A 57,671-nucleotide genomic window follows, 5' to 3' on the forward strand; every position below is an offset into this window, starting at 1 on the left:
TCCGTGAGGAGGTCGCCGCCGGGCACGACACGAAGACCGCGATCATCCGCACCTACGCCACGGCCGGCCGCACGGTCGCGTTCTCGGCACTACTGCTGATCTGCGCGTTCGCAGGCACGTTCGTCTTTCCGCAGGCGGTGCTGCGGTCTCTGGGCATCGGCGCGATCACCGCGGTGGCGCTGGCGGCCACGCTCTCGCTCACCGTGCTGCCCGCCCTGCTGGTGCTGTTCGGCGCGCGCATCGGCTCGGCGCGGGCTACCGATCGCGCCGAGCGGTTCTGGGGACGCCTGGTCGACCGCGTGCTGCGCAGGCCGGGTCTGGTGACCGTGGTCGTCGGCGCCGTCCTGCTGGTGCTGGCGGCTCCGCTGGCCGGACTGCGGCTCGGCGACATCGATCATCGCGCGCTGCCCGAGGGCAACGAGATGCGCACAGTCGTCGAGGAACTCACCGCCCAGTTTCCCGCGGCGGGTAGCGGGGTCACCGCCGTGCTGCACGGGGTGCACGGGCCACCGCAGTCCGCCGCCGTCGACGCGGCCGTGTCGGCACTCGGCGACGTCGAGGGGGTACGGCAGGTGGTGCAAGTGGGTCGCGCGGAGGACTTCGTGGTCTTCCACGCGTTCCTGAGCAACACCGACCGCACCGAAGCGGCGGGCGACACCGTTCGTGGCATCCGCGAACTGACTCCACCGGAGGGCACCGCCCTGTGGATCGGCGGCGATACGGCGGCGACCGTCGACAGCGTGCGCTCGATCGTCGCGCGGCTGCCGTTGATGATCCTCGTCATGGTCGCGGCGACGATAGTGCTGCTGTTCGCGGCGTTCCACTCGATCGTGTTGCCGCTCAAGGCCGTCGCCATGGCATTCCTGAGTTTGGCGGCCACGTTCGGTGTACTCGCCTGGATCTTCTGCGGCGGGCATCTGTCCGGCCTGCTCGGCGTGAGCACCGGACCGATCACCGCGGGCATGCTGGTGCTGATCATCGCGGTCGTCTTCGGCCTGTCCACCGACTACGAAGTTTTCCTGCTGTCCCGCATGGTCGAGGCGCACGACGCGGGCGCCGACACCGCCGCGGCGGTGCGGGCCGGGACGGTCAAGACCGCCCGCGTGATCACCGCCGCGGCAACCCTGCTGGTGATCGTCACCGGAGCGTTCACCCTGTCCCCGCTCACCCCCATGCGCTTCCTCGGCCTCGGCATGATCATCGCCCTCGTCGTGGACGCGACCCTCGTCCGGATGCTTCTGGTCCCCGCGCTGGTCCAGCTGATGGGCCCCGCCAACTGGTGGTCGCCGCGCCGCCCCCGCATCATCCCCACCACCGTCCGGGAACGCACGCCTACCCCGACCTGACTCATCCGAGTGGCACATGGCCGAGAGGTCCGCCTCGACTATGTGCCACTCGCCGGTCCGCAGCTAGGCGACCAGTTCCAGGAGGCCGCGCGGATCCCATGGCATCGGGCCGGTCGGGAAGGTGAGGCGGATCAGGCGGTGGGGCGGGTCCGCGTCGAAGTGTGCCACCGCGGGTGGGAGGAACCCGCCGAGCACCTTTTCCAGCATCGTGTTCAGTCCGGACAACCGTGGCCGCAGCCGGACCTGCCAGCTGGTGATGCGCCCCGCCGGTACCTCGACGACGGTGCGCTGCTCCACCTTCGCACCGAGCGGAACGTGCACCGAGAAGGCCAGCCACAGATCCACGCACTCTTCGGCGCCCTCGGCGAAGTCCAGGCCGCGCAGCAGTGTCAGGCCACCGGCCAGCGGCATCACGTTGGCCGGAAAGGGCGCGATCCCGCCGCCGAACTGCAGATGGGCGGTGCCGATGAAGTTCGCTTCCTCGCGGGTGACCACCATTGTGCCCGAGCGGGTTTCGGCGCGATAGTGCTCGGCCCGCAGCCGGTCTCCGGAGCGCTGGAACCGCTGCTCGATGGTCATCGCGAAATTCCCGTGTCCCAGTCCCGCCTCGAGGATCGAGCGGTAGCCGTCGCCGTCGTGGGCGACCACGCTGATCAGGTCGAGCTTCGGCGGCCGATCGGCGATGGTGACGCGGTAGACGGACTTCTCCCCGTCGGGGATTCCCGGATCACGAAACGCGGTGTGCACATGTCCTCCTCACAGTGTGGCCTCGGCCGCCGCCGCGAACACCGCTTCGAGCGTGGCCACATAGCGTTCGACGGAGCCGTGCGCCACCGGCGTGTCCGGGTAGATGACGCTCAGCGTGGTTTCCGACGCGAGCCGGTTGATCCAGATCAGTACCTGCTCGGACGCCGCACGATTGGCGTACAGCCCGCACGACGCCAGGTCGAACAGCTCGTTGCCGAGCAGCTCTCGGGCGTCCACGTACGAGATCATGGGCGTGGACCAGCCCGGTTCCAGGTCGAGATCGGAGTCGGCGGGCAGCAGTTCCACCACGCGCTGGAACGAGGTGGGGGCCAGGCGCAGGCCGTTCTCGTAGGCGCGCTGCGCGATTGCCGCGGCTCGCGCGAAGGTCGTGGTGGCGCCGATCGGGAAAGCCACCGGCAGCAACGTCACGTACCAGCCGACCGACGCGCGTTCCGCGGCGGTGCTTCGGGTGCTGACGGGTGTCATGCCGAAGTAGTAGTCGCTATCGATGAGTTCGCGCTCCGTCAGCGCCGCCGCGGCGAAGATGCCCCCGACGAATTCGGCGCCGTTGGCGCGGCAGACCCGCTCGAACCGTCGCGCGGTGTGCTCGTCGAACAACGTGACCGTGCGGTGAGCGCTGCGGTTGTACACATCGGTGCGCCTGCCCAGATCCAGCGGGAACGAGGGCAGTCGGCCGTCGTTCCCGCGGATCAGCTCCAGCCACTTCCGCACGCCGGGCGAGGCGAGGGTCATCCGGCCCGTGTACTCCCGCTCGGCGGTGCAGTAGTCGAGGTAGCTGGCCGTGGGGGCCAGCATGCCGATGTCTTCCCACACCTCGCGCAGATACAGCAGCGCGAGGTCGAATCCGGACAGGTACTGGCCGAATCCGTCGGTGTGCAGATGGTCGACCGCCAGGTAGACGGTGGTCGAATCGTCGCGTTCGATCGCTCCGAAAGTGAAGCAGTCCCAGTCGAAGGGCCCGGGCGTCGTCTTCTGGACATGATCGCGAACAGCCCTGGCCTCGTCGACGCGGCCGTAATCGATCGGGACGAATTCGACGTCCTCCACCGGCACGAGGTGCCGCTCGATCGCGCCGGTGGAGTCGATCCTGAACCAGGTCCGGAACGTGTCGTGGCGCAGCAGGAACGCGTTGACCGCACGCGTCATCGCGGCCAGGTCGAGGTCGCCGGTCGGGATCTCCGCGGTGACCAGGCACAGACCGGAGTACCGGAAATCCGCTCGGGCGTGCCGATCGGCGAGCCGAAGATACTGCTCCTGCTGGTGTGCGGGCGGGGCCGGGTAAACCGGCGCCCGCCGGGCGCGCGCCACCGATTCCGGTGACGCCGCCCAGCTGACCAGTCGGCCGGGTCCCGGCTCCCATTCATCGATCAGCCCGAAACTGACCACGGCGATACCTCGTTTCGACGACGGCGGTCGGTCACGGCCTGGCCTCGGCCCCCGCCAGCGCCAGGACCGGTTCGCCCGCCGCACCGTTCGAATCCACCCGCTCGGCCGGCGGCACGGCCGGGTCCGGAACCGACTGCGTCTGACCGGAATCCGCGGCCAAGATCAGCTCGGCCACCTTCGGGCCTGCCTGCTCCAGGCTGAACGACCGGCCCATCTGCAGCGACATCAGGTCGATACCGAGGGTCTTGGTGACCCGCGCACCGAGCTCGACCGCCATCAGCGAATCCAGCCCGAGTTCGGGCACCGGAACGGTCATATCGATGGACTCCACCGGCACGCCCATGACGACGGCGAGTTCCTCGGCCATCTTGCGGGCGACGAAGGCCCCGCGCTTGCTCTCCTCGATCGCGGCCACCTCGGCCCGCAGGCGGGCCAGTTCGGAGGTGTCCTTGGCGGAGGCCTGCGCGAGCGCGATGGTGCGGCCGGTACGGGTCAGCTGCGGAAAAGTGCCGGTCAGTTTGGCCCAATCGGTCGGGATGATCGCGGCGCGCGCCACCCCCAAGCGCAGCGTCTGCTCGAGGTAGGCGGTGGCGTCGGCCATGTCGATCGGGTCGAAGCCCACCAGATCGAGGTACTTCAGCGCCGTCTCGTCGGCGGCCATGCCGCCGGTCGCGCCGGACAGGTGACCCCAGCCGACGCACAGCGCCCGCTCGCCCGCCCGGGACCATTCCTCGGCCAGCGACTCCACCGCCACATTGGCCGCGCAGTAGTTGTACTGACCGTAGATGCCGTACATCGAACCGCCGGAGGAGCACAGCACGAACATGTCCAGCCGGATCCCGGCGTCGGCCACGGCTCGATGCAGGACCCGCGCGCCGTGCACCTTCGGGCGGTACACCTTGGCCAGCTCCTCGAACCGCATCGCGGCAAGCCGATTGTCGGCCACCGCACCCGCCGCGTGGAACACCCCTCGCAGCGGGTGCTCGGCGCTGTGCGATCGCGCGACGATCGCTGCGACCGCATCCGGATCGGTGACGTCGGCCAGTTCCTCGACCACTTCGACGCCCACGGTGCGCCACGCCTCGAGCTGACGGCGCGCCTCCTCCGTGCTCGCGCCGCCGCGACCGAGCAGGACCAGCCGCCGCGCCCCACGCAACACCAGCCAGCGACCGATGGCCATCCCGAACCCACCGAAGCCGCCGGTGACCAGATACGTGGCGGTGCCGTCGATCTCGATCCCGGCCAAATACGGCCGCACCGCCGGGGTGGGCGAATCCATGCGCAGCGCGATCCGGGCGAGCCCGGTCGACCGGATGGTTTCCTCGAAGGCCCTGGCCACCTCGTCGGTGTCGAACAGTTTGTAGGGCAGCGGCCGGTAGGTGCCCGCGAGCACCTTCTCGTAGACCCGCTGCAAGAGGCGGGCCAGCCGCTGTGCGTCGACGGCGACCAAACGGTCGAGATCCATCGAGAAGTACGCCAGGTTCTTGTCGAAGTTGGCCATCTCGAGCAGGCCGCCGGTGTAGATGTCGGCCTTGCCGACCTCGACGATCCGCCCGAATTCCGCGACGGCGTGGAAATTCTGGCGCAGGATCTCTCCGGGCGCGCTGCTGAGCACGACCTCGACGCCCTTGCCGCCGGTCAGCGCCAGCACGTCGTCGACGAAGTCGAGCGAACGTGAGTCGATGGCGTGATCGGCGCCGAGGGCGAGCACGTGGGCACGGCGCTCGTCGGTGCTCGCGGTGCCGATGATGCGCGCACCGCGATCCTTCGCGACCTGGATCGCGGCCGTGCCGACACCACCCGCAGCGCCGTGGATCAGCACCGTCTCGCCCGGTTCCAGCCGCGCCAGATCCAGCAGCGCGTACTCGGCCGTGCCGAAGGCGATGGTGCTCGTGCAATATCCGGGATCGGCGTCGGCCGGCAGCGGGATCGCCAGCCGGCGGTCGACCACGACGTAGCGCTGCATCATGCCCTTGGCGGCGACAGCGACCAGTTCGCCCACCGCGACATCGGTGATATCCGCGCCCACGCGCACCACCTCGCCGACGCCCTCCATCCCCGGCACGGTGCCGAAATAGGTGGGCGCGAGCTCCCGCTCACCGAGCAGGCCGATGACCTTGAGCGGATCCTTGTAGTTGAGGCCGATGATCTTCATCCGCACCTCGATCTGTCCCGGCCCGGGTTCGCGCCGCGGGCACTGCCGCCACGCCAACGCCGACAGCAGCCGGGTCCGGGGCAGTTCGAGCGTGAAGTTGGCCTCCGGGTCGGTCAGCGGTGCGGCGGTGTCCAGGGCGTCGAGACGTTCCTGCAGCGGCTTGGTCACCAGGGGGACCCAGCGCTTGCCGTCGCGCAGCACGACCTCGTCCAGGTTGTCGCTCCAGAACGCGCCCGGCACGGCGAGTTCGCGGATCAGATCGGTTGTCCCGGTATCGGGTTCCACGTCGATCAGCCGCCAGCGCAATGCCGATTGCTCGTTGAGCAGCACCCGCCGGGCGCCGGCCAGCGCGGCATGATTCGAGTTCGGCGGTATCGGGCTGTCCGGCAGTGCGAACGCCCGCTCGGTCACCAGGGTCGCATGACACCAGCCTTCACCGAAGACGCTCTTGGGCCCCTCGTCGGTGGTCTCGGGATGGACGAACTCGTCGAGGGCGACCGCGATCCGCTCCAGTACCCACAGATCGGCGACATCGTCCTCGACCGCGCCCGCGACCACGCAGACGTGCAACCGGTCGGCGCCCTCGGCCTTGGCGGCCGCCAATGTCGCGGCCAGGTCGGAGGCGAGTTCGCGACCCGCCACCCCGGCCACGTAGAGCCGGGAACCCGGGATCGCGGCGGCCAGCTGTCCGGCCCGGCGGCAGTCCGCGCCCAGCGCGACGAGCACCGTGGTCACCGAATCCTGTGGCAGCGCGGCGGGATCGAGCGGATCGCGCTGTTCCAGCGTTTCGGCGTAGTAGAAGTCGACCATCCGGTGCAGCGGATCCTGCCCCGGCGCCAGCGCACCGATCTGCACGCCGCTCAACCGCATGACCAGGTTCTGTTCGTCGTCGAGCAGATCCACGTCGGCGCGCAGCCGGGCCCGGGGATCGCGGCGCGCGACGACCGTGATCCGCTCGGGCAGCGGGGCGACCAGCCGCACCGCCGCGACGCCGACCGGCACCAGCGTGCCCTCGTCGATCCGGGCGTCGGCGAACAACAGCGCCGCCGACTGCATCGCCGCATCGACGACCGCCGGGTGGGCGAGGTGCCCGGAGTCCGCGGCGATGGAGCCGTCGACGGTGGCCACCACCGCGTCCGCGCCGACGCGCACGGAGATCACGCGACGGAAGGCCGGACCGTACTGCAGCCCCGCCGCGGCCAGGCCGCGGTAGAACATCTGCGGGTCGACGTCCAGACCGACGTCCAAGACCGGGACCGTGACCTTCGTGGGCTTGTGGCTGCCGGTCAGCGTGCGGCCGAACGCGTGCACCGTCCAGGCCGTGCCCGTCGCCGAGCGCGATCTGATCAGGAAGCGGCCGCTGGCCTCCTCGACGGTCAGCGCAACCAGCGGCACGTCCGGCGCGGCCATGATCAGCGGGGCCACGAACCGGACCTGTTCCAGCGCGACGCGTTCGACGCCCAACCGGGCGGCCGTGGCGCTCAGCGCGGCGTCCAGGTACGCCGCACCGGGCATGATCTTGACGCCGTTGACGACGTGATCGGCCAGCCACGGCAGCAGTTCGGTGCCGACCTGCAGCAACCAGTCCGGCCTGCCCTCGACGTCCGGGTCGCCCAGCATGGCGTAGGTACCGGGGGTGCCCAGCCGTGCCTGCTCGAACAGCGGCAGCGCCGAATGCAGCCGGGTCCGCTGCCACGGATAACGCGGCAGCGGCACGTGCGGCGTGGCGGGATGCCGCGCGGGGAACAGTGCGTCGAGGTCGAGCACGCCGGCGGCGTAGAGACCGATGAGGGTGCGGCGGATGCTCTCCGAGTCCGCCTGCTTGCGATCCAATGTCGCCACCGTCGTGCCGTTGACGTCCGCGCCCAGCAGGGCCTCGCGAATGTTGCCCGACAGCACCGGGTGCGGGCCGACCTCCAGGTAGACCCGGCTGTCGGCCCCGATCAGCTTCGTGATCGCGTCGGCGAACCGGACGGGTTCGCGCACGTTGGCGCACCAGTACCCGGCGTCCCAGTCGGGGCCGTGCACCGCCTCGCCCGTGACCGAGGAGTACAGCGGCACGGTCGGCGCCTGCGGCTGCAGCCCGGCCAGCGCCGCGCGCAGCTCGTCCAGGACGGGGTCCATCAACCGGCTGTGATAGGGCACTTCCACGCGCAGTCGGCGCGCGAAAACGCCGTCCTCGGTGAGCTTCTCGGCGATCTCGTCCAGTCGATCGACGTCACCGGACAACGTGAGCGAACTCGCACTGTTGATCGCGGCGACATCCACGCGCGGGTCGTCGCCGACGAGCTCGCGAGCCTGCTCGAGCGACATCCCGACCGCGAGCATGCCACCCGAGCCCGCAGTCGTCGCCTGCAACCTGGCCCGGTGGTAGGCCACCAGCACCGCGTCGCGCAACGACAGCATGCCGCTCACGTAAGCCGCCGACACCTCGCCGACGCTGTGACCCAAAACCGCCGCGGGCCGGACGCCGTACTCGGCCAGCTCCCGCACCAGCGCCACCTGCACCAGGAAATTGGCCGGCTGCGCCACCTCGGTGCTGGTGACCCGTGACTCGTCCTCGGGCCGCAGCAGTTCCTCGATGATCGACCAGCCCGCGATCGCGCGGAACTCCGCGTCTACCGTCTTCGCCGTATCCGCGAAGACGCCTTCGCCGCCGAGCAGCTCGCGGGCCATGCCCCACCACTGCGGACCCATGCCCGAGAACACGAACACCGGTTCGGCCGTGCGCGCCACGATCGTCCGCGCGGCGTCGCGACCCGCGCCCGCGGCGAACTCGCGCAGGTCCCGGACCAGGTCGGCGGTGTCGCCGACGAGCATGCCGGTGCGGAACTGGGGATGCGCCATGCGGGTCCAGGCGGCCTCGGCCAGCCGCCCCGGGTCGGCGCCCGCGGTGATCAGATCGGCGAACCGGCCGGCCAGCGCGCGGGCCGCGCCGGTACTGCGCGCCGAGATCGGCAGCACACCGAAATGCCGTGCCTGCTGCGCCGGTGGCCGGGAGACCTGCCGGAACTCCTGCAGGATGGTGTGGGCGTTGGTGCCGCCGTAGCCGAAACCGTTCACCGCGATCGTCATCGGCTCGGCGTCGTCGGGCAGCGCCTGCGCCTCCAGTTGGACGTGCAGTCCGAGCTCGTCGAAGGGAATGCCGGGATTGGGTTTGTCCAGCCAGCCCTGCGGCGGGATGGTGCGATGGTGGATCGCCAGCGCCGACTTGATCACGCCGGCGATACCGGCCGCGGCCTCGGTGTGGCCGAGTGTCGACTTGACCGAGCCGACGCCGAGCGATCGCGTGCGCCCCGCAGGCGCGCCGAACACCCGGCCCAGCGCCCGCAACTCGACCGGATCGCCGACCAGCGTGCCGGTGCCGTGTGCCTCGACGTAGGTGATGGTGTCCGGCGCGAGCCCCGCCCGGCTGCACACCGAACGAGCCAGAGCCTCTTGGGAGTCGGCGTTGGGCACGGTGATCGCGGTGGTGCGGCCGTCCTGGTTGACGCCGGTCGCCTTGACCACCGCGTAGATCCGGTCGCCGTCGCGGACCGCGTCGTCCAGCTTCTTCAACGCCACCATGCCCGCGCCCTCGCCGCGCCCGTAGCCGTCGGCCGAGGCGTCGAAGGACTTGCAGCGGCCGTCCGCGGCCAGGAAGCCGCCCTTGCACATCAAGACGAAGGTCTCCGGCTGCAGCATCACGTTGACACCGCCCGCGAGCGCCACCTCGCAATCGCCGTTCTCCAGCGCCTGGCAAGCGAGATGGAAGGCGACCAGCGACGACGAGCAGGCGGTGTCGACCGTGAGCGCGGGCCCGACCAGGTTCAGCGCGTAGGCGATCCGGTTGGACAGCATGGTGTACGACGCGCTGGCCGGAGTGTGCATGTCGGTGTGGAACAGGGCCGGGCCGACCACGCCGATCACCGACTGGTCCACCACGAATCCGCCGACGTAGACACCGATCGACGAGCCCGCCGCATGCCGCGCGATCCCGGCGTCGTCGAGCGCCTCCCAGGTCACCTCGAGCATCAGGCGCTGCTGCGGATCCAGCACGGTCGCCTCGCGGGCGGAGATGCCGAAGAAATCCGGGTCGAACTCCCACGGGTCGATCGTCATGAAAGCGGCGCGCTTGGTGTAGCTGCGCCCCGGCGTTCGCGGTTCCGGATCGTAGTAGCGGCGGTAATCCCAGCGATCGGCGGGCATATCGATCACGCCGTCGCGTTTGTCCAGGACGAATTCCCAAAAGGTGTCGGGTGAGTCGATTCCGCCTGCGAATCTGCAGCCGATGCCGACAATTGCAATATCCGACATGCACATCCTCCGGGTCGGATCTAGTTGATCGCCATTCTTGTCCGGCGATTCACGAATTGGCGTGTGCGCAGCTGGCGACCGCCCCAGCGTAACGGCGACCGCACCACCCGTCGCGGACTCAGGGAGACTTCACAATCCGGCCGAACATCGCTTTGTAACATTTCGAGATTCTGGCTTCTTCGTCGGCGAAATGCACTGAGATGACTAGGTTTTCAGCTCGTACGTGATCCTCGCCGGCATGCGATGTCATCGATCAGGAGGCGGCATTGTTCACGCGCTGGGCCGATACGCTCGTGCGACGGCGATTCATCGTCCTCGGGCTCGTCGTGGCCGGCCTGCTCGCCCTGGGTGGGTACGGCTTCGGCCTAGGTGATCACCTCAGCGTCAGCGGGTGGGACGATCCGACGTCGGAATCGGCGCGCGCGGCTCGGCTGAAGGACGAGGCGTTCGGGCGCGACCACATCGCCGACGTGCTGTTGTTGTTCCATGCCCCGGCCGGGAAGACGATCGACGATCCCGCCTTCGCCGCCACGGTCGTGAGCCACTTGAACAGCCTGCCGCGACGCTTCCCGGATCGGATCGGCAAGATCAACGCCGCCTACTGGCGCACCGACACCGGGCTCGAACTGCCGGATATCTTCGGCTCCCAGGACCACGCTCACGCCTTCGCCTCGATCGCCATCCGCGGCACCGACGACACCGAGGTGATGCGCAACTACCGAGCCGTCGCCGACGAGTTCCGGCTGCCCGGTGTCGAGATGGAGGTCGCAGGCGGACAGCCGGTCGCGGCCGCCCTCAACGACACGATGGCCCACGACCAGCGACGCATGGAGCTGTTCGCCGTCCCCGCCGTGGCGGTGCTGTTGTTCTTCCTGTTCGGCGGGGTCGTGGCGGCCGCGCTCCCGCTCGTCGTCGGCGGGCTGACCGTGCTGGGCGCCTGGGGGATCATTCGCGCCTTGACCACCGTCACCGAAGTGAATTCCTTCGTCTCGCCGGTGGTCTCGATGATCGGCCTCGGCTTGGCCATCGACTACGGGCTGTTCCTCGTGAGCCGGTTCCGTGAGGAGCTGGCCGACGGTCACGAGGTGCCCGACGCGGTACGGCGCGCGGTCGCGACCGCCGGGCGGACCGTAGTGTTCTCCGCCACCGTCGTGGTGGTCGCCGCGGGCGCGATCCTGCTGTTCCCGCAGGGCTTCCTGCGTTCGTTCGCCGTCGGTGCGATGGTGACGGTGACGCTGGCGGCGCTGATCTCGATCACGGTGCTGCCCGCCATGCTGGCTGTGCTCGGCCGGCGCGTGGACCGGCTGGGGTTCAACCGTTTCCACGCGCGCCGGGCGAGCGACCGCGAGCAGGACAACGGGTGGGGCCGCGTCGCCGGATGGGTCATGGGAAGGCCGCTGGCCGTCGCGGTTCCGCTGGTGGCCGTCCTGGTGGTGCTCATCGCGCCGGTGCGCGAGGTGGCATTCGGCGGCATCACCGAACGCTTCCTGCCGCCGCAGCATCCGGCCCGCACGGCGCAACAGCATTTCGACCAGATCTTCCCGCTGCGTCAGATCAACCCGATCGACCTGGTGCTGATCACCCATGACAGCGCCGCGATCGACGCGGTGGTCGCCCAGGCCGGTCGCGCCCCCGGGCTCGTCACGCCGTTTCCCCGCGCGGTGCCGGGACCGGGGCATCCCAACGTCTTCACCACCTCGACCGTCCTGCGTGACGCGCACGCTGCGAACGCGACCATCGACTATCTGCGCTCCATGTCCGTGCCGCAGAGCACGACCGTGCTGGTCGGCGGGCAGCCCGCGAAGCAACGCGACAGCGTCGACGCGTTGCTGCGCCGCATGCCGCTGATGATCGCGCTCGTCTTCCTCGTCACCACCGTGCTGATGGTGCTGGCTTTCGGCTCGGTGGTGCTGCCGCTGAAGGCCGCGCTGCTGAACCTGCTCGGACTCGGCTCCACGCTCGGCATCCTCACCTGGATCTTCGTCGAGGGCCACGGCGCGGGACTGCTGGAATTCACCCCGCAACCGATCATGGCACTGGTACTGGTGCTGATCGTCGCCGTGATCTACGGCTTGTCCACCGACTATGAGGTATTCCTGCTCGCCCGCATGGTGGAGGCGCGCGCGGCCGGCGCGACGACCACCGAGGCGGTCCGCGTCGGCATCGCCCGCACCGGGTGGATCATCACCGCCGCCGCCCTCATCCTGGCGGTGGTGACCGGCGCGTTCGCTCTGTCGGATCTGGTGATGATGCAATACATCGCCTACGGCATGGTCGCGGCGCTGTTCATCGACGCGACGATCCTGCGCATGCTGCTGGTGCCCGCGACCATGCGGTTGCTCGGCGACGCATGCTGGTGGACGCCGTCCTGGCTGCGCCGCGGCGGGCGTCGTCGTGCCGAGGCCGAGGATTTCCACACCGAAGCTCTCTCCGGACCCTCCCAGGTCCGGTAGGCAGGGGCCACGAAATCACGCATCTCCCCGCGCAGCAGCCAGGTGCCGCCGCCCGACGACCGGCTGTACACGGCGTCGAACACCCCGCCAAGCCCTCTTTCGGCGACTCATGGCCACGCGCTGAATCGCTCTCTGGTAAGCGTGCGCGATCACTGCGGGGCAGTCTTCGGGATGCCTCGGTGCCATCCGGACCACGGTTGCCGCCTGGACTGCGGTGCCCGAACCCCCGTTGCCGCGGAATCCGGCCTCGCACGCGAGGACCGTCGGCGCTGGAACGCCTCGTCGAAGGAGGGCGGAGCGGTCAGCTCGCGGTCGACCAGCTCCACCGGCTCGTTGCGGTCCGCGCGCGGTCCGGCAGCGCCAGCGTCAGGGCGGCGAGGCCGAGGGCGGCCGCGGCGATGGCCGAGAGCATGACCATGCTGCCCGACAACGTGTGCGCGCGGAAGAACAGCGCGCTGAGCACCGCCAGCCCGACCGAATTGCCGATCTGTTCGATCGTGGGCAGCACTCCCGACGCCTCCCCCATCGCGCGATCGTCCAGGTCGGCCAGCATCAGCGGCTGCAGCGGCACCCCGAACACCCCTACCCCGAAACCCGCCAGGAACACCGGCCCGGCCACCAGCGGCAGATTCACCGCGCCGGAGCCCACGTACAAGTAGCCCACTCCGACCACGACGCACCCCGCGAAGACGGCGATACCGGCGGCCGGTGCGCGAATCCCCCAGCGGCTGACAAGTACCGGTGACAGCACCGCGCCCGCCCCGGCTCCCAAGGCGAACGGCGTCATCGCGGCACCGGTACGCAGCGCGGAGAACCGCAGAACGTCCTGCAGCAGGATCGAGACGGTGAAAACGAACGCGGTGAACAGGCCGAAGAAGACCGTCACCAGCACCGATCCGACCGCGAATCCGCGGTCGGAGAACAGATCCAGTCGCACCAGCGCCCGGCCGCCGCGGCGGCGCGTCGCGCGTTCGCGGGCTACGAACACCGCGCCCAGCACCACCGCGGCCCCGATGCATGTCCCGTGCAGCGGCCGCCAGCCCGTCTGTTGACTGTCCGACAGCGCGAACAGCAGCAGGAACAGCGCCGCGGTGGCCACCACGGCTCCGCGCATATCCAGCGGGCCCCGATCCGTCGCCCGGCCCAGTCGCAGGTAGCGGGCGGCCAGCGCGATGGCCACCACGCCCAGCGGCAGGTTCATCAGGAAGATGGCGTGCCAGCCGAGCCCGAACGGATCCAGGGTGATCAGCCCGCCGCCGAGGATCGGCCCGAGCATCCCGGCGAAACCGGCAGTCGCGCCGTACACGGCGAAGGCGTACTGATGGTGCTCGCGCCGGAAACTCGCGGTGATGATGGCGATGGTCTGCGCGGCCATCCCCGCGCCCGCCACCCCCTGGACGATCCTGGCGATCACCAACTCCATTGCGGTGGATGACACTCCACACCACACCGAGGCCACCGTGAAGGCCGCCGCCGACCACAGGAACATCCGGCGGCGGCCGACGATCGCGCCGACACGAGCCGCGGTCAGCAGCACACAGGCGAACGCCAGGGAGTACCCGGCCACCACCCACAGTTGCTCCGACCGCGAGGCCCCCAGTTCCGCGGTGACCACCGGGAGCGCGGTGTTGACGATCGTCACGTCGATCATCTGCATGAAGACCGAAATCAGGCATGCCCCGAACGATCCGAGGGCGACCGCCGCCTCCTTGCGGGTCATCGAATCACCGTCTTCGTCGTCGGCCGCGAATCGTCCCGAAACTTGTGCCGACAGCTCCGAGAGCAGGTGTCGTTTTCCCTCGATCAAGGGTCGACGCTCGCAATTCCGCCTGTGCGTTCCGCGGCGGAGGGATTCGCTCGGTGCTGTTCATCGTGGCCGAATTCACCTCGCGTTTCGATCGCCGGTCGTAGTCGGCCGGTTTCCACTATCGGAGACGTCTGCCACCGCGACGGCCTGTTCGCCGGAAATATCGCGCAGTCCGGCTCCCGGCCCCGGATGAGAGGACTCGAATTCGCAGTAAATACCATCGCATGTCCGATGAGCAGCTTTTCGTGCGATTCTGTGCGCGATGACAATTCGGTTCGGCAACCATTGCCGGGAATTCCCAAACCGGTGGTGCGAGCGCCACCATCCGAGGCAGCGCAACGTGCGTCGAGCGGGGCGTCCTTGCGCAGGATCGGCTATGCCGTGACCGAGGCGTACGCCCAGGCGTCGGCAAGATTCGCCGGCCATGCGGCGCGTCATGGCTTCACCCGCGCCGGGTGTTGGAGTCCACGCAGAGGTTGCCCGGGCGCGGTCGAGCCAGGCCCGGTCGGCCGGATCACCGGCGCCGGAGGTGGGCACTACATCTGCGAGCAGCGCATCCCCGGCACGGACATGTTCTTTGACGTCGCGGAGCGGCGATGGTTGCCCGGCCCGCAACCGGCCGCCGGAACTGCCGCCGTCGCAGGCCCGACGTGCAGGAACATGCGCGGCGAAATAATTTTCGCCGCGACCGATGAATCCTCGCGAGGACCGCCGTCCTATCAGGTGAACGCGCTACCGAACAGCGCAACCGACCCTGGAGGAATGAACAATGACCACCATCGCCGCCGCGACCACCACCACCGCCCGCCCCGGCAAAGTCCGCAACCGCGTCCTGTGGGGACTGCAGATCTTCCTGGCCCTCTTCTTCATCGTCGCCTCGGGCATGCCGAAGGTGCTCGACCTGGTTCCGGAGGAGAACATGGCGGCGATGCGGGAGGCGGGCATCGGCTCGCCCTGGTTCATGTACTTCGTGGGCATCTGCGAGATCGCGGGCGGCATCGGCCTGCTCGTGCGCCGCCTGAGCGGGGCGGCCGCAGTAGGCCTGTCCGTCCTCACCCTGCTGGCCGCAGCCACCAACCTTTTCCTGACTCATATGCCTGCCTACGCTCCCTTCCCGCTCGTGCTGTCCGGGATCTTCGCCTGGATCGCCTACGAGCGCCGCGACTCCATCTTCGCGCTGCGCTCGTTGGTCACCCGGTGACCACGCGATAAACACGGAAACGATCGGCAGGCTCCGGCCCGCCGATCGTTTCCGACGTTGCCCGGCAGGGGTGTCCAGGGTCGGTCCACCCTCGCCCGGCAACACATTCGCACGCCACCAGGCCGTGACCTGCTGTCCTCCAGTACAACTTGACGGCCATACACCTGTCCACGCCACAGGTTCGATCGCACGTCCAGGGTGCACACCCATCGCCACCGGCAAACGAGACGAGTTTCAGGCTCGGTCACCACCGCCCACTCGACAGCCAACCGAGTGCCATTGCAGAACCGAGCCGTGCTCGTCTTGCGGTCAGCAGTGAAACGGGAAGCACGATCTCGGCGGGGCAGCCGGTCGCGCGGGCGCGAGAGTAGACGGCACGACGGCGGTGTCGGCCGGCTTGTCGGTATGGCGCGAGGGCCCGACGTAATCACGTAGTCGGCCCAGCGACAACGAAATTCGCGGCGCATTCCATGTCGCTGCGTCGTGCCACACTTCGCCGACAGATCCTGCCCGGCCCGACGACGGATTGCCACGACCGCGGTCCGCCGGCGTGGCCGGTGTCGATCACGGTGGCGGACCAGAGCTATCGGGCCACAGCAGAACCGACGAATGCCTGACACGCCGACCGACCGCGCCCGCCGTGCGTCACTCGTCGGATCGCTACGGGCGCAGGGCTTTCCACACGACGTATCGGGCGGGCAGGCAGACAGCGCAGGGGCGGTACCCGGCGGCGAGAGCGTCGAGTTCGGTGGCGAAGAAGACCCGATGTGGGCGGTAGGCGCCGCGTGCCAGCGCGCGCAGGCCCGAAGGGCAGTCGAGGCGACCGTAGATCCGGCTGCGGCGATGACCGCCGTAGCCGCCCGGCAGGGTACTGCGATACGGCCGGCCGTCACCATCGAGCAACGTGTACACCGGCGGCTACTGCGCGTCGTGCAGCACCAGCCCCAGCGTGTGCCGCAGACCGTCGCGCACACGGCTGACGCCGTGGCGGATCGGAGCCCGGGACCAGCCCCGGCTCGAGCGCGCCGGCCGGTCGCGGGTGGTGAAGATCAGCGCGCGGCCTTGCTCGAGCACGGAGGCGGTCGCTTTCGACTGGGCACGCGGACGCTGCTCGACGAGCACGAATTCGCCTCCTGTGTAGTCGATTCCGGGCCGGTCCAATCCGATGACGACCTGCATCGGGAAGACCAGGTCGCCGTACAGGTCGCGATGCAAGGCGTTCCAGTCGCCTGCGTCGTAGCGCAACAGAAGGGGGGTCGGCTCGGTCTGGCCCGCGGCGTGGCAGGCGGCGAGCCAATCCGCGAACTCGTCGGGCCACGGAGCCGGATCGCCGAGCCGCTCGGCCCAGGAACGCGCCAGTGGCAACAGTTTTCGGTAGAAGCACGCGCGCAGGGTCATGATCGACTCGGGCACGGGGGCCGCGAAGTACCGGTAGGTGCCTGCGCCGAATCGGTGACGTGCCATGTCGACGGTGGAACGGAACCGCGTGCGGTCGTCCCAGGCAGCGGTGAACTCGGCGCACTCGTCCGGGGTGAGGATCGGCCCGGTCGCCGCGCAGCCGTGGGCGTCGACTTCCTCGAGCAGCGCCTGCCACGGCTGGTCGTCGACTCGTTCTGCGAGGGAGGCGGCGGCTCTCGTCCCTCCTGGGATCGGCGCGGCCGGGTGACCGCGCCGATCGGTGCCGATGCGTCGCCCGCTCATGCCGCCGCCTCCAGATCCAACAGCGCGTGCTTGGCGGTGACGCCGCCGACGTACTGTCCGATCGACCCGTCACCGCGCACTACCCGGTGACACGGAAGCACCAACGGCAGCGGATTGCGCGCGCAAGCAGAACCGACCGCGCGCACGGCGCGCGGGTTCCCGACGGCGGCCGCCACCGCGCCGTAACTCGCGCGCTGTCCATAGCCGATGGCGGGCAGGTGCTCGATCACTTGGCGGCGGAAACCCGCGGCCAGCCGCAGATCCAAGGGCAGATCGAACTGCGTCCGGCTGCCGGCGAAGTATTCCGCGATCTGCCGCGCCGCCCCGTCCAGCCGGGCGGGCGCTGCGAGGATCCGCGGGCTGATCCGGGCGGCCAGCATGGCGAGCACCGCGTCGTGGTCCTCGGTGGGATAGGCGACGCGGACCAGCCCGGCGGGCGTGGCGGCCAGCAGCAGCGTCCCCACCGGGGTGTCCAGCAGGCGGTAGGCGACATCGAGCAGGCCCGCGGCTTCGGCCTCGGCGGTCAGTCGCGCGTGCAAGGTGGCGAGCAGATCGGCGTCGGGGGTCAGTGCGCGCGACAACCCGTCGCCGTGATCGAGAGTGGCCATCATGCTTCATCCTTCGGGTAGAGCTTGCGCAGGGTCTTCAGGCCGTCCGCGGCGGCACGGCGGGCGGCGTCGGGAGAATTGCCGAGCAATGCGGCGATCTCCGCGTGGGGAAGCCCGGCCAGATAGTGGTAGGCGACCGCCTGGCGCTGCTTGGTCGGCAGCGCCCGCAGGGCGGCCCACAGGTCGGGGTCGTAGTCGGCGGGTCCGGGGGCGGTGGCGGGGCGTTCCGGCAGCGTCTCGGCCGGGACCGGCGCGCGCGTGAGCGCCCGGCCGACATCGATCGCGCGGCGGTGCGCGATGGTGACCAGCCATGCCTCGACATTCGTGTCCGAGGGCAGGCCGGGAAACGCGCGCAGCGCCGAGAGAAACGTTTCCGACCAGGCGTCGGCCGCGTCGGACGGACCGAGCACCGCCCGGCAGACGCGCAACACCATCGGGCCGTATTCGGCCACTATTTCCTCGAACGGGGGCAGGCTCACACCCGGTAGACGCGGCAGGCGCCGCGAATGTGAGATGTCGTCACCGGACCTCTTCCCGCCGCGACAGCCCGCTGGCGCGCAACACCCGTCGTGCGATACCGGCGCGGATGGACTCGTCGGTGCCGATGATCCGGACGTGGCGGCGCGCCCTGGTGATCGCGGTGTACAGCAATTCCCGCGTCAGCAGCGTCGATTCCGGCTCGGGCAGGACGACGGAGACGGTGTCGTACTGGCTGCCCTGGCTGCGATGGATGGTCATGGCGAAGACGGTGACCACGGCGGGGAACTGCGTCGGATGCACCAGATACGGTTCGCTGCCGCGTTGCAGCGCCGCGCGCAGCGAGCCGTCGGGCATGCGAACGACCACGCCGGTGTCACCGTTGTAGATCCGCGCCTCGTGATCGTTCGCGGTGACCAGCAGCGGCTGGCCGGGATACCACGGCGCGTGGTGCGAATCGGGGCCCGCTCCCCCGGCGGCGGCCCACTCCGCGGCCATCCGGTCCCAGCGTTCGACGCCGAACGGCCCCTGCCGGTGCGCGCACAGCAAACGATGTGATTCCAGTGCCGTGAGCGCGCCGGCCGCGTCGCCGTCGAGCGCGGCGGCGGTGACCGCGGTGGCGGCCCGCACCACGTCGGCGCGCACCGCGAGCAGTTCGTCCGGCGCGTTGAGCGACAATTCGTCGCCGCCCCCGCGCAACAACTCGAGTGCGGCGTCCGCGTCTCCGGCCCGCACCGCGACGGCCAGGTCGGCGATCCGGCCGCCGAACCTGCGACCCCGGGTCAGCCGCACGATGCCGCCGCGCAGACGGGTGCGCTCCAGCGCGGTCAAGGACTCCGCGTGCTCGGTGGTCGGATCCGGGCCGAGGATCTCGTCCAGGACGGGGTTCGCCGTGGCGGCGACCGGTCCGGCGACCAGGTCGGCGAGTACCGCGCCCGCGTCGACCGAGGCGAGCTGGTCCGGGTCGCCGACCAGGACCAGGCGGGTGTCCGGGCGCAGCGCGGCCAGCAGCCTGCTCATCATCGTCAACGAGACCATCGAGGTCTCGTCGACCACGATCACGTCGTAGGGCAGCCGGTTGAACTCGTGGTATTTGAACCGGGTACTGCGCCCGCGCTGCCAGCCGAGCAGCCGGTGCAGCGTGGCGGCGGTGAGTTCGGGCAGTCCGAGCGACGCCGCCTGCTCACGCACGGCTTCCTGCAGGCGCGCCGCCGCCTTGCCGGTCGGGGCGGCCAGCGCGATGCGCAGCGTGGGCAGCTTCGGCTCGGCCTCGCGGTGCGCGGACAGCAAGGCGATGATCCGGGCGATGGTGTGGGTCTTGCCGGTGCCCGGCCCGCCGGCGACCACAGTGGTCCAGTGGGTCGCGGCCAGCGCGGCGGCCAGACGCTGGCGATCCGGCGCGGTGCCCGCGGGCGAGTCGAACAACCGGTCCAGTTCGCGGCGCACGATCCGGGGATCCACCACCGGATGATGCGCGGATCGCTCGGTGAGCACCCGACGGATCGTCTGCTCCTGCCGGTAGTAGCGATCGAGGTAGAGCAGCGGCCCGGAGTCGCCAGGCCCGTGCGATTCGACCAGTCGCAACGGTCGCAACGGACCGGCGGGTCCACCGCGTACCAGCGGACTCTCCCGCAGCGCGGCGACCACCGCCGGGATGTCCGGCCAGGGCAGCGTCGCCGGATCGACGCCCGCGTCCCAGGTTTCGTCGGCGTCGACGCCGATCTCCCGCATCCGGTGCAGTTCCAGGCACACCGAGCCGGAGCGCACCGCCCGCACGGCCAGCGCCGCGGCGAACAGCACCGGCTCCGACGATTCCCGGCCCAGCCTGCCCAACCGCAGGGCCACGTGCACGTCCGCCGCCGACAGCACTCCCGCCTCGTTGAACGTACGCAGCAGTCCGGTTCCCCGCTGCGCCACCTGGATCGAGGTCACCGCGCCTCCCCCGCGAGCAGCGACGACAGCGCGACGACCAAGCCGGCGGGCGGATGCCAGTCGAACACGCCACATCCCGAGGGCGTCTCGGGTCCGATCATGCCGCGCACGAACAAGTACCGAACCCCGCCGAGATGCCGCGCCGGATCGTAGCCGGGCAAGCGCCAGCGCAGATACCGGTGCAACGCCACCGAATACAGCAGCGCTTGCAGCGGATAGTGCGAGCGCAGCATCTCGGCGGCCATGCGGTCGCGGGTGTAGTGCGCGACGGTGAGATCACCGGTGCCCAGCCGATTGGTCTTGTAGTCGACCACGACGAATCGCGGGTCCGGGCCGCCCGCGACGCGCAGCACGGCGTCGATGCTGCCGGTCAGGTAGCCGCGCAGCGGGAGGTCGTCCAGCGCCGCCAACTGGTCGGCGTACGCGACGAGGTCGTCGTCCGCCGGAAGATGCTCGCGCAGCAATGCGGCGACACACCGCAGGGTCGTCGCGGTCGCGCCCACACGGTCCCCGCCCGCCAGCGGCAATTCGAATTCGAGTTCGCTGAGCCGGTCGCGCGGGGCCACATCGGCCAGGCAGCCGGTATCGAGCGGGGTGCGCAGCACCGCGAGCAGCGCGGTGGCCAACACTTCCGCGTCCACCTCGGCCATCAGTTCGCGCACCGCTTCGCGGCACCGGTCGTGCACCTCGGCCGCCAGGTCCGGGTGGCCGGTATCGATCCGCTCGAGCACGCCGTGCACCAGCGTGCCGAACTCCGCCCCGTAGGGCAGCGCGTTCATCAGCGACGCCGCGCCCGCCGGCTCCGGCTCCGCCGCGCCGACCAGGGAGGTGCCCGCGGGCTCGTCACCGGGCCCCCGCGCGTCCTCCGGTTCGCTGTCGGGTTCCGCGGCCGCGGGCCCGTGTGCCGAAGCGGTCAACGCCGAGTACGACGTTCGCCGCCAGTGCTGGTCCAGCTCTCGGTCGAATCGGGCGGCCGCCAGCGCGCCGTGCGCGGGCTCGGTGCGCACCCGCCGGATCGCGACGTCGTCGCTCCCGGCCACCGCCGTCACCGTGATCGCCGCGCCCGCGTCCTGCGCCCACGTCGAAAGAGATCGAACAGCAACGGAATCCGTCGGCACGGCAGCCCGTGTGGCGACGACGGCGCCGCGATCGCCGCGCCCGAAGACCATCCGGTGCAGCGGAGACGCCGCGGTGGTGATCGCGGGCGCCCACCACGCGACGATCTGGCACATGGCCCTGGTCAGCGCGACGTACAGCAGCCGCAACTCCTCCCCCGCCTCCTCGGCCTCGCTGCACGCCTTGCGCTCGGCGTACCCCGCGGCGTCCTGGCCGCCCACGTCCAGCACACGCGCCCCGTCGTCGGCGTGGAACAGCAACGTCGCCGGATAGGGATTCTTCGCGCTGTCCCAGGCGAAGGGCAGGTAGACGACCGGGAATTCGAGTCCCTTGCTCGCGTGCACCGTGGCGATCTGGACGGCGGCGGCGTCCCGGTCGAGCCTGCGGCTGCGATCGGAAACGGCGCCGGAGGCCGGATCGCGCACCCGGTCGGCCAGCCACCGGGTCAGCGCGGTCAGCCCGAGGCCCTCGGTGAGCGCGACCTGATCGAGCAGCTGCGCAAGGTGCCGCAGGTCGGTGAGCTGCCGTTCCCCGTTCTCCACGGCCAGCAACCGCGGTGCCAGACGCGTCTCGGCGGCGATTTTCTCGTAGACGGCGGCGAAGCCCGCGCGGGCGAACAAACGCGCCGCCTCGCGCAACTGGGCGCTGACCCGGCCGACCAGATCGGCTCCGCCGCTGTCGATCTCGGCCGCCGTCACGCCGAGCAGCGGTGTGCACGCGGCCAGCCGTACCCGGTCGCCGCGGTGCGGCTGTTCCAGCGCCCGCAGCACCCACAGCCAGTCGGTCGCGCTGCTGGTCGCGAAGACGCTGATGCCACCGGCGAGCACCGAGGCGACGCCGACGCGGTCCAGCGCGGCGCGCACCACGTCGATCTGCGAGCGGGTGCGCACCAGCACCGCGATGTCGCCGGGGCCGATCGGCCTGCGCGCGGCGTCCCCGGGCACGGTCGGCGAAGCGCTCTCGGTTTCCGCTTTCGCGTCCAGCAGTACCCCGGATTCGAGCAAGCGGACGATATCGGCGGCGAGATCGTCGGCGACCTTGGCGCGCATCCGCCCGACGGCCGGGAAGCCGGATTTGTTGAGCGGTCCCGCCCCCGTGCGCGGCAGGCAGCGAACGCGCATCGGCGTCGTGAGCTCGCCGGGACCGGACAGCCGCGACCACGGCCGGGTCGGCGCCACCGGATAGACGCGGATCTCCTCGTGCCCCAGCGCCGCTCCGCCGTGCAGGTGGTCCAGTGCGGCGAGCAGTCCCGCGTCGCTGCGCCAGTTCGTGGTGAGCTCGCGGCGGGTGCCTGCGTGCGCGACGGCGTCCAGGTAGCTGAGCACCTCCGCGCCGCGGAAGGCGTAGATCGCCTGCTTCGGATCCCCGACCAGCACCAAGGTGGCGTGCCCGTGGAACGACCTGCGCAGAATGTCCCATTGCAGGGGATCGGTGTCCTGGAATTCGTCGACCAAGGCGACTCGGTACCGGGCGCGGATGCGGCGGCACGCGCGCGGGCCGTGCTCCGGATCGGCGAGCACATCGTGCAGCAGCACCAGCAGATCGTCGAAGTCGCGCAGTCCGGCCGATCGCTTGCGGCGTTCGGTCTCCGCGCGCACGGCGTGCGCGAACGCCACCCGCTCGCCCGCGCCGGTCTCGCCGTCGGGCACGAGCGCCGCGTGCCGGTCGCGCACCGCGGCCAGCGCGAGCGTGCGGGCCTCCTTCAGCGAGAACGGCGGTTCCGCGCGGGCGTAGCGGTGGAGGTACAGATCGTCGACGACCGTGCCGACGAGGTCGTCGACGGTCTCCACCAGCCGGGTGCCCGGATCGTGTTCGCCCGCCAGGCCGAGTTCGTCGAGCATGCGCTGGCAGAAGCTGTGCGTGGTGGCGATGGTGCCCGCGTCGAAATCCGACAGGGCCGCCAGCAACCGTCGCCGCCGCAGCCGGACCTCCTCGTCCCCGGCCTGCGCGAGGTACCGGACCAGTTCGTCGGCGTGTACCCCCGCCGCCTCCGGATCGGCCAATCCCGTGGCGACGGCGACGAACCGATCGCGGGTGCGTTCCCGCAGCTCCTGCGTCGCCGCGCGACTGAAGGTCACCAACAGCAGCTGGGATACGTCGACGCCGGACTCGGCGACGTAGCGCACGGCGAGGCCGACGATGGCGTGCGTCTTGCCGGTGCCCGCGCTGGCCTCGAGCACGGTGGTGCCGGTGGGCAGCGGCCCATACGGCTGGAACCCGTCGGCGTCGAAATCCGCTGCGGCGAGGGAGGTTTCCTGCACGGTCACGCCCGCCTCCCTCCTGCGCGGGCGATGGTCCCGCAATCCGCGGACGTCGCGATCGCCCGGGGGGCCGGCCACGCCGCGCGGAGCTGCTCCCGAACCGACTGTCCGACCCGACATTCTGCCCCGCGCCCGGCCGCCAACCGGCGACCGACACGCGCCGTGCCGGTGCATCCGGGCGTTCCGCGCCGAATCGCGCCGAACCCTCGCATCGGAGCGGCCACGGGATGGTCGCTCACGGCTGCCCCTGGCTCTCCGCGGCCAGCAAGGGGAACCACATCCGCCGGGCCAGCGCGCCGAACCGGCTGCGCTCCCCGGGCTCGCCCGCCGCGGCGGGCGCGGCCACGAGGTACTCGAGCCGGGGCGCCGGACCCCAGACGTAGCGCAGATGACGGTCGGTGTGGTCGCCGAACGGCCCGGGACCGTTGGGCCCGCCGTTGAATTCGCGCTCCGCCGCGGCGATCGCGTCGTCGGTGCCCGCGCCGCGGAACCGGCGCTCGGCGTACACCGCGGAGGCGGCGGGCGCGACCGGCAGCGGTTCGGTCAATCCCGCGTCGCGCAGTGCGACGAGCTGGCGTAGGGCCTCCCTGGCCGCGGGCACGTCGGGCGCGGTGAGTTCACTGCGCCAGGTGGGACGGCCGAACTGTCCGCGGCCGGTGCTCACCGCCCGCCACGACCGGTCCTCGGTCGAGGTCAGCGCAAGCAGCGAAACCCACGCCGCGATCCGGTGTTTGGGAGCCAGCCGGGAGAAGGTGGTGCGGACCAGGACGTCGCCGCGCACCTCGGGGACGGTGCCGGTGAGCCGCCGTCCGTTGCCCAGGTCGACCGCGATGTCCACGGCGCGCGCCGAGCCCGCGTAGTCGGCTTGTGCCGCGCGCACCAAGCGGTCGACGGTGTGTTCGACCTCGTCGAGCACGGCGGCGCCGAAACCGAAGGGCGGCAGCGTGCCGCGCCGCCATTCCGCCGCCCGCAGCCCGGCCGGATCCGCGCCGTTGAGGCGGGCGGTGAGCAGGCGTTCGCCCAGCTCCCACTTGGCCAGGCCGTCGAGTTCGATGGGCAGCCGGTCGGCGATGTCCTCCTCGTGCTCGGGCACCCGCAGGCCGAGGCGCTGCCACAGGAACGCGCGCACCGGGTGCTCCGCGAAGGAGATCAGGTCGGCCAGCGCGACGTCCGCGGCTTCCGCCGCGGGCAGCGGGGCGACCAGGAACCCGGGCCGCGCTCGCACGGGTCCGTCGGCCGCGTGCGCGCCTGCCAAGGCCACGGTGTCGAAGCTGAACGGCTGCTCGGCCCGGAAATTCCGCCGATCGAACGACTGCAGCGGATGGCGGGTCACCACCGCGCGCATCGCCGCGGCGCCGACGTGGGCCCGCAGCGCGTCCAGCAACTCGGCGACCGGGATGGCGGGCGGGCGGTGCGCGCCGCTGACCGGGTCGGCGCCGGTGTGGAACACCAGCAGCGTGTCCCGCGCCGCGAGGATCGCGTCCAGCAGCAGTTGCCGGTCCTCGCTGCGCGGATCACGTTCACCGAGCAGCGGTTCACGGGCCAGCACATCGTCGCCGTCCGCGGCGCTGGCGCGCGGGAACATCTCGTCGTCCAGCCCGAGCAGCACGACCACCCGGTGCGGTACCGACCGCATCGGCACCATGGTGCAGACGGTCAGCTCGCCGGTACGGAAGTTGGCCCTGGTGGGGCGCGCCGCCAGCCGCGACCGGAGCAAGACGCCGACATCGGTCAGCCGCAACGACACCTCGCCCGCGTGGTCGGTGGCGGCGGCGAGTTCCTGCCTGGCCTCGGTGCGCACCCACGCCTGCGCGTCCGGTACGTCGGTCAGCAGGTCCAGCGCGCGACCGAGCGCCGCCGCCCACTCGTGCGCGGGCCGGGGGCCGCGCAGGTCGCGCAGGCACACCGCGAGGCGGTCGACGAACTCCGCGAAACGTCCGGCCAGGTCCACGTCGTTGCTGTCCACGTCGTCCAAGGGCAGCGCGAGATCCAGCCAGTCGTCGGAGGTCTCGCCCGCGGTGACGCCGAGCAGAATCCGGTCCACCGCGCTGTTGAGCGTGTTCTGCGCGAAATCGGCGAGCCCGAACGCTTGGCGCTGTCGCTGTCCGATGCCCCACCTGGCCCCGGATTCGGCGGCCCACTCGCGCAGCCGCTCGATGTCGTCGTCGTCGAATCCGCAACGGCGGCGGACGGGTTCGGCGGCCGCGAGATCGAGCACCTGGGTCACCGTCACCCGGCCGTCGGCCAGCTCGAGGAGGAATCCGATCACCGCGAGCAGCGGATTGGTCACCCCGCGCCCTCGGTCGGCCAAGCGCACCCGCAGCCGGTGCGCCGGATGCTCCGAATCCGTGTGCGGCTCGGGCGTTCCCGCCGTGCGCTGCCCGAACGCCGCGCGTACCAGTGGTGCGTAGACCTCCACCTCCGGGCACATGATCAGCACGTCGCGCGGCTCCAGCGTCTCGTCGGCCGCGAACCGCCCGAGCAGGCATTCCCGCAACACCTCGACCTGCCGCGCGGGGCCGTGACACGCATGTACCTGCACGGTGCCGTCGGCGCCCGCCGCCCCGGGGGCAGGCGGCCACCGGTCGTCCCGGATGCCCCGCTGCAGCGCCTGCAGCAAGGTCGCGGGCAAGGCATCTTCCGCCGCGACGTCGTCGGAGCGCGCCGAACCGAGCGGGTGATAGGTGTCGGAGCCGGTGGCGGGCGCTGCGGTCAACCGCTGCTGCAGTTCCCGCACATCACGGGCCAATCCCGCCAGCAGCGGGTGGGCCGCCGCTTCGGCACTGTGATCGTCGGCGCGCGTGCGGGCCGAGGGCAGCTCACTCAGGGCCGACCACAGAACCGGACTCGGATGCACGAGCCACAAGTGGACGTCGCGGGCGGCGGCCAGCGCCGACAGCACGGCAAGCTGATCGCTGGGCAACCGGGTCACGCCGAACAGCGACAGCCGCGGTGGCAGCGGCACCAGATCGGGCCGCGCGCGCAGCCGCGCGCAGGCCGCCTCGAGCCGCTCGGCCGGGCTCGGCGTCCCGATCTCCCCCCGCAGCCCACGCCACAGCATCGGCTGCCAGAGCAGATCGTCGGGTATCACGCCGCCCGCGCCGTCGGTGTCCAGGCCCGCCGCCCATTCGGTGATCAGCGCGGGCCGCTGTGCGGCATAGCTGTCGAACAGCGCGGCGATCCGCGCCGCCGTCGCGTAGCGCCGGCCGACGCGGTGCTCGTCGCCCACAGCGGCGCGCGCGCCCAAGTGCCTGGCCAGTACGGCGGACCACGGCTCGGACAACGACCCGTCGATCACCCGCAGCAGCGTCCACACCGCCCGCTCCGGCGCCCATGGGTCCTCGGCGGGCGTCACTCCGCTCGCCGCTGCCAGCGCTTCGGCGACCAGCGCGGCGGGCGAGGGGAAGGCGATGTTCGCGCACACGCCGTCGACCGCGCCGTCCGCGCCGAGCACCCCCGACAGCGTCTGCGTCAGCCAGCGCTCCACCCCCTTCGCGGGCACCGCGACCACCTCGGTCGCGAGCGGGTCGGCCAGCGGCGACGTCAGCACACCGGCGAGCGCCCGGGCCAGGACGTCGGCGCGCTCGGCACGGTGGATGTGCAGCGGCATCTGCGCCCTCTCGATCGATGGTGTCCGGTCGCGCCGGCCACGGACTTTGCACGTTTATACGCCCAGCGACCGACGCGCAATCGCACCGCCCCGTCCGCGCCTCAGTGAAATAGACCACACGAGAACGGATTACTTCGCCGTGTCACGCTGGGACCGCTGCGGCGATGTGCGACAGTGCTGCACCGGGGAGGTAAGAGTTTGCACGGGGCGGAACGAGAGAGCTGCACCGAAAGGCTGGTTCGCGTTCATGGATGCGATGGTGATTCCCCTGGTCCCGAAAGGCGGATTCACGGTCCGCCGGGTCGGTGACCGCTGGGAGCTGATCAACTCGCGCCACTACGGTCGCACCGTCGTCCTGCATTCCTGGCCCCGGGATCGGCACACCGAGGCGTTCGAGCACTGCTATCGACTCAACGGACGCACCGTCGAGGAGCTGCGCGCGGCCTTCCGTTGACGCCCTGGCCTGCGCCGACGAGCGAAAATCCGTGGGGCCCAAGCGCCGGGACCGGCATTAGCACACCCCGGGCCCGAGCTCAAGACGTGCGTCCGGACCCGGGATGTGCGATCGTGGTCCCTCGTGCGTTATCCGTCCCCCGCCACCCGAACCGTTCCCCGCGTGGCCGCCTCCGCCTGTGTCCTTGCCGCCGCGGCGATCATCGCCCCGAGCCTGCCCGCCGCATTGCCGATCGCGGGCGCGGCGCCGCTCGCGCACACTCAGGGCTGCCTGCCCGGCTTCGACTGCGACCTGAGCAGCCGCATCGCGAAGGCCGACGCCTACCTCAACAGCCGCCCCGGGGTCACCGGCTACGTCCTGCGTGACCGGGTATCGGGCGGCGTCTACGCCAACGCCAACGCCGAGAACGCGGTCTGGACCGCGTCCACGATCAAGCTCGCGATCGCCGCGGACCTGCTCAACCGGGCGCGGGTCGGCGCGATCACCTTGTCGCCGGAGGACCGCGGCCTCATGGAGGGGATGCTCGCGACCTCGAACGACGGCGCCGCCGACCTGCTGTGGACCAAGTACGCGGGGATCGACCGGATGGCCTACAACAACGCTTTCCGCGCCAACGGGATGACCTCGCTGGTTCCGCAGCCGACCAATACCGCGCTGTTCCCGGACTGGTCGTTCCAGAAGTGCACCGCCGCCGATCTCGACCGGCTGATGGACCACATCCTCAACCGCATGCACCCCGACGACCGCAACTACCTGGTCGACCGGATGCGCGCGGTGGACTCCAACCAGCACTGGGGCGTGTGGGGCGCGGGTGCGAGCATGCGTCCCGGCCTGAAGAACGGCTGGTCGGCCGAGCAGGGCGGCTGGGTGGTCAACTCGGTCGGCTTCGCGGGTCCGGGCGAGCGCTACACCCTGGCCATCATGAGTTCGCTGGGTGACGCGGGCGGCTACACCGAGGGCGCCGAGACCGACACCAAGCTCGCGGAAATCCTGCTCGCGGGCCGCTGATCGCGGGGCCGCTCAGGCGGCCGCGCGTCTGCGCAAGGTCATCGGCGCGCCGTCCCTGGGGAACGGAATCGTGGTGAATCCCCAGGGCATGCGGTATTTCTCGGGGATCCGCCACTCGTACTCGCGCACCAGGGCGGCGGTCACCGTCTTCACCTCGAACGTGCCGAAGTGCATCCCGATGCACTTGTGCGCGCCCGCCCCGAACGGCATCCAGGCCAGGCGGTGCGACTTGTCCTCGCGCCGCTGCTCGCCGAACCGCTCCGGATCGAAGCGCTCGGGGTGGGGCCACAGTTCGGGCAACAGGTGGTTCACCTGGTAGGCGAGGTCGACGGGGGCGCCCGACGGAATGTAGTGACCCGCGATCTCGGTGTCGCGCACGGCGCGGCGCGCCAGCCCGGGAACCGGCGGCATCAGCCGCAGGCTCTCCCGCACCACCAGATCCAGGTCGCGCAGCGCCTCCAGGTCCGCGATGGCCGGGGGCGCATCGCCGAGGCGCGCGTCCATGTCGAGCACCTCGGCGCGCACCCGCTGCTGCCAGTCGGGGTGTTTACCCAGGTAGTAGGCCACGGCAGTGGCGGTCGTCGTGGTGGTGTCGTGCGCGGCCATGATCAGGAAGATCATGTGGTTCACCACGTCCGCGTCTCCGAAGACGCCACCGTCCTCGCTCCGGGCGTGACACAACCCCGAGAAGAAGTCCGCCGATTCGGACCGGCGTTTCTCCGGAAGCATCGCGGTGAAATAGTCCTCGAGCACTCTCCTGCCGCGCAACCCGGCCCGCCAGTGGCCGCCGGGCACCGGGTGCCGGATGATCGACAGCCCCGCGTGGGTGCAGTCGACGAACGCATCGATCAATTGCCTGCGCTGCGGGCCGACGTCCGCGGCCATGAAAGTCCCGCCCGCGACGTCGAGAGTCAGCTCTTTGATCGTCGGATACAGCCGCACCGTGCGTTCGGCGTCGCGCCCGCGCGGCACCCAGCGCGCGATGCTCGCCCGCACCACCGGCGTCAGCCCGGCCAGGTGGGCTTCCAGCCGGTCCCTGGTGAACGCCTGCTGCATGATCCTGCGATGGAATTTGTGCTCGTCGAACTCCAGCAGCAGCAGGCCGCGCCGGAAGAACGGACCGATGAAATAGTCCCAGCCCTGGCCGAAATCGCGGCGGCGGTGACCGAGCACTTCGTCGAGCGCGTCCGGTCCCGCGACCAGCACGCGGTCGACACCTAGCGAGGTGTTCATCGAGACGGGTCCGTACCGGCGGTAGCGCTCCATCATCTCGGCGGGGCCCCAGCGCATGTAGTGCAGCGCCCGGCCCAGATAGGGCAATCCGGCATCGCCGAGCACCGGGACGGTGTCGCTGCCCCGCGGCGGGGTGGCCAGCACCTGGCGGCGTTCCGGCAGCAACCCGAGCGCCCGGTCGATCAGATGGCCGTGCGGTACCTCGATCAGCGCGATATTCTCCGAATCGGCCGGCATGCTGGGCTTTCGGCCGACCGCACGGTCACCGGCGACCATGGCAATCCTCCCTGAGCGACAGCTACCATCGTAGGCTCTCCACCTCCCCCGCTCGGCCGGTTCGGCCGCGACGAACCTCCCCGCACCGCCCCGGCGACGGTGAGACGTCGCACCGCAACACGCCAGGAACGGGGATCTCGTCGTGACGCTGTCCGGCGCGGCGGCTACGGTTTAGCTGTCAGGAACCGCCGCCGGGGACGACCCCCAAGGTCCATCGAGGAGCAGGACGATGAGCACTCAGACTGTCGAGAACGGCCGGCACCGGGTGGTGGTGATCGGCTCGGGCTTCGGCGGCCTGTTCGGCACCAAACACCTCAAGCGCGCCGACGTCGACGTCACGCTGATCTCGAAGACCTCGACCCACCTGTTCCAGCCGCTGCTCTACCAGGTCGCCACCGGCATCCTCTCGGTCGGCGAGATCGCGCCCGCCACCCGGCTGGTGCTGCGCAAGCAGAAGAACGCGCAGGTGCTGCTCGGCGAGGTCACCGACATCGACCTGACGAACAACACGGTGACCTCGCGCCTGCTCGACCAGGACACGGTCACTCCGTTCGACAGCCTGATCGTCGCGACGGGCGCCCAGCAGTCCTACTTCGGCAACGACCGGTTCGCCACCTACGCACCCGGCATGAAGACCATCGATGACGCGCTCGAACTACGCGGCCGGATCCTGGGCGCCTTCGAACAGGCCGAACTGGCCACCACTCAAGAGGAACGCGACCGGCTGCTGACCTTCGTGATCGTCGGCGCCGGACCGACCGGCGTGGAGCTGGCCGGGCAGATCGCCGAGCTGTCCGACCGCACGCTGGAGGGCACCTTCCACAACTTCGATCCGCGCGACGCACGGGTCGTGCTCATCGAGGGCGCGGGTGCGGTGCTCGGGCCGATGGGTCCGAAGCTCGGCGGCAAGGCCGAACGTCGGCTGGAGAAGATGGGCGTGGAGATCCAGCTCAACGCCATGGTCATCGATGTCGACGCGTTCGGCGTCACGGTGAAGGACTCCGACGGCACGATCCGCAGGATCGAGTCGGCGTGCAAGGTCTGGTCGGCGGGCGTGCAGGCCAGCCCGCTCGGCAAGCTGATCGCCGACCAGTCCGACGGCACCGAGGTCGACCGCGCGGGCCGGGTCGTGGTGGAACCGGATCTGACCGTCAAGGGCCACCCGAACGTCTTCGTGGTCGGCGACCTGATGTCGGTGCCGAACGTGCCCGGGCAGGCGCAGGGCGCCATTCAGGGCGCCACCTACGCAGCCAAGCAGATCAAGGCGGGACTGAAGGGCCAGACGCCCCAGGAGCGCAAGCCGTTCAAGTACTTCAACAAGGGCAGCATGGCCACGATCTCGCGGTTCAGCGCCGTCTGCCAGGTGGGCAAGCTGGAGTTCGGCGGGTTCATCGCCTGGCTGGCCTGGCTCGCGCTGCATCTGTACTACCTGGTCGGCTACCGCAGCCGGATCATCACCGTGATCCAGTGGTTCGTCACCTTCCTCGGCCGCAGCCGCGGGCAGATGGCGGCCACCGAGCAGTGGGTGTTCGCCCGGCTGGCCTTGGAGGCCATCAGCAACGGCGACGACGAAGACGCCGGACAACTGGCCGCCGCGCTCGGCGCCTCCACCAACAGCCGGCTCGCCGTGGACAAGGCGCATACCGACGCCAAAGCCGGCTGACAGGTGTTGTGCGCGCTTGTTAAGCGCGTTCGACCAATCCAGGTCGCCAACGGATCCGAATGTGAGGCGTCGACGTCTCCTTCGGATGAAAGGTGATCTATGGGCACGGGCAAGCACCGAGCACCCAAACCGCACCGGCCGAAACTGGGCTCCCTGGTGGCCGTGGGGACGGTTCCTCTCGTTCTCGCGCTGGTGGGAACCGGCACAGCGAACGCCGAGCCCGATCACCCCGTTCCGGTGACCAGGACGGACTCCGCCGATCAGGCCGAAGCGGCCCAGTGGCCCGCCGCCGAGGCGCCGAACGTGCGCCCGTACGAGGGTCTGCGGATTCCGGACGACGTACTGAGTTCGTTGCAATGGGCACGTCCACTGCCTGATCACCAGTACCTGGCTCCGCTGGTAGGACTGCATGCGCCGGTTCCGGTGGCCCCGGTACCCCCGATCGCGCCGCCTTCCGGCAAGTTGCGCTTCGGCGACGTGCAGGTCGACGCACCGGAGTGGCTCTACCGGGAGCAGGCGATCCAGATCAACGACACCGCCGCCATGGCCGAGGCGAACATGGCGACGTTCTTCGATTCGATCGGGATGGAGCGCACGAGATCCGACCGCGTCGCCGGCCAGACCATGGGCGCCGCCGCGATCGGCGCGGCGGCGGGCTTCGTGTTCGCCAGCCCGTTCGCGCTGTTCGGGGCGGCCGTCGGCGGCGGTCTCGCCCTGGCCATCGGTCTGCCGTTCGCGCCGATCGGCCTCGCCGCGGGTCCGATCGGGGCCGCCTACGGTGCGGCTTTGATGGCCGCCCCGCTGTCCGCCATCGGTGCGGGTATCGGCGCGGGACTCGGGGTGGTGCACGCGCTCAGCGCGCCGCCGCGGGCGCTCAGTGCGCCCGATCCGGTCGCCCCGGCCCCGGAGGTCGCCGACCCCGCTCCGGAGGCCGCGGATACGGCCGACGGCTGATCGGATGACGTCTCCGAGAGGCGAGCCGGAAGGGTGGGAACCCGACGACGCTGTCGAGCTCCCATCCTTTCTTTCTCCAGGGCTCGCCGGATTACACCTGTACGGAACGAATCCCACATACCGCGCGGACCGTTCATAACCGATCCCGGCTAGCCCGCCCGGGATGAAGACAACGTCGCCAAGCGTGGCTGCACTCCCGAGCCGCCGTTGATCAGCTCTTCATCTCGGCGCGTTCCACGCCGGACAGGCGCAGCACCGATCCCGTGCGGGTGAACAAACTGCCGCCCGCCGCCAGCGGCAACCGGCTGTGCGTCAAACCGCTGGTGGCCGCCGCGCTCTCGTCCGGATAGACGAGTTCGCTCTCCAGCGCCCGAGGCGCGGACAGCGCGTCATCGGCCGGCGTGCCCGCGCCCAAGGCCAGCCGGTGGCGTAGTAGCGGCAGGTCGTCCACGTCGGCGGTGAGATCTCCCTGCCACTCGCCGCCGTCCTCCCCCACGCGGCCGATCTGGACACGTTCGCGCACGCGCAGCCGGGCGCTGGAGGCCAGCCGGATCGTGGTGACCGTATGGTGCCGCGCGCCACCTGCCACGATCATCGGCTCGGGATCGAAATCCAGTACTCCCCCGCTGCCGACCTCCAGGTGCCAGCGCCCGGACGACAGGGGCGTCACCGAGCCCGGCAGCGCGAGAGTCGCCGCGACCGAGCGCACCACCAGTTCGGCGCCGGGTGCGACCACGATCACGACGTCGAGTTCGTCGCCGCCCAGCGGTGTGGCGGCCGTGCCGATCAGATGGACCGTTCGCGGGCCTGTGCGGCGGGCCGACAAACCGCCACATGCACGGATCTCCGGAAGGGCGGCCGGGTGGGCGACTATTCGTAACTCGGTGCGCACCAGCGGCATTCAGTGCGCGCCGGCGGATTCGCCCGCACGGTCCCGCTCGGCGACCGCGCGCAGTTGCTCGCGCACCCAGGCCAGCACCGGCGTCGCCGCGGGATCCTCGGTGAGCGAGACGAGCACCGTCGGCCGCTCTTTACGCACCCGCGCCGCATCCCGTTCCATCACACCGAGGTCCGCGCCGACCAGCGGCGCCAGATCGGTCTTGTTGACCACCAGCAGGTCCGAGAAGGTCACGCCCGGGCCGCCTTTGCGTGGCACCTTGTCACCGCCCGCCACGTCCACCACGAAGATCTGCACGTCGATCAGGCCGGAGGAGAAGGTCGCGGTGAGATTGTCACCGCCGGATTCGACCAGGATCAGATCCAGCGGCGGATTGGCGGCGACGAGATCGTCGATGGCGTCGAGGTTGGCGGTGATGTCGTCGCGGATGGCGGTGTGCGGGCAGCCGCCGGTCTGCACGGCGGTGATCCGTTCGTCCGGCAGGACCGCGTGCCTGCGCAGGAAGTCGGCGTCCTCGGTGGTGTAGATGTCGTTGGTCAGCACCGCCAGCGACAGCTCGTCGCGCAACTGCCTGCACAACGCGGCCACCAACGCGGTCTTCCCCGAGCCGACCGGGCCGCCGATCCCGACGCGCAGCGCCTCCCCGGGCGTGCGATGACGTTTCGGCCGATCGTGACCGTGGTCGTGCGGCTCACCGTCGATCAGGTGCGGGGGCATGGCGCGGTCTCCTTCTTCCGGGGCTTCAGCTCGCGAACAGGGGCATGTCCCGCTGCCGATGGCGCTCGGCGAGCACATCCTGCAGCGGGTCGGACAGCGCGGCGAGGCCGGTCGCTGCCTCGGCGGCGACGCGGTCGCACAAGCAGGCCAGCCGGATCGTGCACGCGGCGATCGCGGCGGGATCCAGGGCCAGCAAACGCTGTGCCGCGGTGGCGGCCCCGGTGAGCGTCGTGTAGACGACCACGCCCGCGATCTCCCGTGGCGGCACCACGGCGGCCGCGCCGACCATCCCGAACACCGTGGACAGATGCGGTGTCGTCCCGAGGGGCGACCAATCATGCCGGGGCCACAGCTGTTTCGCCAGTCGCGCCAGGCCGCGGCCTTGGGCCCGGGAGGCGGCACGTGCCGCGGGTGCGGGCGTGCGCGCGTCGGCTTCGGTCTCCGCCCGCGCCGGATCGAGTTCGCCCGCGCACACCGCCGCGGCGAGCGACGCGGCCACCAGCCCCGACGTCCGGATCCGGCGGCGCAGGTACAGCTCCACGGTCGCGACGTCGCGCAGCACACCGGAGGCGATGGCTTCCTCCACACCGCCGGAGTGCACGTGCCCGCCGATGGGCAGCCGCGAGTCGGCGAGCGCGAGCAGCATCGTCAAGCCGGACGCCTCGGGACCGGTCGCGGCGGGTTCAGGCATCCGTCGATCCTATGCCCGTCGTGTCGACCGGAGGTCGCGCTCGTTTCCGGTCAGCGACGGAAAGCGCGCTCCATGAATCGCTGCGCGCGGCCGCGAGTCAGATCGGTCCACGCCTGTACCGGCCCCGACCACCACGGGGCGATCTCTCGCGGCTTCGAGGTCACCGCGTGGCAGACGAGATCGGCGGCCTCGGCCACGGTGAGCCCGGGGACACGGCTGAAGTCCGTGGGCGCGCTCATCCTGGTGTGTACGAGCGGGAGGTAGATGGAGGTGGTGATGACGCCGTCGGCGGCCACCTCCGCCGCCACGCTGCGCAACCAGACGTCGAAGGCGGATTTGGACGCACCGTAGGCGGCCCAGCGCGGCGCGGGGGGCATGCGCACACCCCAGGTCGACACGTTGACGATGTGCCCACGGCGCCGCGCGCGCATGGCGGGCAGCAACGTGAGCAGCAGGCGCACCGGACCGAGGTAGTTCACCTCGATGGTGCGGGTGAAATCGTGGAACCGGTCATAGGAATCATCGATCGGGCGGCGGATCGATTTGCCCGCGTTGTTGATCACCACGTCGAGGTGGCCGTGCTCGTCGAGGAGCAGACGGCCGAGCCGTTCGACGGCGTCCATGTCCGTGAGATCGGTGGGGTAGGTGTGCGCGATGCCGCCCGCGGCGGTGATCTCCGCGGCCAGCCGTTCGAGTTCGCCGCCGGAGCGGGCCACGAGCAGCACGGTCGCGCCCGCCGCGGCCAACTTGCGCGCACTGGCCTTGCCTATACCGTGCGACGAACCGGTGACCAGCACGATCTTGCCGCCCACCGCGTGGCGCAACGCCTCGTCCCGCGGACGCGACGTGGGATACAGCAGTCGCGTCGCCACGAGTTCGGCGACCGGACGACCGTTGCTCGCGGCCCGGGCTCGATTCACGAATTCGACTGTAGGCGGTGTTCGGGGCGCCCACCGGGGCTTCGCGCGATCAGTCCGCGCGCGACATGTCCCGGACGAGCCGCGGCGGGTCCTGGCGGATGAGGCAGGCGGCGATGCGTAGCGCGCCGTCGGCTTGCCGGGAGCATTTCTACTCACGCGCCCGGCGGCGGCCGTGTGATCGAATGTGGGATCGCACGGATTCTTCGCCAGGGCCCTTGCCCGGGTGGTCAGTGGAGGGGGAACACGGTGTCGACGCCGGACAGGCAGGTATCGAGCGCCCAATGGATCGCGCGCGGCATCGCGATCGTCGTGCTGGTCCCGATTCGCCTGTTGTGGGAGGGCGTTCTCCTGCTGGGCCGCGTCACCGCAGCGGCGCTGGGGTATATCGCACGGTATTCGGTGGTTCCGGCGGCCGAACTGCTCTGGCAGTGGGTGCTGCGGCCCGCCTGGATCGTCGTGAAGGACTACTTGTGGGGCTGGGTGATCCAGCGGCTGCTGTGGGGTTCGGTGCTCACGCCGCTGCTGTCCGTCCTGCTCGAGTACCTGTTGCGACCGCTGCGGCGGTCAGTGGAGATCTTTCTGTGGCGCAAGGTCATTCGTCCTGTCGGGGCTTGGCTGCTGCGGTGGGTGGTCTACCCGGTCGTCTATGCCATCGCGTGGGTGTGCCATCGCACCGTCGAGTGGTTGATCGTCCGGCCGCTGACACAACTGTGGCGCTGGGTGCTGCGCCCCCTGTGGGGCGTGCTGCGCACGACCGCACGATACGGGTGGCGCGTGGCCACCCTCGTCGTGGGCGTCCTCGTGGTGGCGCCGTGCCGGGCGGTGTACCGCTCTGTGCTGCGCCCGGTGTTCGCAGCGCTGGCGGTCGTCTGGCGCGCGCTGGTGGTGCGCCCGGTCCGCTGGGTGCACGGCGCGATCATCCGGCCGATGAACCGCTGGGCAGCCGAGGTCGTGGCGATGGTCTTCGGCCGCTGACCCCGGCCGGGCTCAGCGCGGGCGGGGCGTAGCGAAGCGCGCGATCAGCGCCATCGCGGTGAGCGCCACCGCGCCGACGGCCACCGCGACGTGCATGCCGTCGACGAAAGACCCGCGCGCCGCCTCGATCAACGCCACGTCGCCGCCGGCCTGCTGGATGGTCTCGCCGAGTGTCTCCGCGTAGTGTCCCCCGGACCGGAAGATCAGCGCGGCGAGCGAACCGAGCAGCGCCAGGCCCAGCGCATTGCCCAATTCGAAGCTGGTCTCCGAGATGCCGACCGCCGACCCGGCCCGCTCCGGCGGCACCGAGGACACCGCGACCTCGGACACCAGTGTGAATGCCAGGCCGTAGCCGACTCCGGCGATCGCGGATCCGGTCAGATACCACCAGAGCCCGTCGTGCGTACCGACGCCGAGCAACATCAGATTGCCCACCGCGGAGGCGAGCAGGGCGAAAACAAAGGTGGCGCCCGCGCCGAAGCGATGCCCGACCCGGGCGCCGCCCACCGAGCAGACGAACACCGCGATCGCCATCGGAATACCGAGCAATGCCGCCGCCAGCGGCGTGCGCCCGGTCACCGATTGCAGATAGATGCTGGTCAGGTAGCTCAGCCCGGCCAGGGACATCATGCCGGTCAGGCTGGCGCCGATGGCGACCGAGAACTGCGGCCGGGCGAACAACCGCAGGTCCAGCAGCGGTTCGTCGAGCTGCCGCTGCCTGCGCACGAAGGCGGTCAGGATCACCGCGCCGATCAGCGCGACGACGACCGCCTGCCCATCGATGCCTTCGGTGGCGGCGTGCTTGATGCCGTACACCACCGGCAGGATGCCGCCGATCGACAAGGCGACGCTCGGCAGGTCCAGCGGCCCCCGCGCCCCCGCGCGGTGCTCCGGCAGCACGAGCGGACCGAAAACGAGCAGGACCAGCAGCACCGGGATGTTGATGAGGAACACCGAGCCCCACCAGAAGTGGTGCAGCAGCACGCCCCCGATGACCGGCCCCACAGCCGAGCCACCGGCGAAGAACGCCGTCCAGACGCCGATCGCGGCGGCTCGCTCCCTGGCGTCCGGGAACAGGCTGGAGATCAGCGCCAAGCTGGACGGCAGCAGCGTCGCGCCGCCGATGCCCATCAGCGCCCGCGCCGCGATCAGTACGCCCGCGCTGGGGGCGAACCCGGCGATCACCGAGGCGATGCCGAAGACCGCCGCGCCCGCCAGCAAGATGTTGCGCCGCCCGATCCGGTCGCCGAGATTACCCATGGTGATCAGCAGGCCCGCGATCAAGAAGCCGTAGATGTCCAGGATCCACAACTGCTGGTCCGCCGACGGGTCGAGATCGACGGTCAGCGTCGGCAGCGCGAGGAACAGCACCGAGATATCCATCGACACCAGCAGCACCGGCAGCAACAGGACCGCGAGGCCCAGCCAGGCGCGGCGCGAACCCGGAGTGGACGGCGCGGTTCGCACTGGCTGCACCTCTGTCATCACCCGACATCCTCTCACTGACGCGTACGTCGTACGCACGACTCCGGGTACAGTGTACGCATGCTGCACCGCGCCGCCATTGTCGACACCGCGATCGAGCTCGCCGACGCCGAGGGTTTGGACGCGCTGTCCATGCGGCGCATCGCCGATCGGCTCGGAGTGGGTGCCATGTCGCTGTATCGCCACGTCGCGAACAAGGACGAGTTGCTCGCGCTGATGACCGACGAAGTGGCCCGGCGCAATCCGTATCCCTGCCCCGAAGGACAGCGGTGGACCTGGCGCGACCGGGTGCGCATCGCCGCCGAGGTCGACTGGGCCCTCTACCGGCAGCACCCCTGGGTGCTGCTCACCTTCGCCACTCCGCGCTACAGCTTCGGACCGCAGAGCCTGGCCTGTCTGGCGTGGCTGGTGGACGGTTTCCTGGAACTCGGCGTGTCCACCCGCGAAGCGACCGGGATGTCCTTCACCGTGTGGAACTACATCTCCGGCGCGACCCTGCCGGAGATCAGCGCCGAGCTGATGACGCGCAAAGGCATGGATCCCGGCGGGGACAACGCGCTGCGGACGCTGTTGAACGGCACGGCCGAGGGACCGGTCCCGACCGCCCTGACGGATCTCGCGGGCAGCGGCGTGCGCGACCTGACCCAGGAGGAACTGCTCTACGACGGGCTCACCGCGCTGTGCGACGGATTCGAGGTCAGAGCCGCACGACGCGACGAATTGACCTCGAGCTGACTTGATGTTGCAGGCTGGCCGGCGACCGCTCACGAACAGGAGTCGCCGTGCACGCCATTCGCCTTCATGCCTTCGGCCCGGCCGAGAACCTTCGCTACGAGACCGTTCCCGATCCGGTGCCCGGCCCCGGGCAGGTGCGCATCGCGGTCGCGGCCGCCGGTGTGCATCTGATCGACACCGCGCTGCGCAGAGGCGAGCCAGGGCCGTTTCCGTTGCCCGAGCTGCCGACCGTTCCCGGACGTGAAGTCGCGGGCACCGTCGACCGGGCCGGCGACGGCGTGCCCGCGAATCTGCTGGGCGCGCGCGTCGTCGCCCATCTCGGCGCGGTGCCCGGCGGATACGCCGAGCTGGCCGTCACGGACGCCGCCCGACTGCACGAGATTCCCGCCGCGCTGGACTCCGCGGAGGCGGTGGCGATGATCGGCACCGGGCGCACGACCATGGGCATCCTTCAGTTCGCCGAGCTGGAGCCCGGCCGCGTCGTCCTGGTGACGGCCGCGGCGGGCGGTATCGGAACCCTGCTCGTGCAGTACGCGAAGAACGCGGGAGCCACGGTGATCGGCGCCGCCGGTGGCCCCGCGAAAGTGGATCAGGTGCGCCGCAACGGCGCCGACCTCGCGGTGGACTACCTGCTGGCGGACTGGCCCGACCGGGTGCGTGCGCTCGTCGGCAATACCGGGGTGCACGTGTTGTTCGACTCGGTGGGCGGTGCCATCGCTCGCACCGGCATCGATCTGCTCGCCCGCGGTGGGCAGCATCTGGTCTACGGCTGGTCCGGCAAATCGGTGGACGACGGGCCGGTGCGGCTTTCCGCCGACGACCTGTCCGCACGCGGGATCACATCGGAGATGGTGATCGGCCCGCCGATGCTCGCGCGAGCCGGCGGCGATCTGCGCGTCCTCGAGGATCGCGCGATGGCCGAGGCGGCCGCGGGCCGGTTGCGCCCCGCCCTGCATCGCTTCGCGCTCGCCGACGCGGCCGCCGCGCACCGCGCGATGGAGACGCGCGCAACGACCGGAAAAGTGGTGCTGGAACCCTAGCCGAGGCCGGTCATTCGGCGCCGTCTCCGTTCACCACGGCATAAGCGAAGCCGTCCCAGCCCTTGCCGCCGACGGTCTGGACCACGGTCGCGTCCAGGCTCGGTTCGGAGGCGAGCAACTCGACCAGCTCGCGGCTTGCCTGTGCATTGGGGTCCTCGGAATGCTCCTCGGCGATTCTGCCGCCGCGGACCACGTTGTCGACGATGATCACCGAGCCGGGCCGGGTCAATCGCAGCGCCCACAGGACGTAGTTGGAATTGTTCACCTTGTCCGCGTCGATGAACACCAGGTCGAACGGGTCAGGGTCCTCCTCAGCGAGCACGGGGAGGCTGTCCAGCGCGGCGCCGACCCGGATCTCCACCCGGTCGCCGACACCGGCTCGCTCCAGGTTGGCTCGCGCCACCTCCGCGTGCTGGGCGGAGAACTCCAGCGTGATCACCCGGCCTTTGGGACCGACTGCCCGGGCGAGCCAGATGGTGCTGTACCCGCCGAGCGTGCCGATCTCCAGCACGCGCCGCGCCACGGCCGATCTGGCCAGCAGGTGCAGGAACTTTCCCTGCGGCGGGGACACGTCGATCGGGGGCAGACCGGCCGCCTTGTTCGCGTCCAGCGCCGCGTCGGAATCGGGGTCCGCCACCAGTGTCTCCACCAGATAGCGGTCCACGTCGGCCCATCCAGATGTCGTCATAGCTGGAAGTCTGCCACCCGATCGCGCCCGCGGGCTCAGCGCGCCGAGTAGCGTTCGGCACAGCGAGAGGTACGTGTCCAGTGATCGCGCCGACCATGGAACGGACAGGACCGACATGACGAATCCCGCGCGGGCCGTGGTGGTCATCGCCTCCCTGATCGCCTTGGGCGCCACCGCCCCCGCCGAGGCCGCTCCCGCAGGCGGAGCCGAATACGTCGCGCTGGGTGATTCCGGGGCGGCCACCACCGGCGTGCGGAACTACGACGTCACGTCCCCGCCTCGATGCCTCCGCTCGACCGCGAACACCCCGAAATTGATCGCCGCGGACCTGGGTCTGCGAATCGACGACCGTACCTGCAACTCCGCGCGCATCCCGGATCTCACCGCCGCGCAAGGGCCGGGCATCCCACCCCAGTTCGACGCCCTCGGCCCGGCCACCAGGCTGGTCACAGTGCACATCGGCGCCAACGACGCCTTGATGGCCGAGCACATCGTCGCCTGTCATGTCTACGGACTCTCCGGTATCGGCGGGTGCGCCGGTCCGGATTGGGACGCCGACATCGAGGCGATCGCGACGTCCTATGCCACCGCCTTGCAACAGATCTCGTCCCTGGCGCCGCGGGCGCTGATCGTGGTCGACGGCTGGCCGACCTATGTGCGCGACGGCGGCTGTCCGGAGCTGGTCGGTCTGCGCCCGTCCGACGCCGCGCCCATCCAAGCCGCCTTCGACCGCCTCGATACCGTGGTGGCCCGGGTGGCCACGGCGCACGGCGCCACCTACGTCGACACTCGCGCCGCCTCGGCGGGCCGCGATGCGTGCGCGCCGGTCGGCGTCCGCTGGATCGACCCCGTGGTCGCCACCGAGACACTCCTCCCCTACCACCTCACCCCGCAGGGCATGCGTGGCGTCGCCGACGTCATGCTCCCGGCGATCCGCGCCGCCGGACTGCCCGGCTGAGCGATTCGGCGGTACCGACGCGGCCGCCCCGGACTCGGGCGAGTCCGGGGCGGCCGGGATGCGGGCTTATTTCGAGAAGTTCTCCGGTGGCTGCCAAGGACGGCCGTGCGGGTCGTCCGGGCGCTGGGCCGGAGGTTGCTGCGGCTGTTGCTGTTGTTGCGGCGGCTGCTGGGCCGGGAAAGCCTCGTGTGGAGGGATGACCGGCTGGTGCGGCGACGGTTCGAAGCTCTGCGGAGGCGGTGTCGGAGTCAGCCCCTCGACCGGAGTCCGCGCCGTAGCCTCGGCGGCCCGCACGGCCCGCTCGATGGTCGGGTCGGGCGCGGTGTCGAACCAGTCCGCGACGTCGGAGTCGTCCTCCGGCTTGACTTCCGCGCCGTCGGAGGCGGGCGGCTCGTACCGGAACACGCCGTCCTCGCCCTGTGTGCCGAAACTCTTGGCGAACCCTTCCAGCGCTTTGCCGAAATCGCTGGGCACCAACCACACCTTGTTGGCGTCGCCGCGCGCCACCATGGGCAGCGTCTGCATGTACTGGTAGGCAAGCAGTTCCGGGGTCGGCTTGCCGGATTTGATCGCGGCGAAGACTTTTTCGATGGCCTTGGCCTGACCTTGCGCCTGCAAGTAGGCGGCGGCGCGCTCACCCTGCGCCCGCAGGATGCGGCTCTGCCGTTCGCCTTCGGCGGCCAGGATCGCCGACTGCTTGGCGCCCTCGGCGGACAGGATCTGCGCCTGTTTCGAGCCCTCGGCCGTCTTGATCTGCGATTCGCGCTGGCCCTCGGCGGTGAGGATCATGGCGCGCTTCTCGCGGTCGGCCTTCATCTGCTTCTCCATCGATTCCTGGATCGAGGGAGGCGGATCAATGCTCTTCAGCTCGACGCGCGCGACGCGCAGACCCCAGCGCCCGGTCGCCTCGTCCAGTACGCCGCGCAGCTGGCCGTTGATCGCGTCGCGGGAGGTCAGGGTCTGCTCGAGCGTCATGCCGCCGACCACGTTGCGCAACGTGGTGACCGTCAACTGCTCGACGGCGGCGATGTAGTTGCTGATCTCGTACACCGCCGCCTGCGGGCTGGTCACCTGGAAATAGACCACGGTGTCGATGTGCAGGGTCAGGTTGTCCTCGGTGATCACCGGCTGCGGCGGGAACGACACCACCCGTTCCCGCAGATCCACCTTGGCGCGGACCCGGTCGGCGAACGGCACCAGGAATGTCAGCTGGCCGGACACGGTCCGCGAATACCGGCCCAGCCGCTCGATCACCGCCGCCTCGGCCTGCGGCACCAGCGCGATCGACTTGAAGACCACCACCACGACCAGCAAGACGAGGACGGCGGCAACGATCAGTACAGCCATCAAGGCCCCTTCCAGACGACGGCGGTAGCGCCGTCGATCTTCATGACATACACGGTCGTACCCGGTTCATAGACTTCGCTCGTATCCATCGGCCGCGCGGTCCAGACCTCCCCGCCCAGCTTCACCTGACCGGAGTGCTCCGCGACCTGTTCGAGCACCAGGGCGGTCTTCCCCGGCAGGGCGTCCACGTTCGTCGGCGTCGGCGGCGGAGTTCCGAAGCGACGCCGGATCATCGGGCGCACCCCGAGGAACAGCACCGCCGAGATCACCGCGAAGACGATGGCGTCCACCACCAGCGAGGTGTCCGCCGCCGCACTCACGCCCGCGGTGCCCAGCGCGGCGACACCGAGCATCAGCAGCGTGAAATCGCCGGTGAGCATCTCCGCCGCCGCGAGCAGAACGCCCGCGACCAGCCAAAAAATTGCGGCCACACGACCACTGTAGTGCGCCGATCATGATATCGGGCGCGACCTCGGCGAGTACTCCGGAGGAATTCCGTCCCGGACGCGCGGCCACCCGGGTGCGGCGAAAGCCGCAGCGGCGGTGCTAGCTTCAGGCAGGTGAGCGGGCGTGACAGGTATAGCGACATCTTCTCCGGACATCCTCGATCGAGGAAAAGGGCGGTGCCAACGGTCGCCGCGGAACGCGACCTGGTCGTCGAAGACGCCGCGACCGGATTCTGCGGCGCGGTGGTCGGATTCGATCGCAGCTACGACGGCGAGTTCGTGAAACTGGAGGACGCCCGCGGCGCGGTGCGCCTGTTCGCGCTGCGCGAGGCCGCGTTCCTCATCGACGGCGAGCCGGTGACCCTGGTGCGGCCGTCGGCCGGCCCGCCGAAGACGCCCACCCGCTCCGCCTCCGGGTCCACCAGGGTCGAGGGCTTGCGCGCCCGGGTCGCCCGCGGCAGCCGGATCTGGGTGGAGGGCGTCCACGACGCCGCGCTCGTCGAGCGGGTGTGGGGGCACGATCTGCGCGTCGAGGGTGTGGTCGTGGAGCAGCTGGAAGGCTTGGACAACCTGGCCGCGCGCCTCACGGAGTTCGAGCCGGGCCCGGGTAGACGGGTCGGCGTCCTGGTCGACCACCTGGTGACCGGATCGAAGGAAACCCAGCTGACCACCGGCCTCGGACCGCACGTGCTGGTGACCGGTCACCCGTTCGTCGACGTCTGGCAGGCGGTGCGCCCGGATACCCTCGGCATCGCCCGGTGGCCCGAGGTGCCCCGGGACGAGGACTGGAAGACCGGCGTCTGCGCCCGTCTGGGCTGGGGCGCCCCGCAGGACGGCTGGCGGCGGGTGTACGGCGCGGTGACCTCCTTCCGCGATCTGGAGCCTCCGCTCATCGGCGCGGTGGAGCGTCTCATCGATTTCGTGACCGAGCCGGACCAGCGCGGCGAAGGGCAAGGGTAGCTGCCGGGCGGTATCCGCGCCGACCCGCTCGTCGCCGGCGGCACGGCGCCCGCAGGTTTCCCTGCTGCTCATCAATGCCCTTGCGCATGGATGCCCACCGGTAGCGCCCACCCTTTATGCTCGATAATTATGTGCTCTCCAAGTGCGACGCTGACGGTGTGGGCGAGCTCCTGGCTGGCCGGCCGCAGTGCGCCCGACGACGTTTTGGCCGCCTTGCACGCGTGGGCGCCGAAGCACACGATCGCGGCGGGTGACCCCCTCACCGGCGGACGCACCGACCTACCCTGGTCCGCGCACGGCAACCTGCCGGGCAGCGGAATGATGGCATTGCTCAAGGTGATTCGCGAGACGATGGCCCAACCGAGAGCACAATTGCGGTTGGTGCTCCCCGTCCCCGGCGACGTGCGCGGAGTCCCCACGGGCACGGCGTTCGCAGCCGACGCGATCGAGGCGGAGGAGGGCATCCTGATCGGCGTGCCGGGCGCCGACGGCACCGGACTCATCCCCCAGTGGGCCGACGACGACACCCTGCAGTGGACCGTCTACAGCACGCCCATTCCCGCGGAGCCCGGCCCCGACATGTCGCTCGGCGAGGCCGAATACGCGATGCGCGAAGCGGTCCGCGAGGCCGCCGACGCGTTGATGAAACTGCACACGACCTCGCTCGGCACCGTCGATTCCGATCCGCGCGAGCTCATCGAAGCCGAACTCGCCGACTACTCGCGGCACGACTATCCCGAGACGATCCCGCTGCGGGCCAGGCGCATCCTGGACACCGCCGATCATGTCGCGGCCATCCTCACGGTGGCGCAGCGAGAGCCCGCGTCCGCGCCCACCTCCGCCAGCGCGATCGGCGCGCAGGAATCACTGCTGCGGCCGCTGTGGGACGCGATTCGCGCCGCGCGTCTGGTCGCCGTGCACGCCTCCGCGCGCGGAAGTCGCTGACCCATGTCGCGGGCGGTGTGACATGCGCTTCTCCCGTCGTCGCCGCACGGCCGCCCTCGCTGTTCTGCTCGGTCTGACGCTGCACGCCCCGGCGGCGGCGATCGTGGGCGGCGCCGCCGCGACCACCGCGGAGTATCCGTGGCTGGCGGCCATCGGCACGCCGTTGTTCCTCACCCGCGCTTCCGGCCAATTCTGCGGCGGCGCGCTCATCGCGCCGGATCAGGTGATCACCACGGCACACTGTGTGGCCCTCGCACGGCCGCTGGCGCAGACGCTCACCGCCACCTTCGGCCGCGACGACCTGCGCGGGCGTGAGGGAAACACAGTGCACGTCAAGGACATTCGCATCCATCCGGGTTTCCGGGCGACCGTTCTCGACACCACGACCGCCTATCAGAACGATATGGCGATCCTCACCCTGGACGAGCCGCAGCCCGGTCCCACGATCACCGTCGCCGCCGCCGCTTCGGGCACCGGAACGATCCTGGGCTGGGGAGCGACTTCGGAAACCGACGAAGCCAACACCCGGTTGCGCGCCGCGGACGTCCCACTGGCCACCGACGGAGAGTGCGCCGCCGCCTATGGCCCGGCCTTCGACCCGCACACCATGCTCTGCGCGGGCACTCCGGCCGCCGACACCGCCCAGTACGACAGCGGCGGACCGCTTCTCGTCGACGGGCGGCTCACCGGCCTCACGTCCTGGGGCGTCGGTGCGGCGCGCCCCGGTTTCCCCACGGTCTACACCCGGGTGAACGCCACCGATTTCTGAGTGGCCGCCACCGCGAGACTCACTGCTGCGGCGGTTGGTACTGCTGCTGCGGAGGATACGGCTGCTGTTGCGGGTACTGCTGATACTGCGGTTGCTGCTGCGGCTGATAAGGCTGCTGATATTGCGGCGGGGCAGGGTACTGCGGCTGCCCTGGCAAACCCTGCTGCGGAGGATACGGCTGCGGATACTGTTGTGCCTGCGGATACTGCTGATGCTGCTGTTGCTGGGCCTGGTTCTTGCCCCGCTTGCTCAGCCAGACGATCAGGCCGATGACGACGGCAACCACCCCGACGCACAACAGCAGACCACCGAGGGAGAAGCCACCACCGCCTCTGCTGCGGCTGCGGCGCCTGGCCTCAGTGGTATCGAGAGCCACGGTCCATACGTTGGAGTCGGACCAGGCATGCGGATCGAGCACGGCGGCATTGGTCAGCACGTCGGCATAAGTCATAGAGAGTTCTCCCCCCGGAGAAGTCGATTCGGCTAAAGGTCGCAGGCGATGCTACCGGGCCTGCTTCCGCTCAATTCCCAGTGCTGGGACGGCGCGGCACCGCGCAACAACCGACGACGCACGGCGCGCCGTCGCGCGTGCAGCCGTAACCGGGGACCGCTCCGAGCCGCCGCGGTTCGGCGCCGCGCAACTGTTCGGAGACCAGTTCGACGACCAGCTTCGCGAAACGCGGGTCGCTTCCGGGGGTCGCGGCCCGCGCGAAGCCCATACCGAGTTCCGCGGCCTTCTGCGCGGCCTCGTTGTCCAGATCCCAGATGACTTCGAGATGATCGGAGACGAAGCCCACCGGACAGACGACCACGGCCTCGACGCCCTTCGCGGCGAGGTCGTCCAGATGGTCGACGATGTCCGGCGCCAGCCACGGCACCTGCGGTGGACCGGAACGAGACTGCCAGACGACGTCGTAGTCGGTGAACCCGGTTGCGGCGGCGCACAATCGGGCGGCATCGGCGACCTGACGGCTGTAGAGCCGCCCACCGTCGGCGGGCGGGCCCGCGGCGGCGTCGGCCGACAGCGGGACGGAGTGCGCGGTGAACACCAGTCGCGCGGCGGCGCGCTGCCCGGCGGGAAGCCGCTCCAGGGCCGCGCGAATGGCGTCGGCGAACGCCTCGATCAGCAGCGGATGGTCGAAGTACTGGCGCAGCTTCAGCAGCTCCGGCGCCCCCGCGCCGAACGCCGCACGCGCCCTGGCGATGTCCTCGTGATATTGCAGGCAGCCCGAGTAGCCGCCCCACGCCGACGTCGGGAAGACCAAGGCGGACTCGACGCCGTCGGCGGCCATCCGCGCCACGGTGTCCTCCACCATCGGATGCCAGTTGCGGTTGCCGAAGTACACCGGCAGTTCGAGACCCGCGCCGGCCAATTCGGTCTCGACCGCCGCGATGATGGCGCGATTGAGCGCGTTGATCGGCGAGACACCGCCGAAGTGCAGATAGTGCTCGGCGACCGCTTCGAGACGCTCGCGCGGCACACCCCTACCCCGGGTGACGTTCTCCAGGAAGGGCATCACATCGTCGGGACGCTCCGGACCGCCGAAGGACAGCAGCAGCAGCGCGTCGGCGGTCCGGACCACGGTCTCTCCCATCCGCTCGGCTCAGTTGATCGCCATGTTCTCCGGGAACCAGGTGTTGTGGCTGGCTCCGCCGTCGACGTAGATGATCGAGCCGGTGGTGCCCGGCAGCCAGTCCGACAGCAGCGCCACGATCGACTTCGCCACCACCGTGGGGTCGTCGACGTCCCAGCCGATCGGCGACGCGCCGTCCCAGTAGGTGTTGAGCTGGTTGAGCTTGGCCGCGTCGTCGGTCGCGGTGCCCGCGATCGCCTTGGCGGCCAGCGTCTTGATCGGCCCTGCCGCGATGAGGTTGGAGCGAATCTTCTTGGCGGTGCCCACTTCTCGCGCGACGTACCGGTTCACCGACTCCAGCGCCGCCTTCGCCACACCCATCCAGTTGTAGTAGGGCATCGCGGTGCGCGGATCGAAGTCCATGCCGACGATCGAGCCGCCCTCGTTCATCACCGGCAGCACCGCGCGCGACAGCGACGCGTAGCTCCACGCCGAGATCTCGAACGCCTTGGCCGCGTCGGGGCCCGGACCTTCGAGGAACGGCCGGGCCTCCGGGCCCATCAGGGTGCGGGGGGCGAACGCGATCGAGTGCAGCACTCCGTCGATCCCCTGGGGAGCCAGTTCCCGCAGCTTGTCGGCGAGGCCGGCGAGGTCGTCTTCGCTGGTGACGTCGAGCCCGATGGCCGGCGGGACCTCCTGGGGCAGGCGCTTGGCGATCCGGTCGATCAGCCGCAGCCGCTCCGGGATGCCGGTGATGATCACCTTCGCGCCCTGCTCCTGCGCGACGGCCGCCGCGCGGAACGCGATCGACGCATCGGTGATGATGCCCGTGACCAGGATGGTCTTGCCTTCGAGCAGTCCGCCCATGAGTTCTCGGTTCTCCTGAAATTCGAATGTGGGGTTGGCTGCGGGCGGCCGTGACCGGCCGCGCTACGCGTTCGGAATGGTCAGTGGCCCATGCCCATGCCGCCGTCGACGGGAATCACCGCGCCGGAGACGTAGGCGGAATCCTCGGAGGCGAGGAAGCTGACGACAGCCGCGATGTCTTCCGGCTGGCCGAGCCGCTGCAAGGGGATGAACTTCTTGGCCATGTCGCGCATCTCGTCGGGCAGGTCGGCGGTCATGTCGGTCTCGATGAAACCCGGGGCGACGACATTCGCGGTGATCGAGCGCGAGCCGAGCTCACGCGTGATCGAGCGGGCCAGGCCGATCACACCGGCCTTGGAGGAGGCGTAGTTGATCTGGCCGGCTTGCCCGCTCATGCCGACCACGGAGCCGAGGAAGATCATCCGGCCCCAGCGCCCACGCAACATGGCACGGTTCGCCCGCTTGGCACACCGGAACGCGCCGGTCAGGTTGGCGTCGAGCACCTTGGTGAACTGCTCCTCGGTCATCCGCATGAGCAGTGTGTCGTCGGTGATGCCCGCGTTGGCCACGAGCACCTCGACCGGACCCTGATGCGCCTCCACCTCGGCGAAGGCGGCGTCTACCGACTCGCTGTCGGTCACATCGCATTTCACACCGAACAAGCCGTCCGGCACCCCCGACCCACGATGCGTGACAGCCACCTTGTGACCGTCGGCAAGCAGACGCTGCGCGACCGCGAGTCCGATGCCGCGGTTACCGCCGGTCACCAGGACCGACCGGGATGTGAGGTTCGACATGGGGTTCAACCTACCTGGTCGGACCGATCGCTCACGAGCGGGCTGCCCCGTCTGTCGAACCGACACCGACGTGCCGGACCATTGGTGAAACGCCACAACGACACCACGACTCGGCGCGCGAACGCCGACCGGCCGTGGCCGCCCCGAGGGGAGGCCACCGGCCGGGCGATGGTCCTGCGCGATAGGTACCGCTACGGCAGCCGCTGGCGGTACAACAAACCGATGATGACGCCCGTCGCGATCACCAGCAGTCCGAGCAACAGCCACGGGCGGCTGGCGTCGCCTCTGGTCAGCTCGTACCCGATCTGCTGCTCCAAGGTGTCGTAGACCTTGGTCAGCTCCTGCAGCGACGAGGCGGTGTAGAACTCCCCACCGGACAGCCGTGCGAGTTCGCGCATAGCGTCGTCGTCCACCGCGACGCGCACCCGGTCCTTGCTGCCGTCTTCCCGTGGGATCTCCACTTCGCCCCAGCTGGTGCCGAACGAGATCGTCGAGATGGGGACGTTCTTGGTCTTGGCCAGCCGGGCCGCGACGTACTCGTGGCGCGGATTGTCGACGTCCTCGAACGCCGGAACCGTCTGCTTTCCGTCCGACATCAGCACGATGCGCGCCGGCGGTGGTTCCTGCGCACCGCCGAGCACCGTCGCGAGCGTCTCGATCGCCTGCAGCGCGGTGAGGATGCCTTCACCCGTCGCCGTGCGCTCGGCCAGTCGGACGTTGTCGATCGAGGCCTTCACGCCCTCGTGATTGGTCGTCGGCGACACCATCACCGAGGCGGTGCCGGCGAAGGTGACGAAACCGATGTTCACGCCCTCGGGCAGACCGTCGACGAACTCCTTGGCCGCCTTCTTGGCGACCTGGATGCGGCTCGGGGCGACGTCGGTCGCCTCCATCGACAGCGACACGTCCATCACCAGCATGACGGTCGCGCGGTTGCGCGGCACCTTCTTGACCGCGGTCGGTCCCGCGGCGGCGACGGTGAGGAACACCAGACCGACCAGCAGGAGCGCGACCGCCACGTGGCGGAACGGGCTCGGTCGCGACGGAGCGACCTTCTCCAGCAGCTCCATGTTGGTGAATTTCAACATGTGCTTGCGCCGGTTGCGCTGGACCAGCACGTAGCCGAGCGCGATCAGCGCGATGACGGCGAGGAATCCGAGCCAGATCTGTGCGGTGAAATGCGAAATACTCACTGACGTGGCACCCGCCCGGTCGGGGCGCCGAAGCTGTGGCGCCGGGTGGACACGAACCGGACCACGTCGGCGATCCAGTCCCGATCGGTTCGCAAGGTGAGCACCGGAGCGCCGCAACTACGCAGGGCCTGTTCGACCTGCTGACGGTGGCGCTGCGCGGCGGCCGCGAAATCGGCGCGCAGAGTGGAGGTCACGCTGAACTCGCGGGTGCGCCCGGTCTCCGGATCGTGCAGCACGACGTCGCCCATGTCGGGCAGCGACAGGTCGCGCGGGTCGAGCACCTCGACCGCGAGCAGATCGTGCCTGGCCGAGATCGCGCGCAGCGAACGCTGCCAATCGATGTCACCCAGGAAATCGCTGATGATCACCGCGAGTCCGCGCTTGCGCTGCGGGCGGCGCAGCGACTCGATGCCGCCGCGCAGGTCGCCGCGCACCCCGTCGCGCGCGTGCGGGGTGGTCGCGATGCCGCGCAGCAGCGACTGCGCGTGCACGCGCCCGCCGCGCGCGGGGATGCGGGTCAGCCGCTCGCCGGTGGCGACGACCGCGCCGATCCGGTTGCCGCCGCCGCTGGTCAGGTGGGTGATCGCGGCCGCGGCGGCAATGGCGAGATCCCGCTTCTGGCAGGCGGCGGTGCCGAAGTCGAGACTGGCCGACAGATCCACCACCATCCAGGTTTCCAGTTCCCGGTCGGCGATCATCTGCCGCACGTGCGGATGGGTGGTGCGGGCGGTGACCGACCAATCCATCTGGCGCACGTCGTCGCCCGGCTGGTAGGCGCGCGCCTCGCCCGGCTCGGAGCCCGGTCCGGGGATGAGACCGAGGTGATCGCCGTGCAGCACGCCGTCGAGCCTTCGGCGCACGGTGAGTTCGAGGGTCTTGAGCGCGACGGTGAGCCTGGGGTCGGTCAGCTCCCCCGCGTGGAAGGACGGCGGTGCGTGGGACGGCGACATCGGCACTGGTGCGACCGGATCCGGGGCCGAGGTCACTTCGGCGGGAGGGTGCCCGCGGGCTGCGACTGCTGCCCGTTAGGCGGCTGGGGAACGGCCTGCTGTTGCGGCGGCTGCGGAACCTGTTGCGGCGCGCCCTGCGCCGGGGCGGCGGGCACGCCGGGCGCGACGGCCTGCGGGGCGACCTGCGGCAGGCCGACCGTCTGCAGAACGCGCCTGATGACGTCCTCCGGGCTGATCTCGTCGGCGAGCGCGTCATAGGACAGCACCAGGCGGTGGCGCAGCACGTCCGGGATCACCTCGACGACGTCCTGCGGCACCACGTAGTCACGGCCACGGATCAGCGCGACCGCACGGGCCGCGGCGATGATGCCGAGGCTGGCGCGCGGCGAGGCGCCGTAGGAGATCCAGCCGGCCACGTCCTGCATGCCGAACTCGGCCGGTTTGCGGGTCGCGGCGATCACCCGGACCACGTAGTCGACCAGGGCGTGGTGCACGAAGGTGTTGGCCGCGACCTTCTGCAAGCGGATCAGATCCTCCGGCTGCAGGATGCGGCTCGCCTCCGGCGGGGTGACGCCCATCCGATAGATGATCTCGCGCTCTTCCTCCACCGAGGGGTAGTCGACGACCACCTTGAACAGGAAGCGGTCGCGCTGCGCCTCGGGCAGCGGGTACACGCCCTCGCTCTCGATCGGGTTCTGCGTCGCCATGACCAGAAACGGGTCCGGCATCGGGTAGGTCTTGCCGCCGATCGAGACGTGCCGTTCGGCCATCACCTCGAGCAGCGCCGACTGCACCTTGGCGGGCGCGCGGTTGATCTCGTCGGCGAGCACGAAGTTCGCGACGACCGGGCCGAGTTCGGTGTCGAACTCCTCGCGGCCCTGCCGGTAGATGCGGGTACCGATCAGGTCGGTGGGCACCAGGTCCGGCGTGAACTGCACCCGGGCGAACGAGCCGCCGACCACCTTGGCGAAGGTCTCCACGGCGAGGGTCTTCGCGATGCCGGGAACGCCTTCGAGCAGGACGTGACCACGCGCGAGCACGCCGACGAGCAGTCGTTCGACCAGGCGATCCTGGCCCACGATCACCCGCTTGACCTCATAGATCGCTTTCTCCAGGGTCTGGACGTCACGCTCGAGGGTGCTGGGCGTGGAAACCGGCGCATCCTTCGCCGAGTTCGCTCCGCTCACACCGTCCGTCGAAGTCACCAACATCCCCGCTTTCGCCTTGGTCCTGTGCGTGCTGCCACAACTATTCCAGGTAATCGCGGCCGGTGCCGCAACCGGACCCGACAGAATGGGAATTCGACGGTCCGGCGCCCCGGCCGGGCACCCGGAAATGTCCGCCGATCAGGAGACGATGCGCACCGCGAACGGCATGATGCCGCCCTCACGGACCGGGGACACCTTGACCACGTCGCCGCTTTCCGGCGCCTCGACCATCTGCCCGTCGCCCAGATACAACGCCACGTGCTGGCTGCCGTTCGGTCCCCAGAACAACATGTCGCCGCGCTCGCGGTCGCCGACCGGCACTCGCGTGCCCGCGTTGTACTGGTAGCCGCTGTAGTGCGGCAGCGCGACCCCGATGCCCGCGAACGCGTAGACCATCAAGCCGGAGCAGTCGAAGCCCACCTTGTTGTAGTCGCCGTGGCTGTCGGCGACGCCGCCGTCGCGGATCCCGAGAGTCGGGCCGTCTTCGTCGCCCCCACCCCAGGCATAGGTGACGCCCAGCTGCGACATGGCGCGATCGACCACGATCTCGATTGCCGACGAGCCCCCGACCGGGGGCGATTTCGGTCGCGGCGCGCTGCGCCGCGGCGGTGGCGTGTCCTCCAGCTGGGTGTGCGGGCGTCTGCCGGTGCCCAGTTCCGCGGCGCGGTCGATGGCGGCGCGGTCGGCGGCCGCGCGGGCCGCGGCCGCGGCGGCAGCGGCCCGCACCGCGGCCTCCTCCGCCTTGCGCATCGCGTCCCAGGCCAGGAACGCGTCGCGCTGACCCTGCAGACCCGCCACGTTCTGCCGCGCCTGATCCAGCCGGCCCTGCGCGTCCTGACGCTGCCGCAGCAGGTCGTCGCGCTGGGCGGCCTGCCGGTCGAGTTCGGCTTTGGCCGCGGCGACGGCGTGCTCGGCGTCGGTCTTGCGCGCGGCGGCCGTGGCGGCGGCCGCATCGGCGTCCGCCTTCGCCCGCCGGGCGGTGGAGTTCTTGTTGCCCTGATCTATCTGGGCGCGCCGCAGGCTGTCCAGCACCTGCTGACGGTTCTTGGAGACCAATTCCAACAGCTGGGCCCGATCCAGCGCGACCGCAGGCGTGGCCGCCGCGAGGTAGGTGACCATCGAGTCGGAGCCGGGGCGGGTGTAGACCTGGGTGGCGAACTGATCGAAATCGCGGCGCGCCTGGCCCACCCTGACCGCGGCGTCGGCCAGGGCCAGCTGGGTGTCGACCACCACGGCGGCGGCCGCGTCGGCGGCGTCGCGCGCGGTCTGCAAGTCCACCAACGCTCTGTTGACATCTTCCCGGCGCTGCGCGACGGCGTCGTCGAGCCGCCCCAGTTCGTGGTCGGCCACGGCGACCTGGTTGATCAGGGTGCCGATCTCGGCGACCCCGGCGTCGACCTGCGCGCCCGCTTGCGCGATCTGCGCGTCGCTGGGATTCGGCGGAGGCGGCGGAACAGCAGCGACCGGCCCGGTCGTGACCACGACGGCGACCAAGCTCAGCAATCCCCCAGCGATCGATAGTCGGCGCCGATGGGTCAGCCCGCCGATGTTGCGCATCACACCTCCAAGGGACCGGATTCCGGCAATCCTCTACGGCATCAGGCGAACCATCACGCACTGTGGTCGACAGATGGCCTCTGGAAACACATATTCCCCATCAGGGACCATTCGAACCGTACGACACTTACGTCACCGACGAAACGGCATCCGGCACCCGGACGCGCGACATTCTCTGTTTGCTTGAAATTTGCTAGATATGGCACAGAGTTCCAGGCCGAATAACAGACCAACCACCCCGGAAGTTGGCTGCCCGGATACCCACGGCCCGTTCACCCCCCAGGTGAGGTGCCGTACGTCTTCGCATCGAGCGAAGGCGCGTCCCCCTCACCACCAGCGTCGGGACGCGACGCGGCTACGGCACCCGCGCGGCCGCGAGAATCGACTCGGCCGAAAGCGACTCACCGGAGTGGCGTCGCGTGGCCTCAGAGAGTGCGGGCGTCGGACGATTCGCCCTCCGGGGCACGCCGATCACCACCTGTACGCATCGAACCCGCGCCGTCGCCCGCACGCCGGGTCTTGACCCAGTACAACCCCGCAATGACCGCCACCGTCCCGCCCAGCAGCGCGCAGGTGATCGCGGTCCAGGACATCGACTCCGGCGTCTCCAAGCGGGCCGCGAAAATGCTTGCGGCTTCTCCGCTCCGTCCCTGCGTGCCCTTTGCGGCGTCCTCCGCCCATTCCAGCCGCACGCGGCTGATCGAGTCGCTGTAGGTGCCGACCCAGTCGTCGCTGAAGACGACCACGGTGCCGTGCTGCGTCTTGCCCACCTCGGTGGCCAGGTCACGTAGGCTCGAGTCGTGTCCTGGATTGCCGGGGACCACCACGATGCTCAACGGAATTCCCTGCGAGCGCGCCTCCGCGGCGATGGCCGCCAGTTCCGCTTTGTTCTTCCCGGTCAGCGTAGCGACGTGATCGTCGGCCAGATCGGCGTTGAGCGAGCGCACGGTGTCGGTGGTGACATTCGGCGGCAATTCGGCGGCCATGGGGGTGAAAACCGAGTTGTGCGGGGCGGTCATCTTCCATCCGGTCTGTCGAGCCGCATCGGCAACCGAAGCGACGGGCATCCAACACTGCAGGGCGAGCAAGACCCCCCTTGCTGGCTCGAAAGCACAGTACGCGACGGAGTGTCGCACCCCGCGCGCACGGCACGCCGAACCGCCCCCTGGTGTTTCACAGGACAAGCGTACTGTTAAGGTCGTAGGCGCGAGGAACCGGCGCTCGAGCGGCACCGGAGCACCTCCGAAGACTCGGCCGCCGGCACAGCCCCGCCGGTGGCCGCCCTCACAGACGAGTGGAGCTGACGTGACGACAAGTATCGATACTTTCGGCGCCAAGGGCACCCTCGAGGTGGGAAGCAACTCCTACGAGATCTTCCGCCTCAACGCCGTGCCCGGCACCGAGAAACTCCCGTACGCACTGAAGGTCCTCGCGGAGAACCTCCTCCGCACCGAGGACGGCGCCAACATCACCGCCGATCACATTCGCGCCATCGCGAGCTGGGATCCCTCGGCGCAGCCGAACACCGAGATCCAGTTCACGCCCGCCCGCGTCATCATGCAGGACTTCACCGGCGTGCCGTGCATCGTCGACCTGGCCACGATGCGCGAGGCCGTGGCCACCCTGGGCGGCGACCCGGACAAGGTGAACCCGCTCGCCCCCGCCGAGATGGTCATCGACCACTCCGTCATCATCGACGTCTTCGGCCGCGCCGACGCCTTCGAGCGCAACGTCGACATCGAGTACCAGCGCAACGGCGAGCGTTACCAGTTCCTGCGCTGGGGCCAGACCGCGTTCGACGACTTCAAGGTCGTCCCGCCCAGCACCGGCATCGTGCACCAGGTCAACATCGAGCACTTGGCCCGCGTCGTCATGGTCCGCAACGGCCAGGCCTACCCCGACACCTGCGTCGGCACCGACTCGCACACCACCATGGTCAACGGCCTCGGCGTGCTCGGCTGGGGCGTCGGCGGCATCGAGGCCGAGGCGGCCATGCTGGGCCAGCCCGTCTCGATGCTGATCCCGCGCGTCGTCGGCTTCAAGCTGACCGGCGAGATCCAGCCGGGCGTGACCGCGACCGACGTGGTGCTCACCGTCACCGACATGCTGCGCAAGCACGGCGTGGTCGGCAAGTTCGTCGAGTTCTACGGCAAGGGCGTAGCCGAGGTGCCGCTGGCCAACCGCGCCACTCTGGGCAACATGAGCCCCGAATTCGGTTCCACCGCGGCGATTTTCCCGATCGACGACGTGACCGTCGACTACCTGCGCCTGACCGGCCGCTCCGACGAGCAAGTCGCGCTGGTCGAGGCCTACGCCAAGGAGCAGGGCCTCTGGCACGATCCCGACACCGAGCCCGCCTACTCCGAGTACCTCGAGCTGGACCTCAGCACCGTGGTGCCCTCCATCGCGGGCCCGAAGCGCCCGCAGGACCGGATCCTGTTGTCGGAGTCGAAAATCGCGTTCCGCAAGGACATCCACAACTACACCAACGACGCGGAGAGCGGCCCCGCGGCCGACACCCCGCACAGCAAGCTGGACGAGGCCGTCGAGGAATCCTTCCCGGCGAGCGACCCGGCGGTGCTGTCGTTCGCCGACGACGGCGCCGAGTCGCTGGTGTCGGCCGCCAACGGCGCCGAGGGCCGTCCGTCCAAGCCGGTGACGGTGCGCAGCGAGGAGTACGGCGACTTCGTGCTCGATCACGGCGCCGTCGTGGTGGCCTCGATCACCTCCTGCACCAACACCTCCAACCCGTCGGTCATGCTCGGCGCGGCCCTGCTCGCCCGCAACGCGGTGGAGAAGGGCTTGGCCCGCAAGCCGTGGGTGAAGACGTCCATGGCGCCGGGTTCGCAGGTCGTCAACGGCTACTACGAGAAGGCCGGCCTGTGGCCGTACCTGGACAAGCTGGGCTTCAACCTGGTCGCGTTCGGCTGCGCCACCTGCATCGGCAACACCGGCCCGCTGCCGGAGGAGATCTCCAAGGCGGTCAACGACAACGACCTCACGGTCACCGCCGTGCTGTCGGGCAACCGTAACTTCGAAGGCCGTATCTCCCCCGACGTGAAGATGAACTACCTGGCCTCCCCGCCGCTGGTCATCGCCTACGCGCTCGCGGGAACCATGGACTTCGACTTCGAGAACGATCCGCTGGGCAAGGACACCGAGGGCAACGACGTCTTCCTGAAGGACATCTGGCCGTCGCCGCAGGAGATCCAGGACACCATCGACCGGGTCATCAGCCGCGACATG

Annotated in this window: 44 protein-coding genes (2 of these 44 running past the window's edge); 15 read left to right on the forward strand and 29 right to left on the reverse strand. The window is 70.2% G+C overall.

Translation table 11 applies throughout. The annotated features are described in order from the left end of the window. Window positions 1-1,346, forward strand: partial view of an MMPL family transporter gene (locus ACWEKR_RS14415; protein WP_452354852.1) — the 3' portion only. Its footprint begins 760 nt before the window's first position; 1,346 of the gene's 2,106 nt are visible here — the last part of the coding sequence; the start codon falls outside the window, past its left edge; it ends in the stop codon at window positions 1,344-1,346. A 63-nt stretch (window positions 1,347-1,409) separates the two neighbouring features. Here ACWEKR_RS14415 and ACWEKR_RS14420 read toward each other — a convergent pair whose 3' ends face one another. Genes ACWEKR_RS14420 through ACWEKR_RS14430 form a run of 3 tightly spaced genes read right to left on the reverse strand, consistent with a single transcriptional unit; the run spans window position 1,410 to window position 9,951 of the window. Then, window positions 1,410-2,093 (reverse strand): hypothetical protein, encoded by a 684-nt coding sequence (locus tag ACWEKR_RS14420; RefSeq protein WP_452354853.1) that lies wholly within the window; start codon window positions 2,091-2,093, stop codon window positions 1,410-1,412. 9 nt (window positions 2,094-2,102) lie between these two features. Further along, entirely contained in the window at window positions 2,103-3,500 is a 1,398-nt protein-coding gene (locus ACWEKR_RS14425) for a condensation domain-containing protein (protein ID WP_452354854.1), read from the reverse strand. Between the two features lie 31 nt (window positions 3,501-3,531). Then, window positions 3,532-9,951, reverse strand: coding sequence for a type I polyketide synthase (locus ACWEKR_RS14430; protein WP_452354855.1), 6,420 nt, complete (start codon window positions 9,949-9,951; stop codon window positions 3,532-3,534). Window positions 9,952-10,217: 266 nt separating this feature from the next. Here ACWEKR_RS14430 and ACWEKR_RS14435 point away from each other — a divergent pair, with 266 nt between their 5' ends. Next, a complete protein-coding gene (locus ACWEKR_RS14435; RefSeq protein ID WP_452354856.1) occupies window positions 10,218-12,404 on the forward strand; it encodes an MMPL family transporter in 2,187 nt (728 codons plus the stop codon). Window positions 12,405-12,705: 301 nt separating this feature from the next. On the opposite strand, the gene ACWEKR_RS14440 is transcribed toward ACWEKR_RS14435, so the two are convergent. After that, on the reverse strand, window positions 12,706-14,124 hold the full coding sequence (locus ACWEKR_RS14440; protein ID WP_452354857.1) for an MFS transporter: 1,419 nt from the start codon (window positions 14,122-14,124) through the stop codon (window positions 12,706-12,708). Between the two features lie 856 nt (window positions 14,125-14,980). On the opposite strand from ACWEKR_RS14440, the gene ACWEKR_RS14445 reads away from it, so the two are divergent. Next, a complete protein-coding gene (locus tag ACWEKR_RS14445) occupies window positions 14,981-15,412 on the forward strand; it encodes a DoxX family protein (RefSeq protein WP_452354858.1) in 432 nt (143 codons plus the stop codon). 660 nt (window positions 15,413-16,072) lie between these two features. Here the strand turns inward: ACWEKR_RS14445 and ACWEKR_RS14450 are convergent. From ACWEKR_RS14450 to recC, 7 genes are all read right to left on the reverse strand, one after another. After that, window positions 16,073-16,324, reverse strand: coding sequence for an Ada metal-binding domain-containing protein (locus tag ACWEKR_RS14450; protein WP_452354859.1), 252 nt, complete (start codon window positions 16,322-16,324; stop codon window positions 16,073-16,075). A 6-nt stretch (window positions 16,325-16,330) separates the two neighbouring features. Further along, window positions 16,331-17,113, reverse strand: coding sequence for a 2OG-Fe(II) oxygenase (locus tag ACWEKR_RS14455; RefSeq protein WP_452354860.1), 783 nt, complete (start codon window positions 17,111-17,113; stop codon window positions 16,331-16,333). Beyond that, on the reverse strand, window positions 17,110-17,721 hold the full coding sequence (locus ACWEKR_RS14460) for a methylated-DNA--[protein]-cysteine S-methyltransferase (protein ID WP_452354920.1): 612 nt from the start codon (window positions 17,719-17,721) through the stop codon (window positions 17,110-17,112). Before ACWEKR_RS14460 ends, ACWEKR_RS14455 begins: the two co-directional genes overlap by 4 nt. After that, the gene (locus ACWEKR_RS14465; RefSeq protein WP_063018698.1) at window positions 17,721-18,194 is read right to left on the reverse strand and encodes an RNA polymerase sigma factor; all 474 of its coding nucleotides are present in this window, start codon (window positions 18,192-18,194) and stop codon (window positions 17,721-17,723) included. The genes ACWEKR_RS14460 and ACWEKR_RS14465 overlap by 1 nt, the downstream gene beginning before the upstream one ends. A gap of 46 nt (window positions 18,195-18,240) precedes the next feature. After that, window positions 18,241-20,130 carry an exodeoxyribonuclease V subunit alpha gene (gene recD / locus ACWEKR_RS14470; protein WP_452354861.1) on the reverse strand — a complete coding sequence of 630 codons (1,890 nt, stop codon included), beginning with the start codon at window positions 20,128-20,130 and terminating at the stop codon, window positions 18,241-18,243. Then, entirely contained in the window at window positions 20,127-23,513 is a 3,387-nt protein-coding gene (locus ACWEKR_RS14475) for a UvrD-helicase domain-containing protein (RefSeq protein WP_452354862.1), read from the reverse strand. Before ACWEKR_RS14475 ends, recD begins: the two co-directional genes overlap by 4 nt. 229 nt (window positions 23,514-23,742) lie before the next feature. Beyond that, window positions 23,743-27,117, reverse strand: a complete 3,375-nt coding sequence (recC, locus tag ACWEKR_RS14480; protein WP_452354863.1) for an exodeoxyribonuclease V subunit gamma — start codon at window positions 27,115-27,117, stop codon at window positions 23,743-23,745. A 247-nt stretch (window positions 27,118-27,364) separates the two neighbouring features. Here recC and ACWEKR_RS14485 point away from each other — a divergent pair, with 247 nt between their 5' ends. Then, on the forward strand, window positions 27,365-27,571 hold the full coding sequence (locus ACWEKR_RS14485; RefSeq protein ID WP_452354864.1) for a hypothetical protein: 207 nt from the start codon (window positions 27,365-27,367) through the stop codon (window positions 27,569-27,571). A 162-nt stretch (window positions 27,572-27,733) separates the two neighbouring features. Then, the gene (locus ACWEKR_RS14490) at window positions 27,734-28,579 is read left to right on the forward strand and encodes a serine hydrolase (RefSeq protein WP_159837511.1); all 846 of its coding nucleotides are present in this window, start codon (window positions 27,734-27,736) and stop codon (window positions 28,577-28,579) included. 12 nt (window positions 28,580-28,591) lie between these two features. Here ACWEKR_RS14490 and ACWEKR_RS14495 read toward each other — a convergent pair whose 3' ends face one another. Next, window positions 28,592-30,088, reverse strand: a complete 1,497-nt coding sequence (locus ACWEKR_RS14495; RefSeq protein ID WP_452354865.1) for a cytochrome P450 — start codon at window positions 30,086-30,088, stop codon at window positions 28,592-28,594. 229 nt (window positions 30,089-30,317) lie between these two features. Here ACWEKR_RS14495 and ACWEKR_RS14500 point away from each other — a divergent pair, with 229 nt between their 5' ends. Together ACWEKR_RS14500 and ACWEKR_RS14505 are read left to right on the forward strand one after the other, a co-directional pair. Beyond that, window positions 30,318-31,751, forward strand: coding sequence for an NAD(P)/FAD-dependent oxidoreductase (locus tag ACWEKR_RS14500; protein ID WP_195083438.1), 1,434 nt, complete (start codon window positions 30,318-30,320; stop codon window positions 31,749-31,751). A gap of 99 nt (window positions 31,752-31,850) precedes the next feature. Continuing rightward, the gene (locus ACWEKR_RS14505; protein WP_452354866.1) at window positions 31,851-32,705 is read left to right on the forward strand and encodes a hypothetical protein; all 855 of its coding nucleotides are present in this window, start codon (window positions 31,851-31,853) and stop codon (window positions 32,703-32,705) included. 211 nt (window positions 32,706-32,916) lie between these two features. Here the strand turns inward: ACWEKR_RS14505 and ACWEKR_RS14510 are convergent, their stop codons facing one another. Genes ACWEKR_RS14510 through ACWEKR_RS14525 form a run of 4 tightly spaced genes read right to left on the reverse strand, consistent with a single transcriptional unit; the run spans window position 32,917 to window position 35,931 of the window. After that, window positions 32,917-33,597, reverse strand: a complete 681-nt coding sequence (locus ACWEKR_RS14510; RefSeq protein WP_452354867.1) for an urease accessory protein UreD — start codon at window positions 33,595-33,597, stop codon at window positions 32,917-32,919. Window positions 33,598-33,606: 9 nt separating this feature from the next. Continuing rightward, window positions 33,607-34,320, reverse strand: a complete 714-nt coding sequence (gene ureG / locus ACWEKR_RS14515; protein WP_452354868.1) for an urease accessory protein UreG — start codon at window positions 34,318-34,320, stop codon at window positions 33,607-33,609. A gap of 25 nt (window positions 34,321-34,345) precedes the next feature. Continuing rightward, window positions 34,346-35,011, reverse strand: coding sequence for an urease accessory protein UreF (locus ACWEKR_RS14520; RefSeq protein WP_452354869.1), 666 nt, complete (start codon window positions 35,009-35,011; stop codon window positions 34,346-34,348). Between the two features lie 50 nt (window positions 35,012-35,061). Next, the gene (locus ACWEKR_RS14525) at window positions 35,062-35,931 is read right to left on the reverse strand and encodes an SDR family NAD(P)-dependent oxidoreductase (RefSeq protein WP_452354870.1); all 870 of its coding nucleotides are present in this window, start codon (window positions 35,929-35,931) and stop codon (window positions 35,062-35,064) included. Between the two features lie 246 nt (window positions 35,932-36,177). Here ACWEKR_RS14525 and ACWEKR_RS14530 point away from each other — a divergent pair, with 246 nt between their 5' ends. Further along, window positions 36,178-36,906, forward strand: a complete 729-nt coding sequence (locus ACWEKR_RS14530; RefSeq protein WP_452354871.1) for a hypothetical protein — start codon at window positions 36,178-36,180, stop codon at window positions 36,904-36,906. A gap of 12 nt (window positions 36,907-36,918) precedes the next feature. On the opposite strand, the gene ACWEKR_RS14535 is transcribed toward ACWEKR_RS14530, so the two are convergent. After that, window positions 36,919-38,391: an MFS transporter gene (locus tag ACWEKR_RS14535; RefSeq protein ID WP_452354872.1), complete on the reverse strand. Its 1,473-nt coding sequence runs from the start codon at window positions 38,389-38,391 to the stop codon at window positions 36,919-36,921. Between the two features lie 60 nt (window positions 38,392-38,451). On the opposite strand from ACWEKR_RS14535, the gene ACWEKR_RS14540 reads away from it, so the two are divergent. Next, window positions 38,452-39,126: a TetR/AcrR family transcriptional regulator gene (locus ACWEKR_RS14540; RefSeq protein ID WP_452354873.1), complete on the forward strand. Its 675-nt coding sequence runs from the start codon at window positions 38,452-38,454 to the stop codon at window positions 39,124-39,126. Window positions 39,127-39,173: 47 nt separating this feature from the next. After that, window positions 39,174-40,166: a zinc-binding dehydrogenase gene (locus ACWEKR_RS14545; protein ID WP_452354874.1), complete on the forward strand. Its 993-nt coding sequence runs from the start codon at window positions 39,174-39,176 to the stop codon at window positions 40,164-40,166. Window positions 40,167-40,176: 10 nt separating this feature from the next. Here ACWEKR_RS14545 and ACWEKR_RS14550 read toward each other — a convergent pair whose 3' ends face one another. Further along, window positions 40,177-40,854 carry an O-methyltransferase gene (locus tag ACWEKR_RS14550; RefSeq protein WP_452354875.1) on the reverse strand — a complete coding sequence of 226 codons (678 nt, stop codon included), beginning with the start codon at window positions 40,852-40,854 and terminating at the stop codon, window positions 40,177-40,179. Window positions 40,855-40,969: 115 nt separating this feature from the next. Between ACWEKR_RS14550 and ACWEKR_RS14555 the strand changes: the two genes are divergently transcribed. Beyond that, the gene (locus ACWEKR_RS14555) at window positions 40,970-41,812 is read left to right on the forward strand and encodes an SGNH/GDSL hydrolase family protein (RefSeq protein ID WP_452354876.1); all 843 of its coding nucleotides are present in this window, start codon (window positions 40,970-40,972) and stop codon (window positions 41,810-41,812) included. 66 nt (window positions 41,813-41,878) lie between these two features. On the opposite strand, the gene ACWEKR_RS14560 is transcribed toward ACWEKR_RS14555, so the two are convergent. Both ACWEKR_RS14560 and ACWEKR_RS14565 read right to left on the reverse strand, forming a co-directional pair. Next, on the reverse strand, window positions 41,879-43,159 hold the full coding sequence (locus ACWEKR_RS14560) for an SPFH domain-containing protein (protein ID WP_159837537.1): 1,281 nt from the start codon (window positions 43,157-43,159) through the stop codon (window positions 41,879-41,881). Then, window positions 43,159-43,590, reverse strand: a complete 432-nt coding sequence (locus tag ACWEKR_RS14565; RefSeq protein ID WP_159837539.1) for an NfeD family protein — start codon at window positions 43,588-43,590, stop codon at window positions 43,159-43,161. The genes ACWEKR_RS14560 and ACWEKR_RS14565 overlap by 1 nt, the downstream gene beginning before the upstream one ends. Window positions 43,591-43,719: 129 nt before the next feature. Between ACWEKR_RS14565 and ACWEKR_RS14570 the strand changes: the two genes are divergently transcribed. The 3 genes from ACWEKR_RS14570 (at window position 43,720) to ACWEKR_RS14580 (ending at window position 46,279) form a co-directional block, all read left to right on the forward strand. Further along, a complete protein-coding gene (locus ACWEKR_RS14570) occupies window positions 43,720-44,565 on the forward strand; it encodes a DUF3097 domain-containing protein (protein WP_452354877.1) in 846 nt (281 codons plus the stop codon). A gap of 129 nt (window positions 44,566-44,694) precedes the next feature. Beyond that, complete coding sequence (locus tag ACWEKR_RS14575; protein WP_452354878.1) at window positions 44,695-45,510, forward strand: hypothetical protein; 816 nt, start codon at window positions 44,695-44,697, stop codon at window positions 45,508-45,510. Window positions 45,511-45,532: 22 nt separating this feature from the next. After that, a complete protein-coding gene (locus tag ACWEKR_RS14580) occupies window positions 45,533-46,279 on the forward strand; it encodes a S1 family peptidase (RefSeq protein ID WP_452354879.1) in 747 nt (248 codons plus the stop codon). Window positions 46,280-46,298: 19 nt separating this feature from the next. Here the strand turns inward: ACWEKR_RS14580 and ACWEKR_RS14585 are convergent, their stop codons facing one another. The 9 genes from ACWEKR_RS14585 to ACWEKR_RS14625 form a co-directional block, all read right to left on the reverse strand. After that, window positions 46,299-46,730 (reverse strand): hypothetical protein, encoded by a 432-nt coding sequence (locus tag ACWEKR_RS14585; RefSeq protein WP_452354880.1) that lies wholly within the window; start codon window positions 46,728-46,730, stop codon window positions 46,299-46,301. 70 nt (window positions 46,731-46,800) lie between these two features. Beyond that, window positions 46,801-47,874 carry a ferrochelatase gene (locus ACWEKR_RS14590; RefSeq protein ID WP_452354881.1) on the reverse strand — a complete coding sequence of 358 codons (1,074 nt, stop codon included), beginning with the start codon at window positions 47,872-47,874 and terminating at the stop codon, window positions 46,801-46,803. A 9-nt stretch (window positions 47,875-47,883) separates the two neighbouring features. Next, window positions 47,884-48,720, reverse strand: a complete 837-nt coding sequence (inhA, locus tag ACWEKR_RS14595) for an NADH-dependent enoyl-ACP reductase InhA (RefSeq protein WP_195083452.1) — start codon at window positions 48,718-48,720, stop codon at window positions 47,884-47,886. A gap of 80 nt (window positions 48,721-48,800) precedes the next feature. Next, a complete protein-coding gene (gene fabG1 / locus ACWEKR_RS14600; RefSeq protein ID WP_195083453.1) occupies window positions 48,801-49,517 on the reverse strand; it encodes a 3-oxoacyl-ACP reductase FabG1 in 717 nt (238 codons plus the stop codon). 191 nt (window positions 49,518-49,708) lie between these two features. Then, window positions 49,709-50,710 (reverse strand): VWA domain-containing protein, encoded by a 1,002-nt coding sequence (locus tag ACWEKR_RS14605; protein WP_452354882.1) that lies wholly within the window; start codon window positions 50,708-50,710, stop codon window positions 49,709-49,711. Continuing rightward, on the reverse strand, window positions 50,707-51,660 hold the full coding sequence (locus ACWEKR_RS14610; RefSeq protein WP_159838222.1) for a DUF58 domain-containing protein: 954 nt from the start codon (window positions 51,658-51,660) through the stop codon (window positions 50,707-50,709). The genes ACWEKR_RS14605 and ACWEKR_RS14610 overlap by 4 nt, the downstream gene beginning before the upstream one ends. A gap of 32 nt (window positions 51,661-51,692) precedes the next feature. Continuing rightward, the gene (gene moxR1, locus ACWEKR_RS14615) at window positions 51,693-52,871 is read right to left on the reverse strand and encodes a chaperone MoxR1 (RefSeq protein WP_452354883.1); all 1,179 of its coding nucleotides are present in this window, start codon (window positions 52,869-52,871) and stop codon (window positions 51,693-51,695) included. A gap of 135 nt (window positions 52,872-53,006) precedes the next feature. Next, a complete protein-coding gene (locus ACWEKR_RS14620) occupies window positions 53,007-54,425 on the reverse strand; it encodes an NlpC/P60 family protein (RefSeq protein WP_452354884.1) in 1,419 nt (472 codons plus the stop codon). 425 nt (window positions 54,426-54,850) lie between these two features. After that, entirely contained in the window at window positions 54,851-55,444 is a 594-nt protein-coding gene (locus ACWEKR_RS14625) for an Rv1476 family membrane protein (RefSeq protein ID WP_228829031.1), read from the reverse strand. Between the two features lie 286 nt (window positions 55,445-55,730). Here ACWEKR_RS14625 and ACWEKR_RS14630 point away from each other — a divergent pair, with 286 nt between their 5' ends. Continuing rightward, window positions 55,731-57,671, forward strand: the 5' portion of a protein-coding gene (locus tag ACWEKR_RS14630; RefSeq protein WP_452354885.1) for an aconitate hydratase. It continues 879 nt past the right edge of the window; 1,941 of the gene's 2,820 nt are visible here — the first part of the coding sequence; its start codon is at window positions 55,731-55,733; its stop codon lies off the right edge, out of view.

It is taken from the genome of Nocardia sp. NPDC004573 (assembly GCF_053602135.1).

What these genes read in the sequence shown, in the direction of transcription:
- ACWEKR_RS14430 (WP_452354855.1), bottom strand. Translation starts at nt 9,951, where the DNA reads ATGTCGGATATTGCAATTGTCGGCATCGGCTGCAGATTCGCAGGCGGA.
- ACWEKR_RS14440 (WP_452354857.1), bottom strand. Translation starts at nt 14,124, where the DNA reads ATGACCCGCAAGGAGGCGGCGGTCGCCCTCGGATCGTTCGGGGCATGC.
- ACWEKR_RS14445 (WP_452354858.1), top strand. Translation starts at nt 14,981, where the DNA reads ATGACCACCATCGCCGCCGCGACCACCACCACCGCCCGCCCCGGCAAA.
- ACWEKR_RS14455 (WP_452354860.1), bottom strand. Translation starts at nt 17,113, where the DNA reads ATGAGCGGGCGACGCATCGGCACCGATCGGCGCGGTCACCCGGCCGCG.
- ACWEKR_RS14460 (WP_452354920.1), bottom strand. Translation starts at nt 17,721, where the DNA reads ATGGCCACTCTCGATCACGGCGACGGGTTGTCGCGCGCACTGACCCCC.
- recC (WP_452354863.1), bottom strand. Translation starts at nt 27,117, where the DNA reads ATGCCGCTGCACATCCACCGTGCCGAGCGCGCCGACGTCCTGGCCCGG.
- ACWEKR_RS14485 (WP_452354864.1), top strand. Translation starts at nt 27,365, where the DNA reads ATGGATGCGATGGTGATTCCCCTGGTCCCGAAAGGCGGATTCACGGTC.
- ACWEKR_RS14495 (WP_452354865.1), bottom strand. Translation starts at nt 30,088, where the DNA reads ATGGTCGCCGGTGACCGTGCGGTCGGCCGAAAGCCCAGCATGCCGGCC.
- ACWEKR_RS14500 (WP_195083438.1), top strand. Translation starts at nt 30,318, where the DNA reads ATGAGCACTCAGACTGTCGAGAACGGCCGGCACCGGGTGGTGGTGATC.
- ACWEKR_RS14505 (WP_452354866.1), top strand. Translation starts at nt 31,851, where the DNA reads ATGGGCACGGGCAAGCACCGAGCACCCAAACCGCACCGGCCGAAACTG.
- ureG (WP_452354868.1), bottom strand. Translation starts at nt 34,320, where the DNA reads ATGCCCCCGCACCTGATCGACGGTGAGCCGCACGACCACGGTCACGAT.
- ACWEKR_RS14520 (WP_452354869.1), bottom strand. Translation starts at nt 35,011, where the DNA reads ATGCCTGAACCCGCCGCGACCGGTCCCGAGGCGTCCGGCTTGACGATG.
- ACWEKR_RS14535 (WP_452354872.1), bottom strand. Translation starts at nt 38,391, where the DNA reads ATGACAGAGGTGCAGCCAGTGCGAACCGCGCCGTCCACTCCGGGTTCG.
- ACWEKR_RS14540 (WP_452354873.1), top strand. Translation starts at nt 38,452, where the DNA reads ATGCTGCACCGCGCCGCCATTGTCGACACCGCGATCGAGCTCGCCGAC.
- ACWEKR_RS14550 (WP_452354875.1), bottom strand. Translation starts at nt 40,854, where the DNA reads ATGACGACATCTGGATGGGCCGACGTGGACCGCTATCTGGTGGAGACA.
- ACWEKR_RS14555 (WP_452354876.1), top strand. Translation starts at nt 40,970, where the DNA reads ATGACGAATCCCGCGCGGGCCGTGGTGGTCATCGCCTCCCTGATCGCC.
- ACWEKR_RS14560 (WP_159837537.1), bottom strand. Translation starts at nt 43,159, where the DNA reads ATGGCTGTACTGATCGTTGCCGCCGTCCTCGTCTTGCTGGTCGTGGTG.
- ACWEKR_RS14575 (WP_452354878.1), top strand. Translation starts at nt 44,695, where the DNA reads ATGTGCTCTCCAAGTGCGACGCTGACGGTGTGGGCGAGCTCCTGGCTG.
- ACWEKR_RS14580 (WP_452354879.1), top strand. Translation starts at nt 45,533, where the DNA reads ATGCGCTTCTCCCGTCGTCGCCGCACGGCCGCCCTCGCTGTTCTGCTC.
- ACWEKR_RS14585 (WP_452354880.1), bottom strand. Translation starts at nt 46,730, where the DNA reads ATGACTTATGCCGACGTGCTGACCAATGCCGCCGTGCTCGATCCGCAT.
- ACWEKR_RS14590 (WP_452354881.1), bottom strand. Translation starts at nt 47,874, where the DNA reads ATGGGAGAGACCGTGGTCCGGACCGCCGACGCGCTGCTGCTGCTGTCC.
- inhA (WP_195083452.1), bottom strand. Translation starts at nt 48,720, where the DNA reads ATGGGCGGACTGCTCGAAGGCAAGACCATCCTGGTCACGGGCATCATC.
- fabG1 (WP_195083453.1), bottom strand. Translation starts at nt 49,517, where the DNA reads ATGTCGAACCTCACATCCCGGTCGGTCCTGGTGACCGGCGGTAACCGC.
- ACWEKR_RS14610 (WP_159838222.1), bottom strand. Translation starts at nt 51,660, where the DNA reads ATGTCGCCGTCCCACGCACCGCCGTCCTTCCACGCGGGGGAGCTGACC.
- moxR1 (WP_452354883.1), bottom strand. Translation starts at nt 52,871, where the DNA reads ATGTTGGTGACTTCGACGGACGGTGTGAGCGGAGCGAACTCGGCGAAG.
- ACWEKR_RS14620 (WP_452354884.1), bottom strand. Translation starts at nt 54,425, where the DNA reads ATGCGCAACATCGGCGGGCTGACCCATCGGCGCCGACTATCGATCGCT.
- ACWEKR_RS14625 (WP_228829031.1), bottom strand. Translation starts at nt 55,444, where the DNA reads ATGACCGCCCCGCACAACTCGGTTTTCACCCCCATGGCCGCCGAATTG.